The organism is Asanoa hainanensis, assembly GCF_900188485.1.
GTDB classification, from domain to species: Bacteria; Actinomycetota; Actinomycetes; order Mycobacteriales; family Micromonosporaceae; genus Asanoa; species Asanoa hainanensis.
In genome coordinates, this window is sequence record NZ_FZPH01000009.1 from 281930 (window position 1) to 327833 (window position 45904).

Consider the following 45904-nt stretch of genomic DNA (forward strand, 5'->3'; position numbering starts at 1 on the left):
CGCGGGCGGCTACGTGCTGCTGGCCCACCTGCGCAAGGGCTCGCTGCGGGTGCGGGTGGACGACGTGGTGGCGGCCGGCGACGAGCTCGCCACCTGCGGCAACTCGGGCAACTCGACCCAGCCGCACGTGCACATCCAGGTGATGGACGGTCCTGACGCGTACGTCGCCCGCGGCCTGCCCATCGCCTTCCGCTCCTACCGGGCCTGGCGCCGCCGCGGCGCGAAACCGATCGAGGTCGCCGAGGGCATCCCACGCGAATCCGAGGTCGTCGAGTCGCTGTGACGCGAGAATCGCGTCATGGCGGAACTCGACGGGCAGACCGTTGTCGTGATCGGTGGGAGTGCGGGGATCGGGCTGGAGACCGCTCGGCGGGCGCTCGCGGAGGGCGCCGACGTGGTGATCGCCGGCCGTGACCCCGGCCGGTTGGAGCAGGCCGCCCGCGACCTCGGGGTCCACCGCACCGCGGCGTTCGACGCCGGTGACGCGGGGGCGATGGCGGCGTTCTTCCATGAGCTACCCGACCCGATCGACCACGTCCTGGTGACCGCCGGCGGTCCGCGCTACGGCCCCATGCTGGAGATGGCGCCCGCCGACATCAGCCGGGCGCTCGGCGACCACGTGCTTGTCGCCCTCGAGGTCGCACGTAACGCCGTGCCCCGGATGCGGCCCGGCGGGTCTTTGTTGTTCATGGGTGGCACCGGCGCCCGGAAGATCAGTCGGGAGCTCGGCATCGCGTCGGCGGCCACGGCCGCGCTGCCGCCGTTCGTCGCCGCGCTCGCGCTGGAGATCGCGCCCTTGCGGGCCAACCTCATCGCCGCCGGGTTCGTCGACACCCCGCTGTCGGCGACGCTGCTCGGCGACCAGCTCGACGCGCGCCGGGCCGAGCTGCGGGCGACCCTGCCGATCGGCCGCGTGGTCGGGCCGGACGACGTCGCCGCGCTCGCCGTGCACCTCATGGCCAACACCGCCCTGACCGGGGCGACCTACGACATCGACGGCGGTCAGCAGTTCGTGGGATCGTAGGCGGCGACCTGTCGGTTCGTCGAGGGGTACAGCCGTGAGCGCACACGTACCACCGATCGAGGTTGCCGGTTGGAAGGTCCTGGAGCCGTTGGCGGTGGTGGCGGCGTACTGCCGCGACCAGGCCACTACGCTGCGGCGCTACGACGGGCTCGCCGGTGTGCAGGAGACGCTGACGCCCGAGGTTGTGCGGGCGAGCTGGCTGCTGAACAGCCGGATCAGCTACGCGCAGCAGCGCTGGCTGCTCGACCGCTCGCCCGGCGCGCCGTGGCACGACGTGGCGGCCGGCACGCAGCTGCGGGACGCCGACCCCGAGGTCGCGGGCGGCGACTACGACAAGGCCGAGCGGCTGTACGCGCACTTCTACCGCGACCGGCCCCGCGGCATCGACCACGCGAAGATCAGCAAGTGTCTGCACCTGACGCGGCCGGGTCTCTTCCCGATCCTCGACCGCCGGATGCTCCAGCTCTACCACCAGCCGGCCCGGACGGCGGCCCGCGACCTGGAAGACGTCCGGCGCGACAAGCGGCCGGTGCGGCGGGCCTACTGGGCCGCGATCCGGCGCGACCTGCTCCAGGCCGAGGACGCCCTAGCCGCCCTGCGGGCCGCGCTGCGGGATACCGGCGACGGTGGCGAGCTCAGCGACGTGCGGCTGCTCGACATCCTGGCCTGGTCGGTGGCGCGTTACTGAAGGTCCCGCGCCACGTCGCGCAGGAGGTGCAGGAAGGCGTCGACCAGCGGCGTGAGCGTGGTGTCGGCGAGGGTCGCCGCGTAGATCCGGCGGTGCAGGCCGCGCCGGGCCAGTTCGCGATGGACCGTGCCCGGCGCGAGGCCGAGGGTCAACCGCGACACCAGGGCGACGCCGATGCCGGTGCCGACCAGGGCCTGGGCCACGTCGTACGAGGCCGTCTGGAAGCGCACCCGCGGGGTGAAGCCGGCGGCGGCGGTGACGCGGTCGAACTGGGCCCGGGCCGCGTGCCCGGCGATGATCGTGACCCAGGCCTCGTCGCGGAGCCGTTCGAGGCGCAGCGGTCCGGTGCCGGCGGCCAGCGGGTGGTCGTCGGGCAGCACGACGACCATCGGGTCGGTCAGCAGCGGGTGCAGCCGGACGTGCTCCGGCGGCGTCGGCACCTCGTCCCAGGCGGCGATCACCGCCAGGTCCAGGTCACCGGCCGCGACCAGGGGGATGCCCTCCTCGGAGCCGATGTCGACCACGGAGAGGTCGGCGTCGGGGTGCCGGTGCCGCAGGGCGGTCAGCGCCGGCGGCAGCAGGCGCAGCGCGGCGGCCTGGAACCCGCCGATCCGCAGCCGCAGCGACAGCTCGCCGAGCAGCGCCGCCAACCCCGCGCCGGCCTGCCGGGTCTGCTCGTCGATCACCTGGCCGTGCGCGGCGAGCAGGGCGCCGGCCGCCGTCAGAGAAGCGCCGCGGGGGCCGCGCCGCACCAGCGGGGCGCCGCAGGCCCGCTCCACCCGGGCGACCTGCTGGGTCACGGCGGCCGCGGTGATCCCGAGGGCGCCGGCCGCGGCCGACAGCGAGCCGTGCCGGTCGATCAGGGCGAGCAGCCGGAGCTGCCCTGGCTCCAGGTGCATTAAGCAATCTTACAACTGGCCCGCTCAAGCTTTACTTCTCTTCACGGGCCGGCGGCAGCAGCCTGGAGGCATGCCGACTCACCTGCCCGTCTTCGTCGTCACCACCTGGCTGCTCGCGATGCTGCCGGGCGCCGGGCAGGCGCTGATGCTCCGCCAGACCATCGAGGGCGGTCGCCGGCGCGCGTGGGCCAGCGTCGCCGGCACGTGCAGCGGCCTGGTCGTCTGGACCACGGCCGCGGCGGCCGGCCTCTCCGCCGTGCTGCTGGCCAACCCGCACGCGTACGCCGCCGTCCGGATCGCCGGTGGCGTCCTGCTCGCGGGCCTCGGCGTGAGCACCCTGTGGGGCCTGCGCCGCCCGGCCGCGGCCCGTCCCGTCGCCGCGCCGATGACCGGCTACGGCCGCGCGTACGCCGCCGGTCTCGCGACGAACCTGGGCAACCCCAAGGCCGGAGTGTTCGCGATCTCGCTGCTGCCGCAGTTCCTGACAGACGACGGTCCGGTCTTCCTCTCCAGCGTCGGCCTCGGCCTGCTCTGGGCGCTCGTCACCGGCGCCTGGTACCTGCTGTTCACCTGGGCCGTCGACCGCGGCCGCACGCTGGTCGCCCGCCCCGCGGTGCACCGCCGCCTTCAACTGGTCACGGGCTGCGCGCTGATCTGCATCGGTGGCGCCGTCGCCAGCGGACTCTAGCCATCGATTGCGATCACTAATAGTATTCGGGCGGATACCGTCCGAAGGGAGATCGCTGTGTCGCTCACCGTCTCGCCCGCCCTGCTCGCCGAAGCCGAACGCGGTGAGGTGGCGGCCGCCGACTTCGTCGCCTGCGTCCGCTCGTCCCTCCCGTACGCCTGGGAGCTGATCAGCCGGGTGGTCGACGACCTGGCGCACGGCGACGCCGACTTCGCCGACAACGTCGTGCCGCCACCGTCCGAACAGGAGCGTGGACAGTTGTTGCGTGCGCTGGCCAGCGACGCCATCCGCGGCGGCCTGGAGCGGCACTTCGGCGTGAAGCTGGCGTTCCAGAACTGCCACCGGGTCGCCGCGTTCCGCCCGTCGGCGGTCGGCGGCGACGCCTACCGCCGGTTCACCTCGGCGCGCGGCCAGTTGCTCAACCAGTCACCCGAGCTGCGTGACTGCTGAGCCGCGGACCCACCTCTTCCTGCTCGCCGGGCGGGTGCCCGGCACCAGCCACGCGGAGACCCTGGCCTCGGCGGTCGGCTACGCGCTGGCCGCCGAGCGCCTCGGGTTCGCCGGTGTCTGGCTGGCCGAGCACCACTTCATCTCGTACGGGACGTGCCCGTCCGCGGTCGCCCTCGCCGCGCACCTCCTGGGCACGACCAGCCGGATCCGCGTCGGCACGGCCGCCTGCGTGCTGTCGACCCGGCACCCGGTGGCGCTCGCGGAGGAGGCGGTGCTGCTCGACGAGGTCTCCGGCGGGCGGTTCGCGCTCGGCGTCGCCCGCGGCGGCCCCTGGGTCGACCTCGAGGTGTTCGGCACCGGCCTGGACCGCTTCACCACCGGCTTCCCGGAGTCGCTGGACCTGCTGCTGGCCTGGCTCTCCGGCGCACCGAAGGTCGGCGCCGACGGCCCGCTGTTCCGCTTCCGCCCGGTCGCGGTGGTGCCCCGGCCACGCCGGCCGTTGCCCGTGTGGGTGGCGGCCACCTCGCCCTCCACAGTGGAGGTCGCCGCCGCCCGGGGACTGCCGCTGCTGCTCGGCCTGCACGCCACCGACGCGGAGCACGCCGACCTGCTCGGCCGCTACCGCCGGGTCGCGGCCGCGCACGGGCACGACCCCGCGCTCGCGCCGCATGCCAGCGCCCACCTCGCCCAGGTCGGCCCGGACGCCGCCGCGCTGGTCCGCGCCCGGCTGCCGGCGCTGCTGGCCGGCACCCGCGAGTACGTGCGGCTGGACGGCTCGCCGCCCGCCCACCGCGACCTCGCCGCGTACACCGAGCACCTGATCCGCAACGGTGCCGTGGGCGACGCCGCGGAGGTCCGGCGCCGGCTCGCCGCCTCGGCCGCCGCCACCGGCGTACACCATCGGCTCCTCATGGTGGAGGCGGCGGGAACGCGGCCGGAGGTGACCGCGAACATCGAGGCCCTCGCGGCCGCCGTGGGCCTGGGTCATCCTTAGGTCGCATGCGCGGCCGCGACGCGTGCGACCCGAGGCCGTCGCCGCCCAGCCACCCCGCGCCTAGCGTCAGAGCTGTGATCGAAGTGATGAAACTGACCAAAGTGTACGGTCGGACCCGCGCCGTGGACGACCTCTCGTTCACCGTGCGGCCCGGCCAGGTCACCGGCTTCCTCGGGCCCAACGGCGCCGGGAAGTCGACGACGATGCGGATGATCCTGGGCCTGGACCGCCCGACGGCGGGCCGGGCGACCGTCGCGGGCCGCCCCTACCGCGACCACCGCGCTCCGCTGCACGCCGTCGGCGCGCTGCTCGACGCCCGAGCGGCGCACCCGGGCCGGACCGCCCGCGACCATCTGGTCGCGCTCGGGCAGACCCACGGCATCGCGCCGTCCCGGGCCGACGGGCTGCTGGCGGAGGTGGGCCTGGGCGACGTCGCCCGGCGCCGGGTCGGCGGGTTCTCCCTGGGCATGGCCCAGCGGCTCGGGATCGCGGCGGCGCTGCTCGGGGACCCTGCGGTGGTGGTGCTGGACGAGCCGGTCAACGGGCTCGACCCGGACGGCGTCCTGTGGATCCGCACCCTGCTCAAGCGGTTGGCCGCCGACGGCCGCACGGTCCTGGTGTCCAGCCACCTGATGAGCGAGATGGCCGTCACCGCCGACCACCTGCTGGTCGTCGACCACGGCCGGCTGCTGGCGGACACGTCGCTGGACGCGTTGCTCGACCGCGAGCGGGTGTTCGTCCGCGGCCCACGCCCGGACGCCCTGCGCGCGCTGCTGACCGGGTGCGGCGCGACGGTCGACGACGACCGCGGTGGCCTGCTGGTCACCGGGCTGGGCGTCGACGCGATCGGCGTGGCCGCGGCGGGACAGGGGCTGGTGCTGCACGAGCTCACCCCGCACCGGGCCTCGCTGGAGCAGGCCTACATGGAGCTCACCACCACGAAGGAGCGGGCATGACCGGGTTGACGGCGCGCGGCGTGGTCCGCGCCGAGTGGACGAAGCTGCTGTCCCTGCGCTCCACCTGGGCGGTGCTCGGCGCCACGGCCGTGCTGACCGTCGCGTTCGGCGCGCTGGTCGGCTGGAACCAGGCCCGGGCCGGCGACGCTCCGACCGTGGCCGGCGCGTTCCTCCCGATCGACCTGTTCTCGCTCGTGCTCGGCGTCTTCGGGGTGCTGCTGATGACCGGCGAGTTCAGCTCCGGGCTCGTCCGGGCCACCTTCGCCGCCGTCCCGCGCCGGCTGCCGGTGCTGTGGGCCAAGGCCGTCACCCTGGCGGCGGCGACGGTGCCGGTGCTGGCCGTCACCTGCATCGTGGCGCTGCTGGCCAACCAGGCGTTCGCGGCCGGCGACCGGATCACCCTGGCCGATCCCGGCGTGCTTCGGGCGACCGCCGGCGCCGCCGCGGCACCCCTGGCCATGGGGCTGGTCGGGCTGGCCATCGGCACACTCGTGCGGCACACCGCGCTGGCCATCGCGCTGTTCGTGGCGACCCTGCTGGTGCTGCCCGCGATCCTGCCGGCCGCGCTGCCCGACGACACCGCCGGTGACGTCCTGCGGTTCGTCCCCGTCGCCGCCAGCCAGGCGATGTATGCGGTCGGCCCCGACGGCGGCCCCTTCGACCTGCTCGCACCAGGCCAGGCGGCACTGGTGCTGGCCGGCTGGGTGGCCGTGCTGCTGGCCGCGGCCGGATTCGTGCTGCGCCGGCGGGACGCGTGAACCGTACCCTCGTTGGCATGAGGCGGACGCTGGGTGACGTGGCGCTCGTGGCGGCGGCCGTCGCGCTGTCCGCGGTGGTGCTGGCCGGGCGGGCGACGGTCAGCGGACCGGCCGCGCCGCAGCAGTGGGTCGCCCTCGCGGTCGTCCCGCTCCCGTTGCTGCTGCGGCGACGCTGGCCGGCCGGCACGCTCTGGGCCGTGATCGGCCTGGCCCTGGCGGCCGAAGGCGTCGGCGCCAACTCACCGGCCGACGTGGTCGCGCCGCTGCTGGGCCTCTACACGGTCGCGCGGCTCTGCCGGCCGCGGCACCTGGTGGCGCCGCTGGCGCTGGCGGCGGTCGGCCTCGTCGGCTGGGCCGTCAGCGGCACCGTGCCCTGGCCGGCCACGATCGGCGCCGCCGCGGTGGTCGCCGCGACCGTCCTGCTCGGCGCCAACGCCCGCACCCGGCAGGCGTACCTGGCCGCGGTCGAGGAGCGGGCCGCGCGGCTCGAGCGGGAACGGGACCGGGAGGCCCGGCTCGCGGTGGCCGACGAGCGGGTCCGGATCGCCCGCGAGATGCACGACATCGTGGCGCACAACCTGGCCGTCATGGTCGCGCTGGCCGACGGCGCGAGCTACGCCGCCGAGTCCGAGCGCGTCGGCACCGCGATGCGGCAGGTGTCGGCCACCGGCCGCCAGGCGCTCGACGAGATGCGCCGGCTGGTCGGGCTGCTGCGCGGCGGCGGCCCGGGGGAGCGGTCGCCGCAGCCGGGGCTGGCCGACCTCGACGACCTGGTGGGCCAGGTGCGCGCGGCCGGCGTCGCGGTGGACCTGCGGCTGGAGGGCCGGCCCGGCGACTGGGGCCAGGGCGCCGGCCTGACCGTCTATCGAATCGCCCAGGAGGCGCTGACCAACGTGATCAAGCACGCCGGCCCGGGCGCGCGGGCCGACCTGCTGGTGCGGTACGCCGCCGACGCGGTCGAGATCGAGGTGCTCGACGACGGTGCCGGCCGCGCCGCGACGCCGCCGGCGCCGGCCGACCGGCACGGGCTCGCCGGGATGGCCGAGCGGACGGCGTCCTACCGGGGCACGGTCGACGCCGGCCCCCGGGACGGATCCGGCTGGCGGGTGCACGCGAGGCTCCACTTCGGACGGGAGCTGGCCGCGTGACGACCGGCGTGCTGCTCGCGGACGACCAGGCGTTGGTGCGCACCGGTTTTCGGATGGTGCTGGAGAGCCAGCCCGACCTCGCGGTCGTGGGCGAGGCCGGCACCGGCGCCCAGGCGGTGGCGATGACCGCCGCGGTGCGCCCCGACGTGGTCGTGATGGACGTGCGGATGCCGGTCGAGGACGGGATCGCGGCGACCCGGCGGATCGTCGCGGCGGGCCTGCCGTCCCGGGTGCTGGTGCTCACGACGTTCGACCTCGACGAGTACGTGTACGCGGCGCTGCGGGCCGGCGCGAGCGGCTTCCTGCTCAAGGACGCCCCGCCGGCCGACCTGCTGTCCGCGATCCGCTCGGTGGCCGCGGGCGACGCCGTCGTCGCGCCGCCGGTCACCCGTCGGCTGATCGACGCGTACGCCGGCTTCCTGCCCGACCCCGCCGCTCCCGCCGACGGCCGGCTGGACCGGCTCACCGAGCGGGAGCGGGAGGTGCTGCTGGAGGTGGCGCAGGGCCGCTCGAACGCCGAGATCGCGGCGACGTTCCGGCTCGCCGAGGCGACCGTGAAGACGCACGTCGGCCGCATCCTCACCAAGCTCGGCCTGCGCGACCGGGTGCAGGTGGTGGTCTGGGCGTACGAGCACGGCGTGGTCGCCCGCCGTCAGTAGCGCACGGTGCTCTGCAGGAGCGGCGGGTAGACCTCGGACTCCCGCCCGTCCACTGTGGTGCCCGCGAACTGCAGCATGGCCTGCTGCGCCCCGTGCATCGGGGCCGGGTAGTCCAGGTCCGGTGTGGACACCGCGTCCAGGGTGCGCAGGTGCTCGTCGGTGAGGCGCACCGTCAGGCCGGCGAGGTTGTCCTCCAGGTGGCCGACCCTGCGGGCGCCGATGATCGGCACGACGGTGCCTTCGCGGGCGCGCAGCCAGGCCAGCGACACCGCGGCCGCCGTGGCGCCGAGCTCCTCGGCGATCGCGGCGACGGCCTCGATCACGTCGTAGTCGGCGTTGCTGGGCCCGCCGACGTACGCCGTCCGCGCCGAGTCGGTGACCTGGCCGCCGCGCCGGTACTTGCCGGACAGGAAGCCGTTGCGCAGCGGGCTCCACGGCACCAGGGCCAGGCCCTGGTCGCGGGCCAGCGGCGCGATCTCGCCCTCGACGGTGCGGGCCAGCAGCGAGTACTCGACCTGGAGCGCGACCAGCGGCGTCCAGCCCCGCAGCTGCGCCATCGTCTGCGCCTGCGCGGTGACCCAGGCCGGCGTGTTGGAGAAGCCGACGTAGCGGATCGTGCCCGCGCGGACCAGGTCGTCGAGCGTGCGCATCGTCTCGTCGGTCGGGGTGTGCCGGTCCCAGTTGTGCATCCAGTAGACGTCGAGGTGGTCGGTGCGCAGCCGGCGCAGCGACTCGTGCAGCTGGGCGATGATCGAGCCGCGACCGGCGCCGCCGCCGTTCGGGTCGCCGGGGAACATGTTGAAGAAGAACTTCGACGCGAGTACGACGTGGTCGCGCAGCCCGGGCCGCGCGGCGAGGTAGTCGCCGAGGATCTTCTCCGAGTGGCCGTTGGTGTAGAAGTTGGCGGTGTCCACGAAGTTGCCGCCGCGCTCCAGGTAGGTCGCGAGGATCTTCTCCGACTCCGCGACGTCGCAGCCGGCCCCGCCGGGGTCGCTGCCGAAGGTCATCGCGCCGAGCGCGAACGGGCTGACGCGGAGGCCGGATCGGCCGAGGGTGACGTAGCTGTCGAGTGCCATGCGTCAAGTCCACCGCCGCCGCGGCGCGCGGCGTAGACCGTTCCGCGCGGGCTCTTGCCTGATCCTGCCTTTCTACGGCAGGGCCGCCTCAAGGCGGCCCGCGTCCCGGCTCGGCGGGGCGCCGAACGCGCGCCGGTACTCCCGGCTGAACTGGGACGGGCTGTCGTAGCCGACCCGGGCGCCCACGCCGGCGATGTCGCCCGGGTCGGTGGCCAGCAGCAGCCGGGCCTGGTGCAGCCGGATCCGCTTCTGGAACTGGATCGGGCTCATCGCGGTGACGGTCTGGAAGTTGCGGTGGAAGGCCGAGACGCTCATCCCGGCCAGCCGGGCCACGTCCTCGACCCGGAACGGCTCCGCGTAGTTGTCGCGGATCCACCGCACCGCCCGCTCCACGTGCCGCAGCCCGCTGTCGGGCAGGCCGAGCTGGCGGACCAGGCCGCCCTGCTCGCCGGTGACCAGCCGCCAGAGGATCTCGCGGATCACCAGCGGGGCGAGCACCGCCCGGTCGCGCGGCGTCTCCAGCAGCCGCACCAGCCGCAGCACCGCGTCGAGCAGCTCGGCGGGCGCGTCGCTGACCGCGATGCCGGGCGGAGCGGCCGCCGGCACCTCGCCCGGCCCGGCGCCCAGCAGCAGGTCGGCGATGTCGTCCGGGCGCAGCACGAGCCCGAAGCCGAGCGCCGGGCGGCGCTGGCTCGCGTCGACGAAGTGGCCGGTGACGGGCAGGTCGACCGAGGCGACGAGGTACTGCCCGGCGTGGTACTCGTACACCCGGTCGCCGAGCGACAGCCGTTTCGCACCCTGCGCGATGACCGCGAGGACCGTGCCCGACATCGACGGCGACGGCGGCAGTGACCGTTCGACCTTGGAGATCAGCACGCCGTCGATCGCGGTCGTCCAGTCGGGCCGCGCGTGCCGGGCCAGCAGGGTCCGGAGCTCGTCGAGCTGCTGCATCATCCGATTTCAGCACACACCGGGTCGGCCCAGCCCGGCAGTGGGATCAGGCAGAACGGGTGGCCGGCGGGATCGGCGTACACGCCCTCGCCGGCGAGCTTGCGGGCACCGAGGGCGAGCACCGCCGCGCCGGCGGCCTCCCGGTCGTCGACCATCACGTCGAAGTGGATCTGCTGGGGTACGGCCGGGTCCGGCCAGGTCGACGCCGGGTTCTCCGGCGCCCGCTGGAAGGCGAGGCCCGAGGTCCGGTCCGAAACGGCGACGACCGCGAAATCGTCGTCCTGGTACGTGATCGGCAGGCCGAGGAGCGCGCTGTAGAACCGCGCCACCGCGTGCGGATCCGGGCAGTCGAGGATCGTGTGGTGCAAGCGTCCGATCATCCACCGAACGTTAGACCGTGATGACGACCTTGCCACGCCCGTGGCCGGGCTCGACGTCGCGATGTGCGTCGGCGGCTTCGGACAGCGGGTAGGTCGCCCGGACGTGGATGCGCAGGCCGGCCCCCACCAGTTCGGCCAGGCGGGCGGCCGAGCGCAGCGGGGGAGTGACCCGGATGCCGAGGTCGGCTGCCCGACCATGGTCGACCAGCGTCAGGATCCGGCGGCGGTCGGCCACCAGGTCGAGGGAGATGTCGAGCGCGGCACCGCCGGCGCCGTCCAGCGCCGCGTCGACGCCACCCGGTGCGGCCGCGCGCACCCGGTCGGCCAGGCCGTCGCCGTACGCGACCGCGATCGCGCCCAGCCCGCGCAGGTAGTCGTGGTTCTCCGGGCGGGCGGTCGCGACGACCGTGGTGCCCGCCCGCGACCTCCTACGGCATCGCGGGCGCCGGCCGGGAGCCAGCCCGCCCGCACCGCGCAGTCGTAGGGCTGGACGCCCGCCGCGCGTACCCGGATCAGCACCTGACCCTGGGCCGGCACCGGATCGGGCAGCTCGAACACGCGGAGCACGTCGGGACCACCGGGTTTGTCGAAGGCAGCAGCACGCATGGCCAGGAGTCTGCGACCTCAAGCGGGGTTGAGGTCAATGCGTGGGCAGGTCCGGCTCCCGGGAGTCCTTCGGCCGGGTGCCGAAGATGCGCCGCTCCGACTCGTCGATCCGCACGTCGTTGATGCTGGCCTCGCGGCGGCGCATCAGCCCGTGCTCGTCGAACTCCCACAGCTCGTTGCCGTAGCTGCGCCACCACTGGCCGGTGCCGTCGTGCGACTCGTACTGGAAGCGGACCGCGATCCGGTCGTCGGTGAACGCCCACAGGTTCTTGCGCAGTGCGTAGTCCAGCTCGCGTGACCACTTGTCGCGCAGGAACTCGACGATCGCCGGACGCCCGACGACGAAGGTGTCCCGGTTCCGCCAGACCGAGTCCTCCGTGTACGCCATCGAGACCTTCTCCGGGTCCCGGGTGTTCCAGGCGTCCTCCGCGGCCTGCACCTTGACCAGGGCGGACGGGCGGTCGAACGGCGGCAGCGGAGGTCGGTCGGTCATCCACCGACCGTACGCCGGCTACGCCTCCTCAGGGGCGAACTGCGCGAGGGCCATCTGCCGGCCAGCCGCCGTCTCCTCGGCCGTGGCGGTGCCGGACGCCGCGACCACGGACTCCCAGGCGTCGACCGAGCCACGGGAGAACTCGCGGACCTCGGGCGAGTTGGCGTGCGCGATCGGGTCGTCGAACACCTCGCCGGCGAGGTGCAGCGCGAGGCCGAGCAGCGCGCCGTCCCAGCCGGGACCGACGAACAGCGCGCCCGCGCCGCTGCCGGCCATCTCGATCGGCACGGTGTGGGTGAGCTCGAGCTCCGTGTCGTCGGCGGTGCCGGCGGAGAGCGTCAGGTTGACCACGCTGGTCGGGCCGCCGAAGGTGACGGTGAGCCGGTGCGGCGGCTCGCAGCGCCGGATCTCGCCGCCGGCGTTGCCCTCGAGCTGGAAGGTGCCGCCCTCGCGCAGGTCCCCGGTGAGCGGGTAGAACCACCGGGCGATCCGGTCGGGCGTGGTGAGCGCGTCCCAGACGTCCTCGACCGGAGCCGCGTACGTCCGGCGGAGGACCACGGAGACCTCCTCGCCGCCGCCCTCGGCCGGGCCGACGCCGACCTCGCGGTGGATCGCCTTGAGGTGGTTGGCGATGTCGATCATGCGGCTGTCCTCTCGATCGCGGTGACGGGCGCGGGCGGCCCGCCCGCCACATTCTGACAGTCGCCGCTTATATAAGTCCAGAGTTAATCCAGGGCGGCGAGCAGCGCGTCCAGGCGCTCGGTGTCCAGCCACCCGTTGACCGCGACGGCACCGGTCCGGTCGACGTCGACCTGGACGCGGTCGACCGCGCCCGCCTGCCAGTCGACCAGGTCGGGGAACCGGTCGTCGAGCACCACGAACTCCTGGTTGGTCGAGCCGGCCCAGGGGCGCTGGTGGTCGATCCGGTCCTGCCGGAACGGGCCCGCCACCAGCAGGTCCGTGGCCGCGAGCAGGTCGGCGACCCCGGGTTTGCCGGCCGCCGCGGCCCGGCGCAGGGCCGCGTGGGTGTAGCCGGAGAAGGTCAGCACCGAGCGACCGCCGGCGCGCACCCGGCGGGCCACCGCGGCCAGCCCCTCGGCCTGGTCGAACGGCTCACCGCCGAGGAGGGTCAGGCCGCCGGACGGCTCGGCTAGGACCCGGGCCGCCAGTGCGGTCGACGACCAGGGGACGCCGCCCTCGGCCGCGAACAGATGTGGGTTGAAGCAGCCGGCGCAGCGGATCGAGCAACCCTGCACCCAGACGGCGGTACGCACGCCCGGGCCCTCGGCAGTCGTGGTGCCGAGGTAGCGGGCGACGGCGACCGCCGGTTCAGACATCGAGGATGCGGCCCGCGTGGCCGCCCGGGCCGGGTGGGTGCGGCTGCGGCGGAGGTGCCGTGGCGACGGGGATGGCACGGACCAGCGGCAGGATCCGGACGTATTCGTGCGGTTGCAGCCCGAGCGCCGCACTGAACGCGTAGACGTCCGCGAAGCCGCCGCGACGTTCCCGCTCGGCGACCGCCCGCAGCGCTCGTGCGTGGTCGAAGTGGGGGAGCGTCACCAGTTGCGCCGCGGTGGCGGAGTTGACGTCGATCGGCTCGGCCGACGCGGGCGGTGCGGGCTGGGCGGGCGGCGGCGCCGGATACGAGGGCTGTGCCGGCGGATACGAGGGCTGTGCCGCCGGGTAGGTGGGCTGGGCCGGCGGGTACGGGGGATGGAACGCCGGATAGCCGGGCGGTGGCGCCAGCGGTGTGGCATGCCAGGGGACGTAGGTGGCCTTGAAGCGCAGCCACGTGGGGTTTATCGCGAAGGCGTGCAGGATGACGGCGAGCCAGGTCACCAGCCACAGGCCGACCGCCCAGTTGCTCAGGGCGGTGTCCTGCTCCGACTCACCGATCACGATGAACAACGCGGTCGAGACCACCAGGTAGGCGATGCCGGAGATCCACAGTGCACGGCGCTTCATCCGGATCCCGAGGTAGATCAGGGCGCTGGAGCCGAGGCAGCCGAAGCCGGCCACCGGCAGCACCAGCCAGAGGCTGTGCAGCACTCGCCACGACAGCTTGCGGGCCGGGCCAGGGTCAAAGGCGGTCGACATCGTGCACCGTCTCCGTGGTCTCGACCGTGGCGCGGGCACGGGTGTAGTCGGCGGTGTGCGCGCTCGACACGGTGGTCGCGTCGAGCAGGTCTTCGAGCACGGCGATGTAGTCGAGGCACTCGGCGCCGTGGATGCCGTGCGTCTCGGCGGTGACCGTGCCGTCGGGGGCGACCACCACCGTGACCGCCTCGCGCGCGGTCATGCCCGCTCCCGCTGCTCGACAGCGAAGACCAGCCGCACGGACGCGTCTTCCTCTAGCGTCTCGGACTCGAGGCGGAGCCCGGCCGCCGGCGCGCGGGTGCGCAGCCGGTCGAGCACGGCCGCCTGCACCTGCCTGCCGTACGCCTCGTCGAGCCGCCGGACGATCTCGACAGCGCGGGACTCGTCGACGTCACCGGCGAAGTGCGCCGCCCAGATGCCCTCGGTGTCACGGGTGAACCGGGCGGTGACGCCCTGCCACACCGCGTCGACCAGGTCGGTGCCGGTCGTGACGACGGCACCGGTCTCGCGCAGCGCCGCGGACAGCAGCGCGCTGTCGCGCATCCGGGTCGACACCGTGCAGACCAGGCCGCCGCCGGACCCACCCGGCTGGTCGGCGGCGCGGGCCGAGATGGCCGCCGCGGCGGCCAGTGCCGCCGGAATGAGGAGCAGGGAGACGCTCATCCCACCATCCAACCATCGACGAGGCAATCAGAACTCCACCGGCCGGCCGCCGTGCGAACGATGCGGGCCGCCCGCGTCGGGTCGCGGTTGCGGCGTTTCGAGATCCCAGTCCTCGGCGGCGGTCGCGGCGACCGCGCGGGCGTCGGCCCAGGCCCGGACCGCGGCGATCCGCTCGGCCTGGGTGCGGCTCAGCGGCACCATGTTGACCAGAGCCCGCACGACGTCGTCCTGGCGCAACGGGCGTCGCTCGGCGAAGGCGTCGTAGACGGCGGCGACGAGCGCGTGCTCGATCTCGGCGCCGGAGTAGCCCTCGCTTAGCGAGGTGAGCTCGGCGAGCACGCCGCTGTCGACGGAGAGCGCCCCACCCACCCGCGGGTTGCGCAGCCAGCGGGCGAGGTGGACCTGCCAGATCGAGCCGCGCTCGGCCCGGGTCGGCAGGTCCACGAAGAACACCTCGTCGAACCGGCCCTTGCGGAGGAGCTCGGGCGGGAGGCTCTCGATCTCGTTGGCGGTGGCGATCACGAACACCGGCCGGTTCTTCTCCTGCAGCCAGGTCAGGAACGAGCCGAACACCCGCGACGAGGTGCCGGAGTCGCCGGCGCCGGTGGCGGCGAAGCCCTTCTCGATCTCGTCGATCCAGAGGACGCACGGCGACACCGCCTCGGCCGTGCGGATCGCACTGCGCATGTTCTGCTCGCTCGACCCGACGAGGCCGGAGAACACCCGCCCGATGTCGAGGCGGAGCAGCGGGATGCCCCACGCGGCCGCGACGGCCTTGGCGGTCAGCGACTTGCCGCAGCCGGGTACGCCGGTGATCAGCACGCCGCGCGGCGCCGGCAGGCCGTAGTCGGCCGCGTCCGCCAGCCACGCGCCCTCGCGGCGGCCCAACCAGCGCTTCAGGTTCTCGAGCCCGCCGACGTCGGACAGCACCGGCCCGGTCTCGACGAACTCGAGCAGCCCCGCCTTGCGTACCGTCTGCCGCTTCTCCTCCAGGATCACGGGCAGGTCGGCGATGCTGATGACGCCGTCGTTGACCATCGCGCGGGCGAACGCGTTCTCCGCCTCGTGCAGCGTCAGGCCGAGCGCGGCCTTGGCGAACCGCTCGCGTCCGCTGTCGTCGAGGTCGATCCGGAGCCGGGGCGAGCCGGCGTTGGCCCGGAGCATCCCGTCCAGCACGGCACGGATGTCGGTCTCGGACGGCAAGGGGAAGTCGACGACCGTGACGTCCTTTTCGAGCTCGACCGGCACCCGGTGGACCGGCGAGACGAGCACGAGGCTGCGCGGAATGGCGCCGGACCGGAACGCGGTCGCCAGGTCGCGCAGGCGCCGGATCACCGCCGGGTCGCCGGGCTGGCCGGCGCCGCCGAGCACGGGATGCAGGTCGCGGAACACCGCGACGATCGGCTGGTGGATCCGCAACAACGCGTCGAGCGCGTCCGACGGGTTCTTCGTGCGGCCCTGCTCCTCGCCGTCGTCGCGGCGCAGCCCATCGGTCAGCGACCAGGTCCACACCGCGCGCGGGGTGCGCACGAGACCGGCGTCACCGGCGACCGCGCGCACCTCGAACAGCACCCGCAGCTCCTCGTGCGACTCGACCGCGATGATCGGGAAGCGCGCCTTGAGCAGTTGGGCGAGGGTGGTGCGGAAGGACTCTGCCACGCGGGCAGTCTGCCCTATCCGCACCACCCTCCACGATGCTCCCTTACGGTGTCGTCGCCGGGAAAAGGACGACCTGGTCGGTGCCGACCTGGCCGTCGGCGTCGGTGTACGTCGCCACGAAGACGCCGGAGAGGTTGTCACCGGATCCGTGACCGGGTGCCGAGGTGGTGATGCTGCCGGAGCAACCCGTCGCCGAGGTGATCGGGTGGCCGTGCTCGTCGTGGCCGAGGATGTAGTTCACGGTGACCCGCGAGCAGTCCGTCGGCTGGTTGTCGACCACGGTCACCTGGAAGGGCACCGTGTCACCGAACTCGAACGGCTGACCCTCCTGCGGTGCGACGATCGTGACCGTCGGTGGCCGGGGGCCGACGACGAACGGAAGCTCGGCCGACGCCGAACGACCGGTGCTGTCGGTGACCTTGAGCGTGACCCGGTAGTTCCCGTTCGCGGCGAACGTGTACGTCGGGTTCGCCGCCCGCGAGTCCACCGTGCCGTTGGCGTCGAAGTCCCACGCGTACCGCAGCGCGTCGCCGTCCGCGTCGGTGGTGCCGGCGCTGGAGAACTGGACGGTCAACGGTGCGTCGCCGGCCAGCGGTTGGGCGCTGATCACCGGGACCGGCGTGCGGTTGCCACGCACGAAGTCGAACCTGGACAGTTGCGCGTCCGGGTTCTCGGCGAAGAAGCCGTCGCCGTATTCGAGGACGTAGAGCGCGCCGTCGGGGCCGAACTCCATGTCCATCGGGTTGTCGACCACGAAGGAGCCCAGCACCGGCCGGATGTCGGCCACGTTGCCGTGCCGGTCGAGGCGGAACTCCTTGATGTAGTCACGCGTCCACTCGTAGAACAGCGGCACGCCGTCGTAGTAGGACGGCCACTTGGTCCGCGAGTCGTTGCGCTTGTCGTATTCATAAGCCGGGCCGCCCATCGGGCCGATGCCGCCCTCGCCGAGGCCCGGGAACTCCGCCGACGGCGCGTAGGAGTAGGCCACCTCGGCCTTCTCCACCGCGGGCAGCCGGGTCAGGCCGGTGTTGTGCGGCGACTCGTTGACGGGCCGCCGGCAGTTGAACGGCGCACCCGACGTGCCCGTGGCGAAGTCGTAGTCCACGTAGGGCAGTGCGTCGGTCGCGCAGTACGGCCAGCCGTAGTTGGCCGGCTTGTCGATCCGCATCCACCGGCCCTGGCCGGCCGGCCCACGCGCCGGGTCGGCCGCGCCGGCGTCCGGCGAGTAGTCGCCCACGTACACGTCGTCGGTCCGCTTGTCGACGGCGAACCGGAACGGGTTGCGCAGGCCCATCGCGTAGATCTCCGGGCGGGTCTTCGGCGTGCCCGGCTTGAACAGGTTGCCGGACGGGATGGTGTAGCCGCCGCCGTTCTTGACCCGGATCCGCAGCACCTTGCCGCGCAGGTCGTTGGTGTTGGCCGACGTGCGCTGCGCGTCGAAGGCCGGGTTGCGGGTGGCCCGCTCGTCGATCGGCACGTAGCCGTCGGAGAAGAACGGGTTGCTGTCGTCACCGGTCGACAGGTAGAGGTTGCCCTCGCTGTCGAAGTCGATCTGCCCACCGACGTGGCAGCAGATGCCGCGGTCGGTGTTCACCTGGATGATCTTCTGCTCGCTGCGGAGGTTGAGCGTGTTGCCTTCCAGCTTGAACCGGGAAAGCTGGAGGTGGCCCTTGAACGGCGCGAAGTCGGCCGCGGTGCCCTCGAACGGCGCGTCGCCCTCGTTGACGTCCGGCGTCGCCGGGTCGTCGGTCGGGGTGTCCAGCACCGGCGAGTAGTAGAGGTAGACCCACTTGTTGCGGGCGAAGTCCGCGTCGATCGCGACGCCCTGCAGGCCTTCCTCGTCGTGTTCGTAGACGGGCACGTCGGCGGCGAGTATGTTGCGCCCCGAGCGTGGGTCGTGGATCCGCACCTCACCGGTGCGGGCGGTGTGCAGCACCCGGTTGTCGGGCAGCACGGCGAGGCTGACGGGCTCGCCGGGAAAGTCGTTGAGCGTGACCTTCTGGAAGTTGCTGTCGGCGGGTGGCCCGCCGGGTGGTGCGGCCGCGGCCGGTGACAGCGATATGCCGCCGCCGGCTACCGCGAGGAGCGGCGCGACGACCAGGGCAAGCTTCTTGCGCAACTGACGCCTCCTGTGTCTGGGTGAACAGAGCACACCCGGACCGGGTCAGCGTCGCATGTCGTTCGTCGCCGACACGATGGCACGCCGGACGCACGGCCGGTCACGGGTGACCAGGCGTTCGCCGGCTGGTGCCACGGGGCCGACGAGAGGCGAGACCGAACTCGCGGGGCGGCGCGCACAACGTCGGGGCCCGTGCCAAGGGCCCACGCGCCGACGAGCGGCGAGGATCTCGCACAACGGTGTGAAGTTCCGGAACCCCCCATCGATTGATCGGAACATCTCGATCCTTCCGGTCACCCTACGCGATTTAATCGATGGCTGCCCGCCGATAAGGGTTGCTAATTTGCGGCATGACCTCACCCCCGCCTGCGGGCAACGGCGCGCGGCTCACCTTCATGGCACCGCTGTCCGCGGCGCGGGCCGACCGCATCGTGACCGGCCTCGCTGCCGGATCGCCGTCCACTGTGGTTGATCTGGGCTGTGGTTGGGGAGAGCTGCTGCTGCGGGTCGTGGCGGCCTGCCCGGGCGCCAAGGGCATCGGTCTCGACACCCACGAACCCGACCTGGCCCGCGGGCGCGCCAACGCGGAGGCCCGCGGGCTCGACGGGCGCGTCACGTTCGTCGACGGCCCGGCCGCCGACCACCGCGACACCGCCGACCTGCTCGTCAGCGTCGGCGCCTACCAGGCGTTCGGCACGATCGCGTCGGCCCTGGGCGCCATCCGGGAGCTGGTCAACCCGGGCGGGCGGGTGCTGTTCGCGGCCGAGTTCTGGGAGTCGCCGCCGCCACCCGACCGGCTCGCCCTGATGTGGCCGGGCATGTCGGCCGACGACTGCACCGACCTGGCCGGGCTCGTCGACCAGGCGATCGCGGCCGGCTTCCGGCCGCTGCGCGTCGAGACCGCCACGCGCGACGAGTGGGACGAGTTCGAGTCACTGCTGGCCGCCGACCGCGAAGAGTGGCTGATCACCCACCCGAACCACCCCGAAGCGGCGGCGGTACGCGAGCAGGCGGACAGCCAGCGGAACATCTGGCTGCGGGGCCACCGGGGCCTGATGGGCTTCGCGTACCTGACGTTGGGGCCGAGCTAGCGCCTGTCCTCCAGCGCGACCAGTGTGGCGTAGGTGACCGCGCCGTACACCAGGTGGGGGATCAGGTCGCTGAGCCAGTCGGTGGCCGACCAGGTGCGTGGGTCCGACACCCGCAGCCCGGCCAGCGTGCCGTCGCTGACTGCCATGGCGCCCAACCCCACCGCCACCGTGCCGACCGCCAGCGGCGGCCGCCAGCCCGCCGCGTGCAGCAGGCCGAACGCGGTGCCGACGAACACCCCGGACAGCACGCCGGAGAGGCCGCCGAGCCCGTTGAAGCGGTTCTGGCGGTGTGAGTTCTGCCCCGGTACGTCCAGCGGGAGGTGCTTGACGATCGCTTCGGCGGTTTCGGCCGGCACGTCGCTGGCCGGACGTCCCCGGATGGCCATGTCGAGGTAGGTGGTCGCGTCCAGCGCCGCGCAGCCCGCCGCACCGGCCGCGGCGCCGGCGGTCGCGCCGGACAGCAGCGTCAGGTCCATGCCCCGCACATGCCCCGCGAGCCAGACCGCAAACTAGGGCGTGGACATCCCCAGCGCCGACCTCGCCCGCACCCTCGACCTGTCGGTCGCCCGGCGGTGGTTGCTCGACCGCCGCGCGGACCTGCTCGCCGAGCTCGGCGACTACGTGTCGCGGGAGACGCCCAGCGACAGCAAGCCGCACCTCGACGCCGGCCTGGACTGGCTCTCCGGCCGGCTCACCGAGGTGCTCGGGCCGCCCGAGTCGGTGCGGCGGGTGCCGTCCGCGACGCACGGCGACACGCTGGTCGCCGACTTCGCCGGGGTCGGGCCGCGCCGGTTGCTGGTGCTGTGCCACTACGACACCGTTTGGGGCGCGGGCACCCTCGCCGAGCGGCCGTTCGTGGTGGAGGGCCGGATCGCTCGCGGCCCCGGTGTCTTCGACATGAAGGCCGGCCTCGTGCAGGCGCTGTGGGCCGTGCGGGCGCTGGACGCCGCCGGGCTGTCCCGGCCGCCGCTGCGCGTCGTGCTCAACGGCGACGAGGAACTGGGCAGCCCAAGCTCCCGGCCGGTGTTGGAGGCGGCGGCCGACGGCGTGACCGCCGCTCTGGTGCTGGAGCCCGGGCTCGCCGGTGCGCTGAAGACGGCTCGCAAGGGCATCGGCATGTTCCGGATCGACGTCACCGGCGTCGAGGCGCACGCCGGGCTCGACCCCGAGAAGGGGATCAGCGCGATCGACGAGCTCGCCCGGATCGTGCTCACGCTGCGGGCCGTGCAGGACCTGGCGCGTGGCACGAGCGTCAACGTGGGCACCATCGCGGGCGGCACCCGCGGCAACGTGATCGCCGGACACGCCTGGGCCGCCGTCGACGTGCGGGTCGCCGACCCGGCCGAGGCGCGGCGGGTCGACGCCGCGCTCGGCTCCCTGGAACCGGGCGATCCGCGCCTGACCGTCACGGTCGGCGGGGGTTGGAACAGGCCGCCGATGACGCGTACACCCGGGATCGCGGCCATGGTCGACCTCGCCCGTGCTCTGGCGGCCCGGCTCGGCGGGGATCTGTCGGAATGCGCGGTTGGTGGTGGCAGCGACGCCAACTTCCTGGCCGCGCTGGGCGTGCCGCTGCTCGACGGTCTCGGCGCGGTCGGCGCCGGCGCGCACGCCCGTGACGAGCACATCGACGTCGACGCGACGGTCGCGCGCGCCGCGCTGGTCGCCGCGATCGTCCACGCGTTCGCCTGCTAGGGACCACGTCGGAAAACCGACCGGCCGATTCGAGGGATGTAAACATTCCGTAGTCTCGATGTCACTGCGGGTATTTCCCTGCCCGCACGGGGGCTATGCAGGAGGTCGGACATGAGGGGACTTTTTCGCGTGGGTGCCGCACTCGTGATGGCGGCGGTGGTGATGGTGACGGGTGTCCCGGCGGTGGCCGCGGCACCCGCTGGGACGCCGGGTTTGGCGACATTGGACGGTCGCGTCATCGACCTGGGTAAGAGCTGGCAGGGCGCGCAGTCCTGTCTGGTGTTCGCGGCGTCGGACACGCGCTGTTTCACCTCGCACGCCGAGGCCGACAGGGTGGTGGGCTACCAGCGCGAGGCGGACCCGCTGGTCGCGCAGGCACGCAGCGCGGTGGTGGCGGCGGCGGTGCCGTCGTGCGGGTCCGGCTGGCTGTGCCTCTACGAGAACACCAACGGCGGCGGGCGGCGGCTGCAGTTCAGTGACGAGTACTGGCACTACCTGGCCGACTGGGGCTTCAACCGCTCGACGTCGTCGTGGCGCAACAACCAGAGCGCCAGCGACGTCGGCCACCTGAGCCTCTACAACCTGACGTCCGTCTACAACTGCGGCGCCCGCTCCTATGCGTTGTCGATGGGCATTTACAACGACCAGGCGTACGCCGTCTGGGGCTAAACGCTAAAGGTAGGTGTCGTAGCCGATCACGGCCGGCGCGGTGAGCTCGAGCTGACCGACGTCGGTGGCCAGGACGCGCTCCTGTGCGAGGACGCGTCCGCTGCCGGGGTCGACGACGAACGTGTGCGTGACCGGCAGGCCGGTCCCATCGACGACGACGGTGTACGCGTCGCCGGTGCGGCCGGCCCGGTCGGTGAGCGCGCCCGTGTAGCGCAGCCCGGGCAGCCCGGCCAGGAGGGTCAGCGTCGCGGCCGTCTCGGCGGTGGTCAGGGCGCGCTCGTGGAGCACGTCGGTGACGCCGCCGACGACCGTGGTCGCCGGGTCGGTGCCCGGCCGGGTGGCGGACAGCCACGCGCGGAGCCGGTCGGGGTCGGTCGGCGGCCGGTCCGGCCAGAGGGCGACGAACTCACCCGCCGCGTATTCCTCGGTGCTGCGGGTCTGGTCGGCGCCGGGTGATCCCTCGTCGCGCCACTCGTCGAGCTGGGCTTCGGTGGGCGCCTCGGGCGGGAGGTAGACGACGGTGCGGGTGCCGGAGTTGTCCGGCTCGCGCCGGAGCTCGGTCTCGGTGGGGATGACGACGCAGGTGACCGTCGTGCCGGCGATGTCGCTGTTCAGTGCCCAACTGCGGATCAGCACGTGGTCGCGGATCGGGGTGGCGGGCGCCGGCTGGTCGGCGACCGTGGCGGCCAACGCCAGCAGGCGGGGGCCGCCCGGCTCGGACGCGGACCGGACGCTGGCCAGCGGTGCCGGTGTCGCCCACGCACTCGACGCGGCCTGGGGGAGGGCGACGGCCACGACGACGCCCGTGATCGCGACGAGCACCACAGCCGCCGCGGCCGCCACCCAACGGGCGCGGGTGGGGGCGCGACGGCGGGCCGGCGGTGCGGCCATGATGTCGCGCAGCATGCGCTCGCGTCGGTCGAGGTCGGCCACGTAGCCGTCGTCGGCGACGGGGTCGGTGGGACCGAAGAGCTCCCGCAGCCGGTCGGCGTCGTTCATCGGCGGGACCGCCGGCCGAGGAGGGCGACCAGTTGGTGCGGCCGGTTGGGCTGCGGGTCCCACAGCTTGCGCAGCCGGGTCACCCGGTTGCTGACGGCGGTGCGGCCCATGCCCAGCACCTGGGCGACCTCGGGGATCGTGAGCCCCTCCCAGGCGATCAGCTCCAGGATCTCGCGGTCGCGGTCGCCGAGCTCGGCGAGGGCCTGCCGCAGCGCCATCTTGTCGACGACGCCGCTGGGCCGGTCGTCGCGGTCGGGCAGCGTGACCAGCGGGTCGCTGCCCGGGTCGTAGGGGTCGTTGCGTTCGCGCTGGCGACGCCGGAACTCGTTGGCGAGCACGTTGCGGGCCGTGCGGTAGAGCCACGGCAGCGGGTTGTCGGCCGGGACGTTCTCGCGGCTCTCCCACGCGATCGTCATCACCTGGCCGACGAGGTGGTCACAGTCCAGATCGGCCGCACGGCGGCGGACGAAGCGCCCGACGTCGTCGTAGTGCAGCCGATACATCGCTTCGAACCTCTCGTCATCGCTCGTCGAGCCCGTCACCGCCGTTGTGTCCACCTCCCCACGAGTTGTCACGCCAGGGAGAGAAATTAGCGCCAACTGAGGAGAGGACGTCGCTGGGTCCACAGTGGCCGTCCCTTCGCGACCGAACCGTTACCTAATTTCCCTGCCAGGCATGTGACGTCGAGGCCCTCACCCGACACAAGCGGATCAGGATCCAGTCGACGAGGATGCATCCGAGGAGCGGCGATGACCGCACGGCAGCAGGCACCCAACCAGGTGACGCAGCGCTCTCAGGTGACCCAGCGCGCGCGGCCGGCGCTGTTCGTCGTGCCCGCCGAATGGCCGACCGGGTTCGACCCGACCCGCGGCCTCCTGGTGACCCTCGACTGGTGCAGCGGGCGGGTGGTCAGCGAGGAACGGGTCGAATACGTCGGGGAGCGCTGGTCCCCGGTGCGGCACCCGTTCGTGGTGTCCGCGGTCCTCTTCCTCGCGGACGCCGGATACCGGCACGGGCACCGATCGCGACCGGTCGCCCCGGGTCAGCCGGCCGCGTAGTCGTCGGGGTCGATCTCGATCATCAGCCCGTCCGGGTGCTCGAAGCGGACCTCGGCGACGTCCATCCGGTGCAGCGTGTGGCCGTGCCCGACGTCCAGCAGGTCCGGCAGCGGGTTGTGCGCGGCGAAGTCGAGCACGGCGCCGCGCAGCAACGGCTCGCGCAGCCTCGTCGACCAGCCGGAGATCCAGAGCTGGCCGCCGTCGGGTGCCGTGATGGACAGGACCGTCGCGACGTCGTAGTCGTCGCACGAGGTCAGCGCCTTGTCCACCGGGTCGCCGACGGCGGCGAGCAGCAGCGGGGAGCCGGCCCGGTCGAGCGCGTGCCGCACCGGGAACGGGCCGGGGCCACCGCGGGCCGTCGCGCGCCGGGCGACCTGGACCATGCCCGGCAGGTGCCCGGACGCGAGCGTGCGCACGAGCGCGACGAGGACGGTGGACTGCGCCATGACGGACCTCCCGGGGTGTGCCTGTGTAGTTAGGTTAGGCTAACCTCTCGGCTGATCCAACTCGTGGAGGCAACGTGAACCAGTCGCGGCCGAAGGCAAAGCTCTCGCGGTCCCTCGGCATCCCGCTGACGCCGAAGTGCGTCAAGTACTTCGAGCGCCGGCCGTATCCGCCCGGCGTGCACGGTCGCGCGCGCCGCAAGGAGACCGACTACAAGGTCCGGCTGCTGGAGAAGCAGCGGCTGCGCCACCAGTACAACGTCAGCGAGGTGCAGATGCGCCGGGCGTTCGCCGAGGCGCACCGGGGCACCGGGAAGACCGGCGAGCGGATGGTCGTCGCGCTGGAGTGCCGGCTCGACTCGCTCGTGCTGCGGGCCGGGTTCGCGCGCACGATCTACCAGGCGCGCCAGGCCGTGGCCCACGGGCACATCGCCGTCGACGGGCGCAAGGTGGACCGGCCCTCGTACAAGGTGCAGCCGTTCCAGACCATCGCGGTACGCGAGAAGAGCCGCGACAAGACGCCGTTCCAGGTCGCCGCGGCCGGTGCGCACGTCGGCGCCCGCACCGCGCCGTACCTGTCGACCGCGATCGCGGACCTGCGTACGACGCTGATCCGGTTGCCCGAGCGCACCGAGATCCCGGTCCTCTGCGACGAGCAGCTCGTGGTCGAGTTCTACAGCCGCTGACCTGATCTTCAACATCTATCCATTTACATTCGTGAGGATAGGGCCGCACCATTGGCCCTATGCCTCGTCGGTTGCTCACCCTCGTCTCTGCGGCCACCCTTGCCGCCGTGATGCTGCTCGGCATCGCATCCCCCGCCGCCGCCGTCACCAACGCCGAGAAGCTCGCCGTCCTGTCGAGCTTCACCCAGACCAGTGCCAGCAGTTACAACGCCTGGAACGCGGCCCGCCTCAACCGCGGTCCGTGGCAGGCCTACAACTTCGACTGGTCCACCGACTACTGCTCGACCAGCCCCGACAACCCCTTCGGGTTCGCGTTCGAGCTCTCCTGCTACCGGCACGACTTCGGTTACCGCAACTACAAGGCGATGGGCCAGTTCAGCGCCAACAAGTCGCGTCTGGACAGCGCCTTCTACGAGGACCTCAAGCGCTCCTGCGCCCGCTACAACGCGGTGCTGAAGCCGATCTGCGACGGCCTGGCCTGGACCTATTACCAGGCCGTTCGGGCGTTCGGCAAGGTCGTGGTCAGCCAGGCCGAGCTCGACAAGGTCGGCGCCCAGATCGCCGAGGCGCGGCGCCAGGAGGCGCTGGCCCGCCGCTCCTGACCCACCGGGTGACCGGGCCCGCCGCGCGCGGGTCCGGTCACCCCGTCGAGTCCGGGTGCAGCTGTAGCCCCGAGTGCCGCCGCTTGGCCTCGTACATGGCCTCGTCCGCGTCGCGCAGCAGGGACTCGAAGGGCTTGGTCCGGCTGGCGGCGATGCCGACGCTGGCCGCGGGCCGCAGGGTACGGCCGTGGATGCGCACCGGTTCGGCCAGCGCGCGCAGGATCCGGCGGGCGGTGGCCACCGCGTCGTCGGCCGACGTGTCGGCCAGCAGCACGCTGAACTCGTCGCCGCCCAGGCGGGCCACCGTGTCACCGGGGCGCACGCTGCGGCGCAGCCGCGTCGCCGCCGTCTTGAGCAGGTCGTCACCGGCGTGATGGCCGAAGGTGTCGTTGACCAGCTTGAACTCGTTGAGGTCCAGCAAGAGCACGGCCCGGCCGTGGCCCGGTTCGGAGCTGCCGAGATGCTGGGCGTGCTGGTCGAAGAACGCCCGGTTGGCCAGGCCCGTCAGGTGGTCGTGGTTGGCCGCGTGGCGCAGCCGCTCCTCCTGCCGGCCGAGCGCCTCGACGGTCTCGCCGAGCCGGTGCACCAGCCGCTCGTTGTCCGCGAGCACCACCCCCTGCCGCGCCGTCACGATGGTGGTGAGCAGCACCGCGCCGACGACGGTGCCCCAGCTCTCGATGGTCAGTCCCACGATCGGCAGCTGGATGATCAGCATGAGCTGGGTGGCGGCCACCGCGAAGAAGGGCAGCCGCAGGGTCACCGGCGACGGCCGGAGCGGGCCGGACGTCCGGGCTGGCCCGCGGCGCAGCCATTCGACGCACGCGCCGACGACGAGCGCCAGCGCCGGCAGCATCCGCAGCACGAAGATTCCCCGCGAGTCCGCGGCGGCGAGCTGCGGGTTGAGCATGTGACTGACGCCGAAGAGCGCGATCGCGGCGGCCAGGACCGCCCCGGTCGCCCGGCTGAACGGCGCGTCCTCGATCATGACGAGCCGGACGACCGCGAACGCGGCCGCGATCGTGATGACGGAGCCGATCACCGTCCAGGCGATCTCGAGCGGTCCGGTCGCCTGCTCGCTGCCGATCAGCGCGATCGACCAAACGAAGACCGCGGTCGCTATCAGCACCGTCGCGGCGTCCAGCCACATCCGCGCCCGTTCGCGGCCGGTCGTCGCCCCCGGCCGGGTGAGCAGGAACGCCAGTAGGACGATGGACCCGCCGGCGATCACCAGCGTCGACACGGTGATGTCGCGACCGGCGCCGGCCGGGTCGACGGCGAACTGGACCACCCGCACCAGCCCGCCGACGGTCTTCAGCGCGCCGGCCACGGCGGCAGCGCCCCAGAACAGCCTGGCCCGGGCCGGCTGCCCCGGCCGGCGCCACAGCCGCCACGCCAGCCACGCGAACGTGCCTTCGAGCGCCGCCTGGGCCGACCACGACGTGATGGCCGGGGCGGGGCCCAGCCAGATCAGGAGCGCCGCGACGGCGAAGATGCCGAACACGCCGCCCAGGACGCGGACCATCCACCCATCTCAGCACCACGCGCCGACCGGGCGGCTAGGTTCCGGGCACCTGGTCGGTCACGGCCGCCAGGAACGCGGTCAGCGCGGGGGCCGGCGGCGTGTCCCGGGTGACGGCGACCAGCCTGCGCCGCAGCGTCACCTCGGCGACGTCCCGGACCGCCACCGCCCGGTCGTCGGCCGGCAGGGCCAGCACCGGCATCAGGGCGACCGCCGCGCCGGCGCGGACGATCTCGAGCTGGACGTCGGCGTCGTTGGAGCGATGGCGCAGGTCGGGCTCGTAGCCGCCGAGCGACCGGCAGGTGCCCACCACCATGGCGTGGTGGCCGGTGCCTTCGGCGGACGCGGTCCAGACGGCCGACCGCAGTTCGGCGACCGCGACGGGTCCGCCGGCGCCGGCCAGCGGGTGCGCGGCCGGCAGCACGATCTTCATCGGCTCCTCGAGCAGCACGGTGAAACGCAGCCCCGCCGGGCGGGGGCGGGGCTGGCCGTCGTACTCGTCGCCGATGACCAGGTCGACCGCGCCCAGGCGCAGGCTCGGCAGGGACTGTTCCAGCTCGTACTCGAAGATCTCGACGCGTACGCCCGCGTGGTCGGCGCTCATCCGGGCCAGCGCCGGCACCAGCAGCTTGCGGGCGGCGGACTGGAGGCCGCCGGCCCGGACGGTGCCCCGGATGTCGCCGCTCAGCGCGGCCAGATCGGCCTCGGCCGACTCAGCCGCGGCCAGCAGGACGCGGGCGTGCTGGGCCAGCAGCCGTCCGGCGTCGGTGAGCCGCACACCGCGCCCGGCCCTGGCGAAGAGCGCGGTGCCGACCTCCTTCTCCAGGATGGACAGCTGCTGGGAGACGGTCGACGGGCTGTAGCCCAGGGCCGTGGCGACCGCCGCGAGGGTGCCCCGCTCCTCGACCTCCCGGAGGAACCGCAGTCGCCGCAGGTCCAGCACAACCATGCGGGAATCCTAACGAGTCGAATCCACGAATCATCGCTGGACCTGATGACTCGCGCCGCTGATCATGGTTCTCGTGGGTCCCGCTCTGTGCCTCCTGTCCGCCGCGTGCTTCGGCGCCATGGCGATCTTCGGCAAGCTCGCGTACGACGCCGGCGTCTCGCCCGGTGCGCTGCTGCTCGTCCGCTTCACCCTGGCGGCGGTGCTGCTCGGCCTGGTCCTGCTGCTGCGCCCGGGCCTGCGGGGTACCGCGGCGGAGCGGGGCACGACGACCGCGCGCGTGCTGCTCGTCGCCGTCGGTCTCGGCGCCATCGGGTACGCCACGCAGGCGAGCCTGTTCTTCGCGGCCCTGGAGCGGATGGACGCCTCGCTGCTGTCGCTGATCCTCTACACGTTCCCGGTGCTGGTCACCGTGTCGGCGGTGCTGCTCGGCCGGGACCGGCTCACCCCCGCGCGGGGCGCCGCGCTGGTGGCCGCGTCCTGCGGCACGCTGCTGGTGCTGCTCGGTGCCGGCGCGGTCAGCTTCCAGCCGGTCGGTGCGCTGCTGGCCTTCGGCGCCGCGCTCACGTACACGGTCTACATCCTGGTGGCCGACACCGTCGTGCACCGCCTGGCGCCGGTGGTGCTGTGCGCGCTGGTGATGAGCGGCGCGGCCGTGACCCTGGGCGGCCGGGCCGTGCTGGCCGGCGGCGTGGACCTGACCTTCGGGCGGGCGGGCTGGCTCTGGCTGTCCTGCATCGCCGTGCTCTCGACGGTCGTGGCCATGCTGACGTTCTTCGCGGGCCTGAAGCGGACCGGCCCTTCGACGGCCGCCATCCTGTCCACCTTCGAACCCGTCGTCACCACGGCGTTGGCGGCCCTCACCCTCGGCGAGTCGCTGACCCCGCTCCAGCTCGGTGGCGCGGCGCTCGTGCTGTCGTCGGTCGTCGTGCTGCAGGTGCGGGTCGGCCGGCCCGGGACGTCCCGGGCCGGCCGCGCGTGGGTCAGCCGTTGGTGGGGTGGCAGCTGGTCGTCGGGTTGGTCGGGGTTCCGTTCGGGCACTTCACCCAGACCTTGACCGAGTCGACGCTGAACACCGACGGGAAGGTCGCCGCGTTCGGGTTGTTGTTGTTCGATCCGCCGGTCGCCAGGTTGACCAGCAACTGCGGGTCGGAGCCCTGCCAGGTGAAGTTGGTGCCCTTCACCCAGGTGTTGTCGACCCACTTCTCGATCTGGCCGTTGCGCCAGACCAGCGTGTACGTGTGGTAGTCGGACGCGAAGTCGAAGCCCGGGTGCCACACCCACTGGTTGGTCATGATGCTGTGGTAGTTGGAGCCGACGCCGTCGCCGTGGTCGTAGCCCGTCCAGTCGAAGGTGTTCTGGGTGGGCGTGTCGAAGAACTCGACGACGTCGATCTCGGACGGGGTGTTGGGTGCCTGCTTGGCGTAGAGCCAGAACGCCGGCCACGCTCCGCTGCCCCGCGGGATCTTCGCGCGGACCGAGAACACGTACGTGCGCCCGTCCCGCGGGTAGAACGTCTCCTTGGTGGTGATCTGGCCGCTGCTGATGCCGCCGTTGTAGACGCCGCCGAGGTTCGGCACGGCGGTCAGCTCCAGCCGGTCCGAGGTGATCTTGTGGTTGGTGCTGTTGAACGGCTGGTAGCGCTGCCACTCGTTGTTGATGACCGTCGTGCCGGCGATGCCGTACGGGTTGAAGTTCGTCGCCAGGTTGCTGACGTTGCGACCGGAGCCGGTGCCGAAGCGGTAGTCCCGCAGCAGCCCGAAGCCGGTCAGGTCAGGGCCGCTGCCGGTCGGCGGGGGAGTGGTGCCGCCGCCGACGAGCTCCCAGCGCTGGTTGGAGCCGCCGTTGCAGTCGTAGAGCTGCACGACGGTGCCGGCCGCGGTGCCCTGGCCCTTGACGTCGACGCAGCGTCCGGACGCGGCGCCGCGGATGGTGCCGTCGCTGTTGACGGTCCAGCGCTGGTTGGCGCCGCCGTGGCACGCGTACGTGATGACCGGCGTGCCGTTGGCGGTCAGCTCGCCTTTCGCGTCGAGGCACTGGCCGTTGATGGTGATCTGGCCGGCGTCCGTGGTGGACCAGCGTTGGGACGCGCAGTTCTGGATGGTCGCGCTCGTGGTGCTGCTGGCCGGCGGGGTCAGGCAGCGGGCGGAGCCGACCCCGCGGATAAGGACGTCGCTGACGGCGGCGGACGCGCTGCCGCCGGGCACGACGAGCAACGCGCCGGCGAGGACGGCGACGATGACGCCGGCAAGGCGTCTGGGCATGGGAACCTCCCGGATTGGGCGGATCGACGGGGGTGCATGAACCGGTTCACACCGCACTGTAGGGCATCTACTGAACCGGTTCAAGCCGCTGTATCGTCCACCCATGACGAACCGCGCCGACCTTTCCGACGGCTGGGTGCTGCGGCTCGCGGAGCCGGACGCGCCCGCGGTGCCGGCCGCCGTGCGTGCCGCCCTCCCGATCCCCGCGACCGTGCCCGGCACCCTGCACACCGACCTGCTCGCCGCCGGCCTCATCCCCGACCCCTACCTCGACCGCAACGAGCTCACCCTCGACTGGATCGGCCGGGCCGCCTGGGTCTACGAGCGCGACCTGCCCGGGGCCGGCGACGCCGTGCTCTCGTTCGAAGGGCTCGACACCGTCGCCACCGTCAGCGTCGACGGCACCGTGGTGGCCCGCACCGCCAACATGCACCGCCGCTACGAGGTCCCGGTGAACCTGCCGGCCAAGCTGTCGGTGCGCTTCGACTCGGCCTGGGACTACGGCGAGGCCGAGCGCGACCGGATCGGCGCGCTGCCCAACCAGTACCCGGCGCCCTTCAACTTCCTGCGCAAGATGGCCTGCAACTTCGGCTGGGACTGGGGACCGACGCTGGTCACGGCCGGCATCTGGCGCCCGGTGACGCTCGTCCAAGGCGCGGGACCGCGGATCCGCGAGGTGCGCCCGAGCGTCACGGTCGAGGGCGCCCATGGTCGCGCGGCCTTCGACGTGCGGCTCGCCGCGCCGGTGCCGGCCGCGACGGAGGTGACGGTCTCCGTCGGTGGGGCGGAGGCGCGCGCGACGGTGCCGGCCGGCCAGGAGCAGGTCACGGTCGAGGTGACCGTCGCCGACCCCGACCTGTGGTGGCCGCGCGGCCTCGGCCCGCAGCCGCTCTACGCCGCCGTCGTGCGCGTGCCCGGCGACGAGTGGCACGCCCGGATCGGCTTCCGCAGCCTGCGCCTGGACACCACCGAGGACCCCGAGGGCACGCCGTTCACGCTGGTCGTCAACGGCCTGCCGGTGCCGGTGCGCGGCGCCAACTGGATCCCCGACGACTGCTTCCCGACCCGGGTCACGACGGACCGCCTGCACACCCGGATCGACCAGGCGGTCGACGCCGGGATCAACCTGCTGCGGGTCTGGGGCGGCGGCACCTACGAGAGCGACGCGTTCTACGCCGCCTGCGACGAGCGGGGTGTGTTGGTCTGGCAGGACTTCCTGTTCGCCTGCGCGGCCTATCCCGAGGACGAGCGGCTCGCGACCGAGGTCGACGCCGAGGCCCGCGACAACGTCGCCCGGCTGATGCCGCACCCCAGCCTGGTGTTGTGGAACGGCAACAACGAGAACATCTGGGGCTGGTTCGACTGGGACTGGCAGCAGAGCGTCGGCGACCGCACCTGGGGCCTCGGCTACTACCTCGACCTGCTGCCGAAGGCGGTGCGCGAGACCGACCCGACGCGGCCGTACTGGCCGGGCAGCCCGTACTCCGGGTCGATGGACCGCCACCCCAACGATCCGGACCACGGCCCCATGCACGTGTGGGACGTCTGGAACACCGCCGACTACACCGTCTACCGCGACTACCGCCCGCGGTTCGTCGCCGAGTTCGGCTGGCAGGCGCCGCCCACCTGGTCGACGATGACCGGCGCGCTGCATGACGACCCGCTCACTCCGACCTCGCCCGGCATGCTGCACCACCAGAAGGCCGCCGACGGCAACGGCAAGCTCGAGCGGGGCCTCGCACCGCACTTCCCGGTGCCCACCGACCTGACCGACTGGCACTTCGCCACCCAGCTCAACCAGGCCCGCGCGATCGGCCTCGGCATCCGCCACTACCGCTCGTTGCGCCCGCGCTGCTCCGGCACGGTCGTCTGGCAGCTCAACGACTGCTGGCCGGTCACCTCCTGGGCCGCGGTCGACGGTCAAGGACGCAAGAAGCCGCTGTGGTACGCGCTGCGCGCCGCGCACGCCGAACGGCTGCTGACCGTCGAGCCGCGCGCGGGCGGGCTGGCCCTGGTCGCCGTCAACGACACCACCGCGTCGTGGCGGGTGCCGGTGACGGTGCGCCGGCTCGCGTTCGACGGGACGGTGCTGGCCGAGCACCGCACCCGGTTCGCCGCGGACCGGGTCGGCGCGGTGACGGTGCCGCTGCCGTCGGAGCTGACCACGGCCGGCGACGCCGCACGCGAGCTGCTGGTCGCCGAGGCCGACAGCGGCGAGCGCGCCTTCTGGTTCTTCGCGGACGACAAGGACCTGGCCTATGCGCCGGCCGACCTGGACGCGCGGGCCGACCGCGACGGGGACGACGTGGTGCTGACCCTGACGGCGCGCGAGCTCGTGCGCGACGTGTGCGTCTTCGCCGACCGGGTCGACCCCGCAGCCGAGGCCGACGACTGCCTGGTCACGCTGCTGCCGGGGGAGAGCCGTACGCTACGCGTCCGGGGTGTCCCGGCGGGCCGGGAGAAGGACCTGCTGGCCGCACCGGTGTTGCGGACGGCCAACGACCTGATCGCGAGGGCCTCATGATCCTGTTCATCGGCGACAGCATCACCGACTGCTCGCGCCAGGCCGACAAGCTCGGCCTCGGCGGCGGCTACGTCGACGCGGTGGCGACCCGGCTGCGCGAGCGGGGTGACGAGACCGTCGTGCGCAACACGGGCATCGCCGGCAACCGGATCGCCCACCTCCAGGAGCGCTGGCAGGCCGACGCGCTCGACCACGCGCCGACCGTGCTGTCGGTCTACATCGGCGTCAACGACACGCTGGTGGCCTTCTTCGAGGGGCGGCCGACGCCGCCGGAGCTGTTCGAGGAGCGCTACACCGACGTGCTGCGGCGCGCGGTCGCCGCGGGCGTCCCGCGGATCCTGCTGGTCGAGCCGTTCTATGTGGACACCGAGCAGGCGAGCGCGCCCTGGGCCCGGGGAAACGCCTTCGTGCGGGAGGACCTGGACCGCAAACGGCCGATCGTCCGGGCCCTGGCCGAGCGGTTCGGGGCCGCCTTCGTCCCGCTCCAGGAGCCCTTCGACGAGGCCGTGGCGGCACGCGGGCCGGCGGTCCTCGCCCAGGACGGCGTGCACCCGTCCGCGCTGGGACACCGGCTGATCGCCGACCGCTGGCTGGCCGCCTACGACGCGCTGACCACGCCGGGCACCTGACGGTCCGGCGCGGGCACCGCGAACCACTCCGACGCGAACCCGGCGAGCCGCGCGGTGCGGCCGCCGGGGAGCGTGAACGCGACGGGGTCCGGTCCGGTGTTGGCCACCGCGACCGTGACCCCGTCGGCGTCCCGCACGGCCAGCGCGGCCAGTGGCGGCGGCGCCGAGACGGCCAGCACGGCGGCACCACCCAGCGCGGCCAGCCGGGCCACGGCCCGGGCGGCGGGCGCGTCCGCCGGCAGCCGGGCGTCGAGATAGGCGAGCGCGTCCACGCCGGCCGGCACCGCCCGGGCCGCGCTGGCCAGCACCCAGGTGGCCGCGAGCGGGCCGAGCAGACGGGCGGGCAGCGGGCCGGGCGGCGGCTCCGGCGCGTACGCGCCGGCCTCGTCCCGCCAGTCGCCGGCCACGTCGAGGAAGCCGGCCGGTGCCAGCCGCACGGGCAGGCCGGTCGCGCGGGCCTGGGCGACCAGGTCGCCGTGGGTCGCGGTCGTCTCCAGCACCGAGTCGTCGTCGGCCGCGTGCACCGCACCGTTGATCGGCAGCTCGACCGAGTCGCGGCCGGCCAGCTCCGGCGGGGTGGCGTTGAGCTCGTGGAACCCGCCGGCGGGCCGGAAGGAGCGTGGTGAGAGCCGGCCTGCATAGAGGGTCACCGGTGGGAGGACACCGACGGGCGGTCCGAGCCGGACCACGACGTCCGGAGGCGCCGCGGCCACGACCGGCGGGGCCACTACCCGGATCCGGATCCGTTGCGCGAAGCGTTCACCGGGCGCAGCGTGCGGCCGTCCGGACGGGGACGAGTAGGCCTTGTACGACGCGTCGGTCCAGTTGCGTTGGTCCTCGAACTCGAACGTCTCACCCTCGAACCGGAAGGTCACGCCGGTGTCCAGCCCGTCGAACCGCCGGTGGAACCGCCGGGCGGCCGCGTCGGTGTGGTCCCGGGTGACCACCCGCTCCGGGAACGCGAACGCCGTCCGCTCCCCGCCCAGCCACGACGTCGCCGGCCGACCGCGGTAGCCGGCCGACGGGAACAGCACGCAGAAGCCGATCCGGGCATAGTCGAACCCGCCCCGAGCGGTGGCCTCGAACTCGGCGTCGAGGGAGTCGCCGTCGGCGGTGTACCGCACCCGGACGTCCAGCGGGTGCGACGGCCACCCCGTGCTGGCCGTCGCCTCGAACCGGAACCCGCCGGACGTCTCGTACCGCGCTCCGGTGTGGACGGTCAGGGGCACCGTGCGCCAGAACCGGTCGCGCACCGCGAAGTAGATCCGGGACACCACCTCGTCGTCGCCGTGGCGGACCGTGCGCAGGTCGAGCCCGTCCTCCCGGTCGGCCCGCGTCGTGAACCGCGCCACCCTCAGCCCTTCAGCGCGCCCTGGACCAGCGCGCTCTCCATGCGGCGGTTGAGCACCGCGTAGACCAGGAACACCGGCAGCACCGAGATCAGCGTGCCGGCACAGACCAGGGCGTAGTCGGTGATGCCCTGGTTGCCCTGCAGCGTCGGCAGCGCGACCTGCACCGTGCGGACCTTCGCGTTGGCGCCGACGATGACCAGCGTGTAGAGGTAGTCGTTCCAGAACGAGATGAAGTTGAGGATCGAGATCGTGGCGATGCCGGGCATCGTCAGCGGCAGGTAGATGCTCCGCAGCACCCGGAACCGGCCGGCGCCGTCGATCGTCGCGCTCTCCTCGAGCTCCTTCGGCACGGTCCGCATGAACTGGGTCAGCAGGATCACCGCGAGCGGCTGGGCCGACGCCGGCAGATACAGGATCATGAACTCGCGCGTGTGGAACAGGTCGAGCTGGATGGCCAGCAGCAGGGTCGGCACCAGCGCGGCGAAGCCCGGGATCAGGAAGCCCATCGCGTAGATCCGCTCGAACAGCGTGGCGATCCAGCCCTGCGAGCGGGCCAGGGCGTACGCGGCGGGGATCGCGATGACCAGGGTGACCGCCAGCGACGCGGCCGTGATGTAGAGCGAGTTGAGCATCGCGTCGCCCAGGTTGAGCAGGTCCCAGACCCGGGTGAGGTTGTCGAAGCCGGACGAGAACGTCGGTGCGAACGGCGCGTCGACGGCGTCGAGCTGCGACTTGAAGGCCGAGATGAACAGCCAGTAGAGGGGCAGCACCAGGGTGGCCGCGTAGACCAGCACGAGCGCGTAGGAACCCACGAGCCCGGGCGTGAACCGGCTGGGGCGCTTGCGGCGCCGCGGCGTGCGTACCACGGACCGCGCCGGCTCTTTGTCCACTGTGGTGGTTGTCGCGACGGCCATCAGTACCTCGCCCGGAACACTCGACGGATGATGACGAGCCCGACGATGCCGAGCACGAAGAGCACGAGCCCGATGGTCTGGCTGTAGCCGACCTCGGGAGAGCGGAAGCCGAACCGGTAGACCAGCCAGGCCAGCGTCGAGGTGGCCTCGCCCGGCCCGCCGCGGGTCAGCAGCAGCACCATGCCGGCCGAGCCGAACAGCGTCCAGAGATATTGCAGCATGGTCAGCACGCCGAAGTAGTCGCGACAGATCGGGTACGCGACCCGCCACATCTTCTGCCAGTGGTTGGCGCCGTCGAGCTCGGCGGCCGCGTAGATCTCGTCGTCGATCGCCGACAGCCGCGCGGCGAACAGGATGCCGGTGAAGCCGAGCCCGGACCAGATCGTGACCAGGATCAGCGACGGCATCGCCCAGGTCGGGTCGGCCAGCCAGGCGGTCGCGTGCTCGCCGAGGCCGACCTGCTCGAGTGCCGAGTTGACCAGGCCCGTCGGACCGAGGACGGCGACGAACAGCATGCCCATCGCGGAGAGCGAGATGAGCGCCGGCACGAACATGATGACCCGCAGGACGCGGTGGCCGGGCAGCTTCAAGTTGAGGAAGTAGCCGAGCATGAACGCGCCGACCATGATGACCGGCAGCGAGACGGCCAGGTGCACGCCCGTGTTCTTCAGCGCGGTGAGCACCCGGTCGTCGTCGAGCAGCCGGCTGACGTTCTCGGTACCGTTGAGCTTGGCCGGTGCGGCCAGTCCGGCCCAGTCCATGAACGCGACGATGAACATCGCGGCCAGCGGGCCGATGGTGAAGACGAGGTACCAGATCACCGAGGGCAGGGCGAAGACGATCAGCCCGCGGTCGCGCGTACGCGCGCGGTTCTTGCCGCCGCCGGGACGGGCGACGACGGGTGAGTCGAGGATGGCGGTCATCTACGGCCTTCCGTGTCATGGCGGCCCGCCCGGCGCACCGGGCGGGCCGCTCCGATCACTTCTGGTAGAGCTTGTCGAGCGTCTTGCAGAACTCGGCGCCGGTCTGGCCCTTCTTGCCGAGGAACTCGCTGCCGGCCGGCGCGTAGTCGGTGCCGGCCGGGATGTAGGAGTCCGGCAGCAGCAGGTAGTCGACCTTCGGTGCCAGCTCGTTGCCCTTCACGACCAGCGGCTGGGTCGAGGTGACGCTGCCGAGGATGTCGTTCTTCACGCTCATGATCTGCGAGCCCTCGGACACCCAGCCCTGCAGCGTCGTCTGCTCGTACATGAACTTGATGAACTTCTCGACCGACGCGATCTTCTTCTCGCCGTTGGGCGAGAGGAAGAAGCCGTTGGAGTGGCCCTGGAACGCGGTCGGCTTGGTGTACGCGCCACCGGCCGAGACCGGGAAGCCGGCGAGCTCGGTCGCGGACGCGATGGCCGGCGGCGCCTCGGTGTAGCTCCACGAGCCCGACGGCATCATGGCCGCCTTGCCGGCGAAGTAGGCCGAGGTCATCTGGTCGGCGGTGTAGCCCTGCACGTTGTCGACGAAGACGCCATCGTCGCGTAGCTTGCCGAGCAGGTCGAGGCCCTTGACGGCGCCGGGGCTCGCGCAGTAGCCGCCCTTGCTGAAGATCTGCTTCGCCTCGTCCGGCTGCACGAACTGCTGGACCATCCAGGTGATGAAGTTCTGCACCGGCCACTCGGCGCCGCCGAGCACCATCGGCGGGATCTTCGCCGCCCGCAGCTTGGCCGACGCCGCGATGAGGTCGTCGACGGTCGCCGGCACCTCGGTGACGCCGGCCTGCTTGAGCAGGTCCGTGTTGTACCAGACGGGCCAGTTGAAGCCGGTGTACGGGAAGCCCGCGACGCCGTCGGGCTGGGTCCAGAACGTCATCGCCTCGGGGACGATCTTGTCGGTCAGGCCCCACTCGTCGAGGTACTTCTTGACGTCGACGACCTGGCCCTGGGGCAACCAGTCGCTGGTGTCCGGCGTCAGGTTGAGGATGACCAGGTCGCGCTCCTCGTCGGCGAGCTTCGAGGCCTCGTAGTTGTTCGCGATGTCGGTGGTGTTGGCCTCCTCCACGTCGATCGCGATGCCGGTCTGCGCGGTGAAGTCCTTGGCCAGCTTGTTGAAGTGGTCGCCGGTCGCGTTGCCCGTGGTGAACGACGACAGGATGGTCAGTGTCTGCGTGTCGGTGTCGGCGGCGTCGTCGCCCGAGCAGGCGGTCAGCGCGCCGGCCGCGAGCGACGCGGTGGCGAGCAGAGCCGCCAGCCGGAGTCGCCTGTGGGAAAAACGAGTCATGTGGACACTCCTCGGTACGGCGAACGAAGGGGAGTGGGGAACGGGGTCCGGTGTCGCCTGAACCGGTTCAGACAGATAGTCGTCCGCCAGCCGGCCGGGTGTCAAGGAAGAAGTTGCGCCGACGTTGCAGAAAGGTGTCAGGCGCTGGCGGGGCCGCTCGACTCGCGCGGCACGAAGCGGGGGTTGGGCATCCACACCGGCTCGACGAACTCGCGCCCGCCGATCGCCTCCAGCAGCAGGGTGGCGGCCACCTTGCCGTCGTCGAACGGGTGCTGCGTGACGGTCGACAGGGCCGGGTGCAGGTACTGCGAGATGGTGATGTCGTCCCAGCCCACGATGGAGATGTCGGTCGGCACCCGCAGCCCGCGGGAGAACGCGGCGCTCATCCCGGCCACGGCCATCAGGTCGTTGGAGTAGACGATCGCGGTCGGCCGGCGGTCACCGTCGAGCAGCGCCGCGGTGGCGGCCCGCCCGCCGGCCGCGGTGTAGTCGCTCTCGATCCACCGGGACGCGTCGATGCCGTGTTCCCTGAACCGCTTCTGGTAGAGCTCGCGCCGCAGCCGGGCGGGCGCGTTGGTCTGCGGGCCGACCACCTGCGCGACCCGGCGGTGGCCCAGGTCGACGAGGTGCCGGACCACGTCGGTGATCGCCTCGCTCTCGTCGTAGACCAGCACCGGCATGGTGGTGCGCTCGGGCGGCCAGCCGAGGCTGACGAAGGCCAGCCCGGCCTCGCGGACCAGCGCGAACCGCGGGTCGTCCTGCCGCAGGTCGACGATCACCATGCCGTCGACCCGGCCGTCCTGGGCCAGCCGCAGGTAGGCCTCGCGCTCCGCCTCGGTGCTCTCGACCACCTCGGTCACCAGCGAGTAGCGCTCGTTGGCCAGCACACTCTGCAGACCGGCCATCAGGCTCGTGTAGTACTGGTCGCTGGCCAGCGCCTCGGGCGACTTCTCGAAGACCAGACCGATGGCGTACGCCCGGGACACGGACAGCGCGCGCGCCGGCAGGCTGGGCGTCCAACCCAGCTCCCGCGCTTTTTCGACGATCCGCTCGCGGGTCTCCTCGCGCACGCCCGGTCGGTTGTTGAGCGCGTAGGAGACCAGGGTCTTGCTCACCCCGGCGGCCGCCGCGACGTCACTGATCCGGACGGTCCGTCGCCGGCCCGACGCTTCCTTCATGGACCTTCGCTTTCTCGATTGGTCGACCTGAATGCTAAGGGTTGGGTGGTCACCATTCGGCAAACCCGCCGTCGGGATATCGCCACTGCGGGTTACCGACGGGTATGCCCATCTCTTGTGCTGCCGCTCGCACCACGTCCTCGTCGACCTCGATGCCCAGCCCCGGCCCGGTCGGTCGCGGCAGGTGCCCGTCGACCGCCACCAGCACCTCCGGGTTCCGCAGGATCGCCAGGTCCGGCGAGGTCGCCGCGCTCAGGTCGATCACGTGCTCCTGCGCGTAGAAGTTGGGCACGGCCAGGTCGAGCTGCACGCAGGCCGCCAGGGCCACCGGGCCGAGTGGGCAGTGCGGTGCGAGCTGCACGTCGTACGACTCGGCCATGGTCGCGATCCGGAACACCTCGGTGATCCCGCCCGCGTGCGCCGGGTCCGGCTGCGCGATCGCGATGCCGGCCTGGAGCACGGGCACGAACTCCTCCCGACCGAACAGCCGCTCGCCGGTCGCGATGGGCACGCTGGTGGCCGCGGTGAGCTGACCGATCAGCCGCGAGTGCTCGGGTCGCAGCGGCTCCTCGAGGAACGCCGGCGCGGTGTGCGCGACGGCGTCGGCCAGCCGGCGGGCCTGGTGCACGGAGACCCGGCCGTGCAGGTCGATGCCGAAGTCGGCGGCGTCGCCGATCGCCTCCCGCAGCGCGGCCAGGTCGTCGGCGAACCGCGCGGTCATCGCGGGGGAGTCGAGGAACCCGACCGGGCCGGCGACGGACGCCTTGACGAGGGTGTAGCCGTTCTTGACCAGCATGCGCGCGCGGTCGGGGTTGCCGGTGTGCTCCGGCGGGCCCCACGCGTGCGTGTAGAGCCGCACGCGGTCGCGGCAGGGGCCGCCCAGCAGCACGTGCACCGGAGCCTCGAAGAACTTGCCGCGCAGGTCCCACAGCGCCATGTCGAGGCCCGCCACCGCGCTTCCGAGCACGGCGCCGCTGCGGTAGAAGCCGCCCCGGGTCAGCCGCTGCCAGTGCGCGGTGACCGGCAGGGGATCCTCGCCGACCAGGTGGCCGCTCAGCTCGCGGACGGCGGCGGCGACCGTGGCTGGTTTGTGCTCCAGCGACGCGTCGCCCCAGCCGGCCAGCCCTTCGTCGGTGCCGATCCGGACGAGCACCTGCCGTTCGCCGAGTACGAACGTCTCGACGGTGGTGATGCGCACGTCAGTCCTCCCCGTGGCGTGGTGTGAAACCGAGCAGCTCGCGCGCCCGGGTGGTGTCGATGGGCGCGGTGCGGCCCGGGAAGCTTTCGGTCCTCGGCACCTCCGGCGCGTACCGTGCCAGCAGCTCTTCGGTCGGTGCGTCCTGGAACGTGGTCCTTGCCGCGACGTGGACCACCTGGGCGCCCTCGCACGGCACGGTCAGGGCCAGCCGGAACGCCTCCGCGCCGTCGCGCACGTCGAGCCAGCCCCAGCCGTCGCCCCGGCCACCCGCGGCGTTCCTGGCGGCCCATTCCCGCAGCCCGGCGCGGTTCTCCTCCGAGATCATCAGCGGCAGTCGCAGGGCGAAGCCGGCCGCGTCGAACCGGCGGCAGACGGCCCGCAGGGTCAGCTCGTCGACCTGTTTGGACAGTGAGTACGGGTCGGCCACGTCCGCCGGTGTGGTCTCGTCGATCGGGTAGCGGGGCGGCGGCGGGGCGTGCGGGTTCATGATGAGGCCGGTCGCGTTGACGCTGCCGGCGATGGCGAACCGCCGTACGCCCTGTTCGGCCGCAGTCCAGAGCACGGTGAACGTGGCGAGGGCGTTGTTGCCGAACACCTCGTCGGCCGGGTGGTGGAACGGGCTCGGGATGGCCGCGAGGTGGGCGACCGCGTCGACGCCGTCGGTCGCCTCGGCCACCGCGGCCCGGTCGCGGGCGTCTCCGCGCAGCAGCGTGACCTCGTGATCGTGCGCCCGCAGGTGGTCGACCACCGCGGTGCCGACCAGGCCCTCGCCGCCCGTCACCAGGACTCTCACGCCGGTGGCCGCTCGGCGATGACGAGCTGGTCGCCGTGGGTGGGGAGCTGCCGCAGGCGGGTGCCGCCGGCCGTGGGCACCGCGTCGGGGGTCAGCGGCGCGCGTTCGGCGAGGTCCCAGCCGGTCAGGCGGTGCTCTTTGAGGTCAAGCGCGAGGTCGACGTCGTCGGCGTAGGGCAGGTAGACGGCGACGAGGTCGCCGTCCTGGCTGGCGGCCACTCGCGCCGATCCGTTGCTCTCGGCCGGCAGCAGGCGGTGCATCCGGTGGTCTCGCAGCAGCCGGGCGAGCAGCGAGATGTCCAGCGCGCCGGGGAACGCGAGGGCGACCTGCCACGGGTACGGCTCCAGCGACAGCGCCCGGGCCTGGAACTCGCCGCCCGGGCCGTGCCACATCCACATGCCGTGCGCGCCGTACCCGACGCCGGCCGTCGCACCGGCGAGGACGCTGGTCCAGCTCGCCCGGCGTACCTCCTCCCGGCTCCATCGCCCGTGGCCGTTGACCTTGCCGTGCTGCTCGTAGGGCGGCTCCGACGCGACCAGCGGCTTGCGCGGCGTGCGGGCCAGGTATTGCGCCGGCTGCCGCCAGGTCAGCTCCTGGTTCTCCACGTTGTGGCCGGACTGGTGGAAGAAGAGGTCGAGGTGGTCGGCGAGCGCGTCGGGCAGCGTCGTGTTGGGCGCGCTGTGGGTGGTCAGCAGGCAGTGCGGCGCCTTGTCGCGGAGGACGTCGATCGCCTCGCGGTAGGCGGCGTTGGCGGCCGGCACCGTGTAGTGGTCGTCGCCGCCGACCGCGAAGATCGGATCGAGGTCGCCGAACGTCTCGGCCACCTTCTCGACGTACGCCCGTCTTTGCTGGGGCGGCATCACCGCGTGCGGAGTGCGCTCCGCTCCCCAGGTGCCGGGCAGGTAGTTGTTCCAGAGGACGCCGATCACCAGCCGGAGGCCGAACTCCTCGTGCGCGATCCGGGTGTACGCCCGGGCGGTGGCGAAGTAGTCGTGGTCGAGGCGGCTGAAGTCGTGGTGGCCGTCGGCGTCGAGCGCGAACGGCTCGCGGGCGCCGGCGCGCACGTCGCGGTCGTGCAGGATCGGGATCGCGGCGACCTGGACGGCGGTGAAGCCCTGCCTGCGCCGCGTGGCGAGATAGGTGCGCCAGTCGGCCTCGCTCGCGTCCGCGAACGTGCTCCAGGCGGTGTCGGCCACTAAGGGGAAGAAGGTGCCGTCAGCGCGCAGGTGAGTGCCGGAGGGGTCGACGGTCAGACGGGACATCAGTGGCTCCTTGAACCGGTTCACGGCAAGCTCGGATAGGCTATCGCGATCTCCTGCCGAAACGTTAGGGAGGACCTCGATGGTCGAGCCGTACCAGGACACCGCGCTGCCGCTGCCGGCGCGGGCCGACGACCTGCTGCGCCGGATGACGCTGCGGGAGAAGGTCGGCCAGCTCAACCAGCGGCTGCTCGGGTGGCAGGCCTGGTCGGCGGGGTCGTCCGGCTACGAGCTGACCCCGGCGTTGGACGAGGAGGTCGCCCGCTGGGGCGGGCTGGGCGCGCTGTACGGCCTGCAGCGGGCCGACGCGTGGTCCGGTCGCGACTGGGAGAACGGCGTCGACTTCGCCGGCGCGCCCGAGCTGGTCGCGATGGTGCAGGAGAAGGTGGTCGCGGCCTCGCGGTTCGGCATCCCGGCGCTGCTGGTCGAGGAGGCGCCGCACGGCCACCAGGCGCTGGGCTCCCAGCTCTTCCCGACGAACCTGGGCGCCGCGGCCACCTTCCGGCCCGACCTGATCGAGGAGGCGGCCGCGCACACCGCCCTCGAGCTGCGCGCCCGTGGTGCGCACGTCGCGCTGGTCTCCGGCCTGGACCTCCTGCGCGACCCGCGTTGGGGCCGGTCCGAGGAGTGCTTCGGCGAGGACCCGCTGCTGGCGTCGCTGTATACCCGGGCGATCGTCCGCGGCATGCGCGGTGTGGCCGTGGTGCTCAAGCACTTCGCCGGCCAGGGAGCCGGGATCGGCGGCCGCAACAGCTCCGGCGGCCCGATCGGCCCGCGCGAGCTGGCCGAGCTCCACCTGCCGGCCGCCCGCGCGGGCATCTCGGAGGGCGCGCTCGGGGTGATGGCGGCCTACAACGACATCGACGGCGTGCCGTGCGTCGCCAACTCGTCCCTGTTGACGGACGTCCTGCGTGGACAGTGGGGCTTCGAGGGCATCGTGATGGCCGACATGTTCGCGGTCGACCGCCTGCTGCGCGCTGCCTCGTCCCCGGCGGCCGCCGGGGCCCTGGCGTTGCGGGCGGGTGTCGACCTGAGCATGTGCGACGTCTCGTACGCCGCCCTGGAGGAGGCGGTTTCGCTAGGCCTGGTGCCGGAGTCGCTCGTCGACCGGGCCTGCCGTCGGGTGCTGCTGCTGAAGCTGCGGCTGGGCCTGCTCGACCCGCCGGAGCCGCTCCCGGAGTTCCCCGAGGTGTGGCCGGCGCCGGCCCTGGTCGCGGGCACGACGGTGCTGCTCCGCAACGACGGCCTGCTGCCGCTGGCGGCCACGCCGCGCCGGGTGGCGGTGCTTGGCCCCAATGCCGACGACCTGTCGGCGCTGCTGGGCGACTACGTCCCACCGGTGCGCGGGGGAGCGACGGTGCTCGGCGCACTGCGCGCCCGGATCGCCCGCACCGAATACGAGCCGGGCTGCGGCCTGACATCACCGATCGAGGGCGGCGTGGAGCGCGCGGTGGCCCTGGCCTCCGACGCCGACCTCGCCGTCCTGGTGCTCGGCGGCAGCAGCGTCCGCCACTACGACGACACCTTCGCCGACAACGGCGCCGCCGCGTTCACCGGCGAGGACCCAGCTGCCACCGCGGTGCGTGAGGTCGACGCCGACGGGTCCGCGCCCGGCCTCCCTCGCCCAAGTGCGACCACCGGCGAAGGCTTCGACGCGGCCGAGGTGCTTCTTCCGGCGGCGCAGCGGGAGCTTGCCGCGGCGGTCGCGGCGACCGGGACGCCGACGGTGGCGGTCATCGTCTCGGGTCGGCCGCAGGGGGTCGGCGCGGTCGCCGGCAACGCGCTGCTCTATGCCTGGTATCCCGGCCCGACCGGCGGCCGCGCGATCGCCGACCTGCTGCTGGGCGACCGGGAGCCGACCGGCCGCCTGCCGGTCTCGCTGCCCGGCTCCAGCGGAGTGCTGCCCGTCGCCTACAACGAGCGCATGGAGACGGCGGAGCGCTACGTGGACGCCGACGCCGCCGCCGAGTTCCCGTTCGGCCACGGCCTCGGCTACACGACGTGGGACCTCGGGCCGGCCACAGTGGAGGGTTCCTGGCCGGCGGTGACGGTCGGAGCCCCGCTCCGCAACACGGGCGAGCGCCGCGGAACCCAGGTGGTCCAGCTCTATGCCCGCGTCCGCGTGCCTGGCCTGCTACCCCGCAAGGCAGTCCTCGTGGGCTTCACCCACCTCACCCTCGACGCCGGCGAGATGGCCGACGCGACCGTCCCGGCCCTCGCCGACGCACTCCCGGGCCTGGGCCTCCCCGGCGAACCGCCGGCCGAGCTCGACCTCTGGCTGTCCCTCACAGGCGCGGGCGAACCGGACGCGCCCTTGACCATTTCATCCTAGGACGCCCCACGGGGTGTGCGTTTACGACGACCTGGCCACACCGAGGCGAAAATCTTCCTACCGTGGTCGCATGACGTCTATCGCCATCGCCGTCGTGCTTGCCGTCCTCGGTGTCCTGGCCATGGTGTTCGGGGCGAACGACGACTCGCCGGGCCTCGTCCTCGTCGGCCTGGTGCTCGTGCTCGGCGGGGTCGCTTTCGGCGGGCGCGCCATCTACCGCCTCATGCAGACCATCAACCGCCCCTAGACAAGTAAGTCCGAAGTGCCCGCCGAGTCGGGTGCATAACGACGATCCGACGCAGCTGACCTGGACCTGTAGGCCCCGACCGGTCCCGCGTCGCGACGCGCGTGTCGCAGGTCTCGATGACTGCCTGGTGTCGTGGTTCCATGACTTCCGCCGCCGAACGGGGCTCATGATCGTGTGTGGCTCATCGAGGAGCGGCACCACGGATCGCATGATCGGGTGCGTCTGGTCGGGTTGCCGGATGGCGTGTCGACCAGATGGGACGCACCCGATCACGGAGTACGGCGGCGGTCTCCCAGATGTCGCACACCCGATCACGGCCAGCCTCGGCATCCGCTGAACCGGTCCCCTTTTCACCGTCGTCCCCGAACCGCGATGCCGCTGGCGAACCCGACCTGCTCGAGCCGATCCGTCAGCTGATCGAGTCGGTCGACGACACCCTCGAAGGCCAACTTGACCTCGAACTGCACGGTGGCCGCAGCATCGAAGGCGTCGCCACCCGCGTCGCCCACGCCTACTCGCGATGACCGCCGCGATCTGGCACAACCGCGCCACCGGCCAACCGTGACCAGGCCATTGATCGCTTACGACCACTAGCCCAGCTTTCGGACTCACTCGTCTAGTACTGCAACGGCACTTATGGCGGTATCTGTCCGCGCCGGTGGTAGTGGCTGACGCGGGCTTGCCATTGGCGGCGTCGTCGGAAGTAGGACCAGGCCAGGACGTGGTCGGGGGTGGTGGGACGCGTCAGGGTGAATGCCAGGAGCAGGCGCCGGACCTCGGGTACGGTCAGCGCGATCAGCATGTCCTGCGCGAGGCTGGGTTTGCTTGTGTGGCAAGGGATTTCGCGACGACGAGTAGGGCGTGGGTGGCCATGGACAGGGTGATGTGGGCGTACCACGCCCGCCAGTCCCGGGCCTGGTACTGGTCCAGGCC

Annotated in this window: 48 protein-coding genes and 3 pseudogenes (1 of these 51 only partly in view); 22 read left to right on the forward strand and 29 right to left on the reverse strand. The window is 72.7% G+C overall.

Annotated elements, in window-relative coordinates; translation table 11 throughout:
- The 3 genes in view from CHC05_RS22945 to CHC05_RS22955 are tightly spaced (at most 34 nt apart) and all read left to right on the forward strand, a layout consistent with a single transcriptional unit that may run on beyond the window.
- On the forward strand, window positions 1-283 hold the end of the coding sequence (locus CHC05_RS22945) for a M23 family metallopeptidase (protein WP_179266322.1). The gene continues 374 nt to the left of window position 1, outside the view; 283 of the gene's 657 nt are visible here — the last part of the coding sequence; the start codon falls outside the window, past its left edge; its stop codon occupies window positions 281-283.
- A 15-nt stretch (window positions 284-298) separates the two neighbouring features.
- Window positions 299-1024: an SDR family oxidoreductase gene (locus CHC05_RS22950; protein WP_089252161.1), complete on the forward strand. Its 726-nt coding sequence runs from the start codon at window positions 299-301 to the stop codon at window positions 1022-1024.
- A gap of 34 nt (window positions 1025-1058) precedes the next feature.
- The gene (locus CHC05_RS22955) at window positions 1059-1712 is read left to right on the forward strand and encodes a DUF6308 family protein (RefSeq protein WP_089252163.1); all 654 of its coding nucleotides are present in this window, start codon (window positions 1059-1061) and stop codon (window positions 1710-1712) included.
- Here the strand turns inward: CHC05_RS22955 and CHC05_RS22960 are convergent.
- Window positions 1706-2611, reverse strand: coding sequence for a LysR family transcriptional regulator (locus CHC05_RS22960; RefSeq protein ID WP_089252165.1), 906 nt, complete (start codon window positions 2609-2611; stop codon window positions 1706-1708). The genes CHC05_RS22955 and CHC05_RS22960 overlap by 7 nt on opposite strands.
- 70 nt (window positions 2612-2681) lie before the next feature.
- Between CHC05_RS22960 and CHC05_RS22965 the strand changes: the two genes are divergently transcribed.
- From CHC05_RS22965 to CHC05_RS22995, 7 genes are all read left to right on the forward strand, one after another.
- Entirely contained in the window at window positions 2682-3299 is a 618-nt protein-coding gene (locus CHC05_RS22965; RefSeq protein ID WP_089252167.1) for a LysE family translocator, read from the forward strand.
- A gap of 57 nt (window positions 3300-3356) precedes the next feature.
- On the forward strand, window positions 3357-3749 hold the full coding sequence (locus CHC05_RS22970) for an SCO5389 family protein (protein WP_089252169.1): 393 nt from the start codon (window positions 3357-3359) through the stop codon (window positions 3747-3749).
- Complete coding sequence (locus CHC05_RS22975) at window positions 3739-4743, forward strand: LLM class flavin-dependent oxidoreductase (protein ID WP_089252171.1); 1005 nt, start codon at window positions 3739-3741, stop codon at window positions 4741-4743. Before CHC05_RS22970 ends, CHC05_RS22975 begins: the two co-directional genes overlap by 11 nt.
- A gap of 86 nt (window positions 4744-4829) precedes the next feature.
- Complete coding sequence (locus tag CHC05_RS22980; protein WP_089252174.1) at window positions 4830-5699, forward strand: ABC transporter ATP-binding protein; 870 nt, start codon at window positions 4830-4832, stop codon at window positions 5697-5699.
- Window positions 5696-6457: a hypothetical protein gene (locus CHC05_RS22985; RefSeq protein WP_089252176.1), complete on the forward strand. Its 762-nt coding sequence runs from the start codon at window positions 5696-5698 to the stop codon at window positions 6455-6457. The genes CHC05_RS22980 and CHC05_RS22985 overlap by 4 nt, the downstream gene beginning before the upstream one ends.
- A 17-nt stretch (window positions 6458-6474) precedes the next feature.
- The gene (locus CHC05_RS22990; RefSeq protein ID WP_089252178.1) at window positions 6475-7605 is read left to right on the forward strand and encodes a sensor histidine kinase; all 1131 of its coding nucleotides are present in this window, start codon (window positions 6475-6477) and stop codon (window positions 7603-7605) included.
- Complete coding sequence (locus CHC05_RS22995) at window positions 7602-8264, forward strand: response regulator (RefSeq protein ID WP_089252180.1); 663 nt, start codon at window positions 7602-7604, stop codon at window positions 8262-8264. The genes CHC05_RS22990 and CHC05_RS22995 overlap by 4 nt, the downstream gene beginning before the upstream one ends.
- On the opposite strand, the gene CHC05_RS23000 is transcribed toward CHC05_RS22995, so the two are convergent.
- The 12 genes and pseudogenes from CHC05_RS23000 to CHC05_RS23055 form a co-directional block, all read right to left on the reverse strand.
- On the reverse strand, window positions 8258-9340 hold the full coding sequence (locus CHC05_RS23000; protein WP_089252182.1) for an aldo/keto reductase: 1083 nt from the start codon (window positions 9338-9340) through the stop codon (window positions 8258-8260). The two genes, CHC05_RS22995 and CHC05_RS23000, sit on opposite strands and share 7 nt — an antisense overlap.
- Before the next feature lie 72 nt (window positions 9341-9412).
- Window positions 9413-10291, reverse strand: coding sequence for an AraC family transcriptional regulator (locus CHC05_RS43100; RefSeq protein WP_089252304.1), 879 nt, complete (start codon window positions 10289-10291; stop codon window positions 9413-9415).
- Window positions 10291-10671: a VOC family protein gene (locus CHC05_RS23010; protein WP_089252184.1), complete on the reverse strand. Its 381-nt coding sequence runs from the start codon at window positions 10669-10671 to the stop codon at window positions 10291-10293. Before CHC05_RS23010 ends, CHC05_RS43100 begins: the two co-directional genes overlap by 1 nt.
- A gap of 10 nt (window positions 10672-10681) precedes the next feature.
- Window positions 10682-11277, reverse strand: a pseudogene (locus CHC05_RS23015) (zinc-binding dehydrogenase).
- Window positions 11278-11311: 34 nt separating this feature from the next.
- On the reverse strand, window positions 11312-11770 hold the full coding sequence (locus CHC05_RS23020) for a nuclear transport factor 2 family protein (RefSeq protein ID WP_089252186.1): 459 nt from the start codon (window positions 11768-11770) through the stop codon (window positions 11312-11314).
- Between the two features lie 18 nt (window positions 11771-11788).
- Window positions 11789-12412 (reverse strand): SRPBCC family protein, encoded by a 624-nt coding sequence (locus CHC05_RS23025; RefSeq protein WP_089252188.1) that lies wholly within the window; start codon window positions 12410-12412, stop codon window positions 11789-11791.
- Window positions 12413-12495: 83 nt separating this feature from the next.
- Complete coding sequence (locus tag CHC05_RS23030) at window positions 12496-13107, reverse strand: 4Fe-4S single cluster domain-containing protein (protein ID WP_089252190.1); 612 nt, start codon at window positions 13105-13107, stop codon at window positions 12496-12498.
- Window positions 13100-13867: a ComEA family DNA-binding protein gene (locus CHC05_RS23035; protein WP_089252192.1), complete on the reverse strand. Its 768-nt coding sequence runs from the start codon at window positions 13865-13867 to the stop codon at window positions 13100-13102. Before CHC05_RS23035 ends, CHC05_RS23030 begins: the two co-directional genes overlap by 8 nt.
- Window positions 13851-14069 (reverse strand): DUF2997 domain-containing protein, encoded by a 219-nt coding sequence (locus CHC05_RS23040; protein WP_089252194.1) that lies wholly within the window; start codon window positions 14067-14069, stop codon window positions 13851-13853. The genes CHC05_RS23035 and CHC05_RS23040 overlap by 17 nt, the downstream gene beginning before the upstream one ends.
- Complete coding sequence (locus CHC05_RS23045; protein ID WP_089252196.1) at window positions 14066-14530, reverse strand: hypothetical protein; 465 nt, start codon at window positions 14528-14530, stop codon at window positions 14066-14068. Before CHC05_RS23045 ends, CHC05_RS23040 begins: the two co-directional genes overlap by 4 nt.
- Window positions 14531-14557: 27 nt before the next feature.
- Window positions 14558-16189: an AAA family ATPase gene (locus CHC05_RS23050; RefSeq protein ID WP_089252198.1), complete on the reverse strand. Its 1632-nt coding sequence runs from the start codon at window positions 16187-16189 to the stop codon at window positions 14558-14560.
- Between the two features lie 43 nt (window positions 16190-16232).
- A complete protein-coding gene (locus CHC05_RS23055; RefSeq protein ID WP_089252200.1) occupies window positions 16233-18308 on the reverse strand; it encodes a PQQ-dependent sugar dehydrogenase in 2076 nt (691 codons plus the stop codon).
- Between the two features lie 350 nt (window positions 18309-18658).
- Between CHC05_RS23055 and CHC05_RS23060 the strand changes: the two genes are divergently transcribed.
- Window positions 18659-19399: an SAM-dependent methyltransferase gene (locus CHC05_RS23060; protein WP_089252202.1), complete on the forward strand. Its 741-nt coding sequence runs from the start codon at window positions 18659-18661 to the stop codon at window positions 19397-19399.
- Here the strand turns inward: CHC05_RS23060 and CHC05_RS23065 are convergent.
- The gene (locus tag CHC05_RS23065) at window positions 19396-19875 is read right to left on the reverse strand and encodes a hypothetical protein (protein WP_179266323.1); all 480 of its coding nucleotides are present in this window, start codon (window positions 19873-19875) and stop codon (window positions 19396-19398) included. The genes CHC05_RS23060 and CHC05_RS23065 overlap by 4 nt on opposite strands.
- 40 nt (window positions 19876-19915) lie before the next feature.
- Between CHC05_RS23065 and CHC05_RS23070 the strand changes: the two genes are divergently transcribed.
- Both CHC05_RS23070 and CHC05_RS23075 read left to right on the forward strand, forming a co-directional pair.
- Window positions 19916-21094, forward strand: coding sequence for a M20 family metallopeptidase (locus CHC05_RS23070; protein ID WP_218824642.1), 1179 nt, complete (start codon window positions 19916-19918; stop codon window positions 21092-21094).
- Window positions 21095-21205: 111 nt separating this feature from the next.
- Window positions 21206-21763 carry a peptidase inhibitor family I36 protein gene (locus CHC05_RS23075; RefSeq protein WP_089252204.1) on the forward strand — a complete coding sequence of 186 codons (558 nt, stop codon included), beginning with the start codon at window positions 21206-21208 and terminating at the stop codon, window positions 21761-21763.
- Between the two features lie 3 nt (window positions 21764-21766).
- Here CHC05_RS23075 and CHC05_RS23080 read toward each other — a convergent pair whose 3' ends face one another.
- Both CHC05_RS23080 and CHC05_RS23085 read right to left on the reverse strand, forming a co-directional pair.
- On the reverse strand, window positions 21767-22762 hold the full coding sequence (locus CHC05_RS23080; RefSeq protein ID WP_089252206.1) for a CU044_5270 family protein: 996 nt from the start codon (window positions 22760-22762) through the stop codon (window positions 21767-21769).
- Complete coding sequence (locus CHC05_RS23085) at window positions 22759-23265, reverse strand: RNA polymerase sigma factor (protein WP_144022721.1); 507 nt, start codon at window positions 23263-23265, stop codon at window positions 22759-22761. The genes CHC05_RS23080 and CHC05_RS23085 overlap by 4 nt, the downstream gene beginning before the upstream one ends.
- A gap of 246 nt (window positions 23266-23511) precedes the next feature.
- Between CHC05_RS23085 and CHC05_RS23090 the strand changes: the two genes are divergently transcribed.
- Window positions 23512-23820 carry a hypothetical protein gene (locus tag CHC05_RS23090; protein ID WP_089252210.1) on the forward strand — a complete coding sequence of 103 codons (309 nt, stop codon included), beginning with the start codon at window positions 23512-23514 and terminating at the stop codon, window positions 23818-23820.
- Here the strand turns inward: CHC05_RS23090 and CHC05_RS23095 are convergent.
- The gene (locus tag CHC05_RS23095; RefSeq protein WP_089252212.1) at window positions 23805-24266 is read right to left on the reverse strand and encodes a hypothetical protein; all 462 of its coding nucleotides are present in this window, start codon (window positions 24264-24266) and stop codon (window positions 23805-23807) included. The genes CHC05_RS23090 and CHC05_RS23095 overlap by 16 nt on opposite strands.
- Before the next feature lie 74 nt (window positions 24267-24340).
- On the opposite strand from CHC05_RS23095, the gene rpsD reads away from it, so the two are divergent.
- Both rpsD and CHC05_RS23105 read left to right on the forward strand, forming a co-directional pair.
- Entirely contained in the window at window positions 24341-24949 is a 609-nt protein-coding gene (rpsD, locus tag CHC05_RS23100) for a 30S ribosomal protein S4 (protein ID WP_089252214.1), read from the forward strand.
- Window positions 24950-25008: 59 nt separating this feature from the next.
- Entirely contained in the window at window positions 25009-25551 is a 543-nt protein-coding gene (locus tag CHC05_RS23105) for a phospholipase (RefSeq protein ID WP_089252216.1), read from the forward strand.
- 37 nt (window positions 25552-25588) lie between these two features.
- On the opposite strand, the gene CHC05_RS23110 is transcribed toward CHC05_RS23105, so the two are convergent.
- Window positions 25589-27073, reverse strand: a complete 1485-nt coding sequence (locus CHC05_RS23110) for a GGDEF domain-containing protein (protein ID WP_089252218.1) — start codon at window positions 27071-27073, stop codon at window positions 25589-25591.
- 34 nt (window positions 27074-27107) lie between these two features.
- On the reverse strand, window positions 27108-28019 hold the full coding sequence (locus CHC05_RS23115; RefSeq protein WP_089252220.1) for a LysR family transcriptional regulator: 912 nt from the start codon (window positions 28017-28019) through the stop codon (window positions 27108-27110).
- Window positions 28020-28092: 73 nt separating this feature from the next.
- Between CHC05_RS23115 and CHC05_RS23120 the strand changes: the two genes are divergently transcribed.
- Complete coding sequence (locus CHC05_RS23120; RefSeq protein WP_245871164.1) at window positions 28093-29073, forward strand: DMT family transporter; 981 nt, start codon at window positions 28093-28095, stop codon at window positions 29071-29073.
- Here the strand turns inward: CHC05_RS23120 and CHC05_RS23125 are convergent.
- A complete protein-coding gene (locus tag CHC05_RS23125; protein WP_179266324.1) occupies window positions 29000-30280 on the reverse strand; it encodes an RICIN domain-containing protein in 1281 nt (426 codons plus the stop codon). The two genes, CHC05_RS23120 and CHC05_RS23125, sit on opposite strands and share 74 nt — an antisense overlap.
- A 103-nt stretch (window positions 30281-30383) precedes the next feature.
- Here CHC05_RS23125 and CHC05_RS23130 point away from each other — a divergent pair, with 103 nt between their 5' ends.
- Window positions 30384-32804 carry a glycoside hydrolase family 2 protein gene (locus CHC05_RS23130; protein WP_089252226.1) on the forward strand — a complete coding sequence of 807 codons (2421 nt, stop codon included), beginning with the start codon at window positions 30384-30386 and terminating at the stop codon, window positions 32802-32804.
- Window positions 32801-33433: an SGNH/GDSL hydrolase family protein gene (locus CHC05_RS23135; protein WP_089252228.1), complete on the forward strand. Its 633-nt coding sequence runs from the start codon at window positions 32801-32803 to the stop codon at window positions 33431-33433. Before CHC05_RS23130 ends, CHC05_RS23135 begins: the two co-directional genes overlap by 4 nt.
- Here the strand turns inward: CHC05_RS23135 and CHC05_RS23140 are convergent.
- From CHC05_RS23140 to CHC05_RS23175, 8 genes are all read right to left on the reverse strand, one after another.
- Window positions 33403-34785 carry a D-apionate lactonase family protein gene (locus CHC05_RS23140; RefSeq protein WP_089252230.1) on the reverse strand — a complete coding sequence of 461 codons (1383 nt, stop codon included), beginning with the start codon at window positions 34783-34785 and terminating at the stop codon, window positions 33403-33405. The genes CHC05_RS23135 and CHC05_RS23140 overlap by 31 nt on opposite strands.
- A 2-nt stretch (window positions 34786-34787) precedes the next feature.
- Window positions 34788-35699 (reverse strand): carbohydrate ABC transporter permease, encoded by a 912-nt coding sequence (locus CHC05_RS23145; protein WP_089252232.1) that lies wholly within the window; start codon window positions 35697-35699, stop codon window positions 34788-34790.
- Window positions 35699-36622, reverse strand: a complete 924-nt coding sequence (locus tag CHC05_RS23150) for a carbohydrate ABC transporter permease (protein ID WP_218824643.1) — start codon at window positions 36620-36622, stop codon at window positions 35699-35701. The genes CHC05_RS23145 and CHC05_RS23150 overlap by 1 nt, the downstream gene beginning before the upstream one ends.
- A gap of 55 nt (window positions 36623-36677) precedes the next feature.
- Complete coding sequence (locus CHC05_RS23155; protein WP_089252234.1) at window positions 36678-37964, reverse strand: ABC transporter substrate-binding protein; 1287 nt, start codon at window positions 37962-37964, stop codon at window positions 36678-36680.
- 137 nt (window positions 37965-38101) lie between these two features.
- Window positions 38102-39142, reverse strand: coding sequence for a LacI family DNA-binding transcriptional regulator (locus CHC05_RS23160; RefSeq protein WP_089252236.1), 1041 nt, complete (start codon window positions 39140-39142; stop codon window positions 38102-38104).
- Between the two features lie 49 nt (window positions 39143-39191).
- Window positions 39192-40340, reverse strand: coding sequence for a galactonate dehydratase (gene dgoD, locus CHC05_RS23165; protein WP_089252238.1), 1149 nt, complete (start codon window positions 40338-40340; stop codon window positions 39192-39194).
- Window position 40341: 1 nt separating this feature from the next.
- On the reverse strand, window positions 40342-41133 hold the full coding sequence (locus CHC05_RS23170) for an NAD-dependent epimerase/dehydratase family protein (protein WP_179266325.1): 792 nt from the start codon (window positions 41131-41133) through the stop codon (window positions 40342-40344).
- Window positions 41130-42395 (reverse strand): glycoside hydrolase family 140 protein, encoded by a 1266-nt coding sequence (locus CHC05_RS23175; protein ID WP_144022723.1) that lies wholly within the window; start codon window positions 42393-42395, stop codon window positions 41130-41132. Before CHC05_RS23175 ends, CHC05_RS23170 begins: the two co-directional genes overlap by 4 nt.
- Before the next feature lie 79 nt (window positions 42396-42474).
- On the opposite strand from CHC05_RS23175, the gene CHC05_RS23180 reads away from it, so the two are divergent.
- From CHC05_RS23180 to CHC05_RS23185, 3 genes and pseudogenes are all read left to right on the forward strand, one after another.
- Window positions 42475-44724, forward strand: coding sequence for a glycoside hydrolase family 3 N-terminal domain-containing protein (locus tag CHC05_RS23180; protein WP_089252244.1), 2250 nt, complete (start codon window positions 42475-42477; stop codon window positions 44722-44724).
- A gap of 13 nt (window positions 44725-44737) precedes the next feature.
- On the forward strand, window positions 44738-44971 hold the full coding sequence (locus CHC05_RS40850) for a DUF3040 domain-containing protein (protein WP_281257709.1): 234 nt from the start codon (window positions 44738-44740) through the stop codon (window positions 44969-44971).
- A gap of 404 nt (window positions 44972-45375) precedes the next feature.
- A pseudogene (locus CHC05_RS23185) lies at window positions 45376-45565 on the forward strand (IS982 family transposase); the annotation flags it as partial.
- Between the two features lie 201 nt (window positions 45566-45766).
- Here the strand turns inward: CHC05_RS23185 and CHC05_RS43475 are convergent.
- Window positions 45767-45904 (reverse strand): annotated as a pseudogene (locus CHC05_RS43475) (IS701 family transposase); the annotation flags it as partial.

Excerpts from the sequence above, each read along its gene's own strand:
- CHC05_RS23105 (WP_089252216.1), top strand. The coding sequence starts at position 25,009 with ATGCCTCGTCGGTTGCTCACCCTCGTCTCTGCGGCCACCCTTGCCGCC.
- CHC05_RS23030 (WP_089252190.1), bottom strand. The coding sequence starts at position 13,107 with ATGTCTGAACCGGCGGTCGCCGTCGCCCGCTACCTCGGCACCACGACT.
- CHC05_RS23130 (WP_089252226.1), top strand. The coding sequence starts at position 30,384 with ATGACGAACCGCGCCGACCTTTCCGACGGCTGGGTGCTGCGGCTCGCG.
- CHC05_RS23010 (WP_089252184.1), bottom strand. The coding sequence starts at position 10,671 with ATGATCGGACGCTTGCACCACACGATCCTCGACTGCCCGGATCCGCAC.
- CHC05_RS23155 (WP_089252234.1), bottom strand. The coding sequence starts at position 37,964 with ATGACTCGTTTTTCCCACAGGCGACTCCGGCTGGCGGCTCTGCTCGCC.
- CHC05_RS23175 (WP_144022723.1), bottom strand. The coding sequence starts at position 42,395 with ATGTCCCGTCTGACCGTCGACCCCTCCGGCACTCACCTGCGCGCTGAC.
- CHC05_RS23020 (WP_089252186.1), bottom strand. The coding sequence starts at position 11,770 with ATGACCGACCGACCTCCGCTGCCGCCGTTCGACCGCCCGTCCGCCCTG.
- CHC05_RS23135 (WP_089252228.1), top strand. The coding sequence starts at position 32,801 with ATGATCCTGTTCATCGGCGACAGCATCACCGACTGCTCGCGCCAGGCC.
- CHC05_RS22985 (WP_089252176.1), top strand. The coding sequence starts at position 5,696 with ATGACCGGGTTGACGGCGCGCGGCGTGGTCCGCGCCGAGTGGACGAAG.
- CHC05_RS23060 (WP_089252202.1), top strand. The coding sequence starts at position 18,659 with ATGACCTCACCCCCGCCTGCGGGCAACGGCGCGCGGCTCACCTTCATG.
- CHC05_RS23075 (WP_089252204.1), top strand. The coding sequence starts at position 21,206 with ATGAGGGGACTTTTTCGCGTGGGTGCCGCACTCGTGATGGCGGCGGTG.
- CHC05_RS23045 (WP_089252196.1), bottom strand. The coding sequence starts at position 14,530 with ATGAGCGTCTCCCTGCTCCTCATTCCGGCGGCACTGGCCGCCGCGGCG.
- CHC05_RS23115 (WP_089252220.1), bottom strand. The coding sequence starts at position 28,019 with ATGGTTGTGCTGGACCTGCGGCGACTGCGGTTCCTCCGGGAGGTCGAG.
- CHC05_RS23080 (WP_089252206.1), bottom strand. The coding sequence starts at position 22,762 with ATGAACGACGCCGACCGGCTGCGGGAGCTCTTCGGTCCCACCGACCCC.
- CHC05_RS23090 (WP_089252210.1), top strand. The coding sequence starts at position 23,512 with ATGACCGCACGGCAGCAGGCACCCAACCAGGTGACGCAGCGCTCTCAG.
- CHC05_RS23125 (WP_179266324.1), bottom strand. The coding sequence starts at position 30,280 with ATGCCCAGACGCCTTGCCGGCGTCATCGTCGCCGTCCTCGCCGGCGCG.
- CHC05_RS23065 (WP_179266323.1), bottom strand. The coding sequence starts at position 19,875 with ATGGACCTGACGCTGCTGTCCGGCGCGACCGCCGGCGCCGCGGCCGGT.
- CHC05_RS22965 (WP_089252167.1), top strand. The coding sequence starts at position 2,682 with ATGCCGACTCACCTGCCCGTCTTCGTCGTCACCACCTGGCTGCTCGCG.
- CHC05_RS23160 (WP_089252236.1), bottom strand. The coding sequence starts at position 39,142 with ATGAAGGAAGCGTCGGGCCGGCGACGGACCGTCCGGATCAGTGACGTC.
- CHC05_RS23150 (WP_218824643.1), bottom strand. The coding sequence starts at position 36,622 with ATGACCGCCATCCTCGACTCACCCGTCGTCGCCCGTCCCGGCGGCGGC.
- CHC05_RS22950 (WP_089252161.1), top strand. The coding sequence starts at position 299 with ATGGCGGAACTCGACGGGCAGACCGTTGTCGTGATCGGTGGGAGTGCG.
- CHC05_RS23035 (WP_089252192.1), bottom strand. The coding sequence starts at position 13,867 with ATGTCGACCGCCTTTGACCCTGGCCCGGCCCGCAAGCTGTCGTGGCGA.
- CHC05_RS23040 (WP_089252194.1), bottom strand. The coding sequence starts at position 14,069 with ATGACCGCGCGCGAGGCGGTCACGGTGGTGGTCGCCCCCGACGGCACG.
- CHC05_RS23000 (WP_089252182.1), bottom strand. The coding sequence starts at position 9,340 with ATGGCACTCGACAGCTACGTCACCCTCGGCCGATCCGGCCTCCGCGTC.
- CHC05_RS43100 (WP_089252304.1), bottom strand. The coding sequence starts at position 10,291 with ATGCAGCAGCTCGACGAGCTCCGGACCCTGCTGGCCCGGCACGCGCGG.
- CHC05_RS23180 (WP_089252244.1), top strand. The coding sequence starts at position 42,475 with ATGGTCGAGCCGTACCAGGACACCGCGCTGCCGCTGCCGGCGCGGGCC.
- CHC05_RS23110 (WP_089252218.1), bottom strand. The coding sequence starts at position 27,073 with ATGGTCCGCGTCCTGGGCGGCGTGTTCGGCATCTTCGCCGTCGCGGCG.
- CHC05_RS23085 (WP_144022721.1), bottom strand. The coding sequence starts at position 23,265 with ATGTATCGGCTGCACTACGACGACGTCGGGCGCTTCGTCCGCCGCCGT.
- CHC05_RS23145 (WP_089252232.1), bottom strand. The coding sequence starts at position 35,699 with ATGGCCGTCGCGACAACCACCACAGTGGACAAAGAGCCGGCGCGGTCC.
- CHC05_RS22990 (WP_089252178.1), top strand. The coding sequence starts at position 6,475 with ATGAGGCGGACGCTGGGTGACGTGGCGCTCGTGGCGGCGGCCGTCGCG.
- CHC05_RS22960 (WP_089252165.1), bottom strand. The coding sequence starts at position 2,611 with ATGCACCTGGAGCCAGGGCAGCTCCGGCTGCTCGCCCTGATCGACCGG.
- CHC05_RS23095 (WP_089252212.1), bottom strand. The coding sequence starts at position 24,266 with ATGGCGCAGTCCACCGTCCTCGTCGCGCTCGTGCGCACGCTCGCGTCC.
- CHC05_RS23025 (WP_089252188.1), bottom strand. The coding sequence starts at position 12,412 with ATGATCGACATCGCCAACCACCTCAAGGCGATCCACCGCGAGGTCGGC.
- CHC05_RS22980 (WP_089252174.1), top strand. The coding sequence starts at position 4,830 with ATGAAACTGACCAAAGTGTACGGTCGGACCCGCGCCGTGGACGACCTC.